The sequence below is a fragment of the Shewanella sp. 30m-14 genome (assembly GCF_052977125.1).
Map to the genome: position 1 here is coordinate 1 of NZ_JBRILW010000036.1, position 41,357 is coordinate 41,357.

Annotated in this window: 30 protein-coding genes and 3 tRNA genes; 11 read left to right on the plus strand and 22 right to left on the minus strand. The window is 42.5% G+C overall.

Going from position 1 to position 41,357, the window contains the following annotated elements:
* The first annotated feature begins 672 nt into the window (after window positions 1-672).
* From ACVBIU_RS19155 to rimI, 4 genes are all read left to right on the plus strand, one after another.
* Window positions 673-749, plus strand: a tRNA-Trp gene (locus tag ACVBIU_RS19155).
* 197 nt (window positions 750-946) lie between these two features.
* A tRNA-Trp gene (locus tag ACVBIU_RS19160) sits at window positions 947-1,023 on the plus strand.
* Window positions 1,024-1,275: 252 nt separating this feature from the next.
* Window positions 1,276-1,626: a hypothetical protein gene (locus ACVBIU_RS19165; protein ID WP_447164542.1), complete on the plus strand. Its 351-nt coding sequence runs from the start codon at window positions 1,276-1,278 to the stop codon at window positions 1,624-1,626.
* Window positions 1,626-2,063, plus strand: a complete 438-nt coding sequence (gene rimI, locus ACVBIU_RS19170; protein WP_439267649.1) for a ribosomal protein S18-alanine N-acetyltransferase — start codon at window positions 1,626-1,628, stop codon at window positions 2,061-2,063. Before ACVBIU_RS19165 ends, rimI begins: the two co-directional genes overlap by 1 nt.
* A 79-nt stretch (window positions 2,064-2,142) precedes the next feature.
* Here rimI and lipA read toward each other — a convergent pair whose 3' ends face one another.
* The 14 genes from lipA to leuS form a co-directional block, all read right to left on the minus strand.
* Window positions 2,143-3,108 (minus strand): lipoyl synthase, encoded by a 966-nt coding sequence (gene lipA, locus ACVBIU_RS19175; protein WP_447162489.1) that lies wholly within the window; start codon window positions 3,106-3,108, stop codon window positions 2,143-2,145.
* A complete protein-coding gene (gene lipB, locus ACVBIU_RS19180) occupies window positions 3,101-3,760 on the minus strand; it encodes a lipoyl(octanoyl) transferase LipB (RefSeq protein WP_447162490.1) in 660 nt (219 codons plus the stop codon). The genes lipA and lipB overlap by 8 nt, the downstream gene beginning before the upstream one ends.
* Before the next feature lie 94 nt (window positions 3,761-3,854).
* Window positions 3,855-4,121 (minus strand): DUF493 family protein YbeD, encoded by a 267-nt coding sequence (ybeD, locus tag ACVBIU_RS19185; RefSeq protein ID WP_447162491.1) that lies wholly within the window; start codon window positions 4,119-4,121, stop codon window positions 3,855-3,857.
* Window positions 4,122-4,412: 291 nt separating this feature from the next.
* Entirely contained in the window at window positions 4,413-5,585 is a 1,173-nt protein-coding gene (locus tag ACVBIU_RS19190; protein ID WP_447162492.1) for a serine hydrolase, read from the minus strand.
* A 104-nt stretch (window positions 5,586-5,689) separates the two neighbouring features.
* Window positions 5,690-6,472: a septal ring lytic transglycosylase RlpA family protein gene (locus ACVBIU_RS19195; RefSeq protein WP_447164543.1), complete on the minus strand. Its 783-nt coding sequence runs from the start codon at window positions 6,470-6,472 to the stop codon at window positions 5,690-5,692.
* Complete coding sequence (gene mltB / locus ACVBIU_RS19200) at window positions 6,459-7,454, minus strand: lytic murein transglycosylase B (protein WP_447162494.1); 996 nt, start codon at window positions 7,452-7,454, stop codon at window positions 6,459-6,461. Before mltB ends, ACVBIU_RS19195 begins: the two co-directional genes overlap by 14 nt.
* Window positions 7,455-7,573: 119 nt before the next feature.
* The gene (gene rodA / locus ACVBIU_RS19205) at window positions 7,574-8,680 is read right to left on the minus strand and encodes a rod shape-determining protein RodA (protein ID WP_447162495.1); all 1,107 of its coding nucleotides are present in this window, start codon (window positions 8,678-8,680) and stop codon (window positions 7,574-7,576) included.
* Window positions 8,677-10,533: a penicillin-binding protein 2 gene (gene mrdA / locus ACVBIU_RS19210; protein ID WP_447164544.1), complete on the minus strand. Its 1,857-nt coding sequence runs from the start codon at window positions 10,531-10,533 to the stop codon at window positions 8,677-8,679. The genes rodA and mrdA overlap by 4 nt, the downstream gene beginning before the upstream one ends.
* Window positions 10,534-10,611: 78 nt before the next feature.
* A complete protein-coding gene (gene rlmH, locus ACVBIU_RS19215) occupies window positions 10,612-11,082 on the minus strand; it encodes a 23S rRNA (pseudouridine(1915)-N(3))-methyltransferase RlmH (protein ID WP_447162497.1) in 471 nt (156 codons plus the stop codon).
* A complete protein-coding gene (gene rsfS, locus ACVBIU_RS19220; RefSeq protein ID WP_447162498.1) occupies window positions 11,082-11,411 on the minus strand; it encodes a ribosome silencing factor in 330 nt (109 codons plus the stop codon). Before rsfS ends, rlmH begins: the two co-directional genes overlap by 1 nt.
* A 169-nt stretch (window positions 11,412-11,580) precedes the next feature.
* The gene (nadD, locus tag ACVBIU_RS19225) at window positions 11,581-12,210 is read right to left on the minus strand and encodes a nicotinate-nucleotide adenylyltransferase (RefSeq protein WP_447162499.1); all 630 of its coding nucleotides are present in this window, start codon (window positions 12,208-12,210) and stop codon (window positions 11,581-11,583) included.
* 14 nt (window positions 12,211-12,224) lie between these two features.
* Entirely contained in the window at window positions 12,225-13,256 is a 1,032-nt protein-coding gene (holA, locus tag ACVBIU_RS19230; protein WP_447162500.1) for a DNA polymerase III subunit delta, read from the minus strand.
* Window positions 13,256-13,750: an LPS-assembly lipoprotein LptE gene (locus ACVBIU_RS19235; RefSeq protein WP_447162501.1), complete on the minus strand. Its 495-nt coding sequence runs from the start codon at window positions 13,748-13,750 to the stop codon at window positions 13,256-13,258. Before ACVBIU_RS19235 ends, holA begins: the two co-directional genes overlap by 1 nt.
* A 34-nt stretch (window positions 13,751-13,784) precedes the next feature.
* A complete protein-coding gene (gene leuS, locus ACVBIU_RS19240; RefSeq protein ID WP_447162502.1) occupies window positions 13,785-16,364 on the minus strand; it encodes a leucine--tRNA ligase in 2,580 nt (859 codons plus the stop codon).
* 120 nt (window positions 16,365-16,484) lie between these two features.
* Between leuS and ACVBIU_RS19245 the strand changes: the two genes are divergently transcribed.
* Complete coding sequence (locus tag ACVBIU_RS19245) at window positions 16,485-16,985, plus strand: zinc ribbon-containing protein (RefSeq protein WP_447164545.1); 501 nt, start codon at window positions 16,485-16,487, stop codon at window positions 16,983-16,985.
* 72 nt (window positions 16,986-17,057) lie between these two features.
* Here ACVBIU_RS19245 and ACVBIU_RS19250 read toward each other — a convergent pair whose 3' ends face one another.
* Window positions 17,058-18,476 (minus strand): EAL domain-containing protein, encoded by a 1,419-nt coding sequence (locus tag ACVBIU_RS19250; RefSeq protein WP_447164546.1) that lies wholly within the window; start codon window positions 18,474-18,476, stop codon window positions 17,058-17,060.
* A gap of 189 nt (window positions 18,477-18,665) precedes the next feature.
* Between ACVBIU_RS19250 and ACVBIU_RS19255 the strand changes: the two genes are divergently transcribed.
* Together ACVBIU_RS19255 and ACVBIU_RS19260 are read left to right on the plus strand one after the other, a co-directional pair.
* On the plus strand, window positions 18,666-21,536 hold the full coding sequence (locus tag ACVBIU_RS19255; RefSeq protein ID WP_447164551.1) for an EAL domain-containing protein: 2,871 nt from the start codon (window positions 18,666-18,668) through the stop codon (window positions 21,534-21,536).
* A gap of 1,080 nt (window positions 21,537-22,616) precedes the next feature.
* A complete protein-coding gene (locus ACVBIU_RS19260) occupies window positions 22,617-29,621 on the plus strand; it encodes an ImpA family metalloprotease (protein ID WP_447164547.1) in 7,005 nt (2,334 codons plus the stop codon).
* 650 nt (window positions 29,622-30,271) lie between these two features.
* Here ACVBIU_RS19260 and ACVBIU_RS19265 read toward each other — a convergent pair.
* The 7 genes from ACVBIU_RS19265 to ACVBIU_RS19295 form a co-directional block, all read right to left on the minus strand.
* Window positions 30,272-30,649 (minus strand): helix-turn-helix domain-containing protein, encoded by a 378-nt coding sequence (locus tag ACVBIU_RS19265; RefSeq protein ID WP_447164548.1) that lies wholly within the window; start codon window positions 30,647-30,649, stop codon window positions 30,272-30,274.
* 232 nt (window positions 30,650-30,881) lie between these two features.
* A complete protein-coding gene (gene lnt / locus ACVBIU_RS19270; protein WP_447164549.1) occupies window positions 30,882-32,435 on the minus strand; it encodes an apolipoprotein N-acyltransferase in 1,554 nt (517 codons plus the stop codon).
* A 50-nt stretch (window positions 32,436-32,485) separates the two neighbouring features.
* Window positions 32,486-33,355, minus strand: a complete 870-nt coding sequence (corC, locus tag ACVBIU_RS19275; protein ID WP_447162506.1) for a CNNM family magnesium/cobalt transport protein CorC — start codon at window positions 33,353-33,355, stop codon at window positions 32,486-32,488.
* Window positions 33,356-33,382: 27 nt separating this feature from the next.
* Window positions 33,383-33,853, minus strand: a complete 471-nt coding sequence (ybeY, locus tag ACVBIU_RS19280) for an rRNA maturation RNase YbeY (protein ID WP_447164550.1) — start codon at window positions 33,851-33,853, stop codon at window positions 33,383-33,385.
* The gene (locus tag ACVBIU_RS19285) at window positions 33,846-34,886 is read right to left on the minus strand and encodes a PhoH family protein (RefSeq protein ID WP_447162507.1); all 1,041 of its coding nucleotides are present in this window, start codon (window positions 34,884-34,886) and stop codon (window positions 33,846-33,848) included. Before ACVBIU_RS19285 ends, ybeY begins: the two co-directional genes overlap by 8 nt.
* Before the next feature lie 159 nt (window positions 34,887-35,045).
* A complete protein-coding gene (gene miaB / locus ACVBIU_RS19290) occupies window positions 35,046-36,473 on the minus strand; it encodes a tRNA (N6-isopentenyl adenosine(37)-C2)-methylthiotransferase MiaB (RefSeq protein ID WP_447162508.1) in 1,428 nt (475 codons plus the stop codon).
* 95 nt (window positions 36,474-36,568) lie between these two features.
* The gene (locus ACVBIU_RS19295; protein WP_447162509.1) at window positions 36,569-36,898 is read right to left on the minus strand and encodes a hypothetical protein; all 330 of its coding nucleotides are present in this window, start codon (window positions 36,896-36,898) and stop codon (window positions 36,569-36,571) included.
* A gap of 323 nt (window positions 36,899-37,221) precedes the next feature.
* Between ACVBIU_RS19295 and ACVBIU_RS19300 the strand changes: the two genes are divergently transcribed.
* The 4 genes from ACVBIU_RS19300 to ACVBIU_RS19315 all read left to right on the plus strand — a co-directional run bounded on the left by ACVBIU_RS19300 (window position 37,222) and on the right by ACVBIU_RS19315 (window position 41,120).
* On the plus strand, window positions 37,222-38,421 hold the full coding sequence (locus ACVBIU_RS19300; protein WP_447162510.1) for an FAD-dependent monooxygenase: 1,200 nt from the start codon (window positions 37,222-37,224) through the stop codon (window positions 38,419-38,421).
* A gap of 307 nt (window positions 38,422-38,728) precedes the next feature.
* Window positions 38,729-39,313 (plus strand): aminoacyl-tRNA hydrolase, encoded by a 585-nt coding sequence (gene pth / locus ACVBIU_RS19305; protein ID WP_447162511.1) that lies wholly within the window; start codon window positions 38,729-38,731, stop codon window positions 39,311-39,313.
* Window positions 39,314-39,366: 53 nt separating this feature from the next.
* The gene (gene ychF / locus ACVBIU_RS19310) at window positions 39,367-40,458 is read left to right on the plus strand and encodes a redox-regulated ATPase YchF (protein ID WP_447162512.1); all 1,092 of its coding nucleotides are present in this window, start codon (window positions 39,367-39,369) and stop codon (window positions 40,456-40,458) included.
* A gap of 585 nt (window positions 40,459-41,043) precedes the next feature.
* A tRNA-Met gene (locus ACVBIU_RS19315) sits at window positions 41,044-41,120 on the plus strand.
* Window positions 41,121-41,357: the final 237 nt, after the last annotated feature.

The following is a 41,357-nucleotide window of genomic DNA, read 5'->3' on the forward strand; positions in this document are numbered from 1 at the left end:
TAGAGCTGTAAAGTCAGTATTTTTAAAGTTATCCATAACCACAAATGAAGAGAATACGATGAATGCAATTAGATCATGTTTTTACTTAGATTGGTATTAAGCTGCGAAACTCCTGATATTCATAGCTGAAAGCCTTCGATAGAGGGGGGGGGGAGGCTCATAAAATATTTTAAGGCTTGTATGAACCGCTATCTTCCTATCTATAAGTTTGAGTTATTCAGAACTGCTAATATACGATGTGACCTGCTAAGCATCCCTTTGCTCTTTTCTAGTTGTATGTCCTGTTTCGGAGGCAATCTCTATCCAGATGAGTATAAGAAGGCTTTTCACAATAATCGGTGCGCGAGTAGAAAAACCTGCCATTGTTTTAAAGCTTAAGGTGAACCACTAGACTGGCTCGGTAGCTATAATAACTGCAGCTCATTTATAGTAATCTGGGGAGTGAAATTTAAGTCTCACTAATTTTTCTTGATTGTAAGCGTAGAGGTTGCCTATATTGTGCTGAGCTTATAATACCAGCGAGCAGTGTTGTGAGTGCTGTTTATTGAGCTATTTCAGTCGGCAAAGTGATCAAAACACCTGCTGAGCGCTCGAAAAACCTGCAGGCGGTAGTTATTAGCAAAAAAGTACTTTACCTTTTACTCAACATTAAGCAAAATTAGTGTCCTGAACAGGGGTGTAGCTCCAATTGGTAGAGCGCCGGTCTCCAAAACCGGATGTTGTGAGTTCGAATCTCCCCACCCCTGCCAAATTAGAGAAAGCCGAGCATTAGCTCGGCTTTTTTGCATCTGCGGTTTATCGTTTCAGTTATAGCGCTTTTTTGTGTTATTTAAGGCTCTGGATGTTACTAGGTTTTGCTTTTGTCTGAAAAATCCACACTTGATGGGCTTTAAATAAAAAAAGCTTTACCTTTCGGGGCAGATTACGCATAATCCGTTTCGTCAACAGGGGTGTAGCTCCAATTGGTAGAGCGCCGGTCTCCAAAACCGGATGTTGTGAGTTCGAGTCTCCCCACCCCTGCCAAATTAGAAAAAGCCGAGCACTAGCTCGGCTTTTTCGCATCTGCTATTTGCGATAGTGTTTGCTTTTCGTTTTGCTCTATTGCTTCACTGAATGCCACTCATCGATTTTGTAGATAGCTTATTAGTCTTAATAGTAAAAGCATCTAGCTCAGTGCTACATTGTTTCTGTGCACTCGTCTAAACTGTGTTACCTATTAGAGGACTAACTGCTATGCTAGCCACTCTAACGTTATTATCCCCCTTTGAGTGAGTCATGATGGAAAAGAGTGCTTACCTAGATGCCATGAGCATTACTCGCTGGAAAAAAGCGATTCCCCAAACTGATATAGCTATTGTCTTAGTGAATCCTTTACGGATTAAAGATGTCGATAGCCCAATCATCTGTACCGTACTAGGTTTACTCGGAATCAATATGGATCATTGCCGTTTTGCTGTTAGAGCTGAACCAGGAGCTAAGGTGATTTGGGATATGCGTGGTAAGCAGACAGTTGTTAACAACAGCACTTTATTTTCAGCCCCCATTAATGAACTTGAGAATAACCCTGAAGCTAAAAAGACGTTGTGGCTTAATATACAGTCTTTTATGGCTCAAAAGGATACGTAGTGGAACTTACACTGCTAAACGATGAAATGTCTGCTCAGATGGCTGCTATAGCGGTTAAAGCGCATAGCCACCCAATGAGTGAGTCAACGATAAAAAGTTGTTTCGGTAATTTGTATCACTGCATTGGGTTATTGGATGGTGATGAGCTTTGTGGCTTTGCTATCTTGCATCAGATTTTTGAAGATGCGACCTTAATGGATATCTGTGTTGAACCCAGACTGCAGGGCAAAGGTTACGGTAAAATGCTGTTAAAGGCTGTAATCGTTGAGGCTAAAGATAAAGGGGCTGAGGTATTACTGTTAGAGGTTCGTCAGTCTGCGATTGCTGCAAGAGAACTTTATGAGAAAGTTGGCTTTAAGGAAACCGGTATTCGTAAAGGTTACTATAAATCGGATACTGGCACTGAAGATGCGGTATTGATGCAGCTAAGTTTTTAAACGCCTTGTAGCCAATAAAAATAGCGCCTAATTAGGCGCTATTTTTGTCTTAACTTATGCTATCGAGCGCGAGGTAAATTTACTTAACTTCTTTACCTTGAGCCTGAAGATCTGCATGGTAACTTGAACGTACCAATGGACCACAAGCTGCGTGAGTAAAGCCAATGCTTTCAGCAAGCTCTTTTAGCTCATCAAATTCCGCAGGTGATACATAGCGCTCAACTGGCAGGTGGAATTTAGAAGGTTGTAGATATTGACCTAAAGTCAGCATCTCAACATTATGAGCTCGCAGATCATGCAGTACTTGTGCAATCTCTTCGTTACTCTCACCAAGACCCATCATCAGACCTGATTTTGTCGGAATATTGGGGTGGCGGTCTTTAAATTTCTTCAATAAATCGAGTGACCATTGATAATTAGCACCAGGTCGCGCTTTACGATAATGCATAGGCGCAGTTTCCAAATTGTGGTTAAACACATCTGGTGGCTCAGTCGCCAAGATCTCAAGCGCTGCATCAATACGACCGCGGAAATCGGGTACTAAGGTTTCGATTTTAATTTGCGGATTTAATAAACGGATCTCACGGATACAGTCAGCAAAATGCTGTGCACCACCATCACGCAGATCATCACGGTCTACAGAGGTAATAACGACATACTTAAGCTTCATATCTTTGATCGTTTGTGCAAGCTTCTTAGGCTCTTCAGCATCAGGCTTTAGTGGACGACCATGAGCAACATCGCAAAACGGGCAGCGACGGGTACAGATAGCACCCAAAATCATAAATGTTGCGGTGCCATGGTTAAAGCACTCTGATAGGTTAGGGCATGAAGCCTCTTCACAAACAGAGTGGAGACCATTTTTACGCAGTGCTTGCTTGATCTCGGTAATACGCTGATTTGAAGCGGGTAGCTTTACTCGCAGCCAGTCAGGTTTTCTTAGCATGGTGTCACGTTCAGATGGCACCACTTTAACAGGGATGCGTGAAACCTTGTCTGCGTCTCTAAGTTTAACGCCAGGTTGTAATCTTTCAGGCCTATTCATATGACTCTGGTAATCCTTGGTGGTGAACTAGCTTATCTAAACCGAGTTCTTGGCTGAGGGTTTCAATCAGTTGCAGACCTGCCTCTTCGACAGTTTGTGGTCCACCGAGCTGTTTGCACTGGATCATTTCCATGCCAGCGTAACCGCAGGGGTTAATGCGCTGAAATGGAGACATGTCCATATCGACATTGAGGGCGAGTCCATGGAAAGAGCATCCTTTACGGATCCTAAGACCGAGTGATGCGATCTTACGTTCTTCAACATAAACACCAGGCGCATCAGCTTTTGCATAAGCTTCAATCTGATAGCGCACAAGCATGTTGACGATACTCTGTTCAATGTGAGTGACAAGCTGACGTACACCGACTTTGAGGCGTTTAATATCGAGAAGAGGGTAGACGACAAGTTGCCCCGGGCCGTGATAGGTTACTTGGCCACCTCGATCAACCTGAATAACAGGAATATCACCAGGATTTAGGATGTGCTCACTCTTGCCTGCTTGGCCTTGTGTGAATACTGGCGTATGTTCAACAATCCAGATCTCATCTTGACTGTTCTCATCGCGATTATCGGTATAGTGTTGCATCGCGTGCCACACTGATTCGTAATCTTGTTTACCGAGATGACGAATATGCAAAGCGTTATCGTACAAGGGCAACCTCTCCCCTCAAATATTTGTGCGGGCTATTATACGCTTCAAAATGATAAATGTAATACGGATCACATTTATCATTTATGATTAATATTTATAGTACGCGTTTAACGCCCTCAATCGCAGCAAGTTCGGTGTAAAGTTTCTCTATCTGCTCTTTACTTGTAACGGTTATACGTATGGTGACCGAATTGTAAGTGCCTTTGCTCGACGCTTTTGTTGTTGGCGTATAGTCATCTGGTGCCAAACTTTGGGCGACTGCTACGACACGATCAGCTAGCGTATCGCTTGCATCTCCAACAATTTTAAATGGAAAAGAAGCTGGGAATTCCATTAATTCATCAAATTTAGTATCTAACATTTTTCACTCTCATAGATTGCAATAACCATAATATGGTGACGATTATACCTAATACCAAGCTAAATAAATATTTGATCATTCTTGCTGACTCAAATTCGAATCGCAGTGTAATGAATTTTTAAATGAGAAGAATGAGTTAACGGTTATTCATTGCTTAATATGGCAACTTTAATTTAGTCATTATTGGGTCAATGACTAATTGGTTAGTATGGTTCAAGTTCACAAGGTTTGTTTGGCTATCAAATGCAAGAAGCCACCTTGCGGTGGCTTCTTTTTTGTATACAGTATGGTCTAGCTAAACCAACCTGCAAACATCTGCTTGAAGTAATCCATTAATTGGCTAAACCAGCTGCCTTCATTCACTTCTTGTAGCGTGACAAGTGGGAACTGAGCGATATCTTTTCCATTTAATTGGAAGTAGATACGACCGACAGTCTCGCCTTTTGCTATAGGGGCGTTAAGCTCTTTTGTGAGTTCAAAGTTAGCTTGTAAATTTTTAGCTTGGCCGCGACTAATGGTAATAGGGGTATCAGTGACAACACCTAGGTCAATCGTTTCACGGTCGCCATACCAGATTTTTTGGGTAACGAAAGTATCGCCAGCTTTGTATGGTGTAACAGTTTCAAAGAAACGGAAACCATAGTTAAGTAGCTTCTTACTTTCTGCCTTACGTGCGGCTTCACTCTTGGTGCCTAATACAACAGAGATAAGACGCATACCGTCTTTAGTTGCTGAGGTTACCAGGTTAAAACCTGCACCAGAAGTGTGGCCTGTTTTAATACCGTCAACGCTTAAGCTCTTATCCCATAACAAACCGTTACGGTTGTATTGCTTAATACCGTTGTAGGTAAATGATTTCTCTTTATAGACTGCGTACTCTTCTGGTACATCGCGAATAATTGCGGCGCCAAGAATAGCCATGTCATAAGCGGTACTTTTATGGTTGTCAGAGTCTAAACCATGGCTATTTTCAAAGTAGCTATCTTGCATTCCTAGCTGTTTAGCCCATGAGTTCATTAAGTCGACAAAGCCATCTTCAGTACCAGCAATATGTTCAGCCATTGCTACGCACGCATCGTTACCCGATTGGATAATAATGCCTTTGTTTAGATCTTCAACAGAAACTGTTTTACCGACTTCGATAAACATTTTAGAAGAGTCGGGGAAGTTTTTTGACCATGCTTTTTTACTAATGGTTACTTCATCAGTGGGGGCAATGTTACCGACTTTGATCTCATGACCGATCACATAACTTGTCATCATCTTGGTCAAGCTAGCTGGGTTTAAGCTTTCGTAAGCGTTTTCTTCAGCAATGATTTGTCCGGTGTTGTAGTCCATTAGCACGTAAGCTTTAGCTGCCACTGTTGGTGCATTTGGGGTAACGACTGGCGCTGCTTGTGCTGATAATGCGGCGACAGAGGTCGCGAACAAAAGCGTTTTTAAAGGTTTGTTCAGTAAATTCATATTAATAATGCACGTCTTAATAGTTTAGGTATGAAGAAAGTGTAATTCCAACGAGTATAACATTAGTCGACAATGGAATTCAGCCTAGGTTCATTAATCTTGGTTCATTCAGTAAGCAGGTAACTTTGAGGGTAACCCTCTTGCTTGAGCTTTTCTGTTAGCTTGTCAGCTAGTTGCTGCTGACCGATTGGGCCTAATTGCAAACGATACAAGTTATTTACGCTTTGAATGCGGCTCTTGACTTGATATTTTTGCTCTAGGCTATTGGCTAGATGACCTAAGCGTTCTTTGTTTGATGATGCTACAACCTGAATATAGTGAAGTTCAGTGCCTTTTAGCTCGGCAAGTGCACTCGATTCAGGATTGGCAATATAGATAACTTCTAGGCTTACATTTGCGGTACCGGTTTTTAGCATGTCGAGCCGGTGGGCAGCAGCATAAGATAGATCGATAACTCTATCTGCATGAAATGGCCCTCTGTCGTTGACTCGTACAATAACCGTTTTATCATTTTTAAGGTTGGTGACCTTAACGTAGCTAGGTAGTGGTAAGGTTTTATGGGCTGCAGACATCGAATACATGTCGTAGGTTTCACCGTTTGATGTGAGGTGCCCATGAAACTTAGCGCCGTACCAAGATGCAATTCCTTTTTCCGCGTAGCCAGCACCTGAGTCCATGACCTGATAACTCTTACCTAATACCGTGTAGTTCTTTTTGTTTCCCCCACGGCTATATGGCTCATATTTAGGGTGAGCATCTTCAACCTTGGTGACATCAGGAGCTGATGTTGGCGCTTTATCGTCATCAAGTTCATAGCGACCACCGCTCGAACACGCAGCTAATGTGGCGGTTAAGAATAAAATGGCAAGGGTATTATTGCGCGACATAAGCTTTGTTTAATTCCTGACTAAATTGGTAAACCGCCATAGCGTACAAAGGGCTGCGGTTATAACGGGTAATAACATAAAAGTTTTTGAGACCTAACCAATACTCATCGTGGTCGGCTTGTTCAAGCTTTACCACTAATGCTGGTTGTGACACATCAATATCCATTGATTCAGCCAGTGCAACGTTCGGTGATAGTATGTCAGCAACGTTATACTGCATTTTCTCACCAGACCACGTTTTCACTGTATCAGGTAAGTCTTTATTCAACGTTAATTGCAGTGTTACCGGCTGGTTTTTCTGCCAACCATGTTGATGGAAGTAGTTAGCTACACTACCAATAGCATCGGTAGTGCTATTTAATAGATCGCGGCTACCATCATTATCAAAATCCACTGCGTAATGGCGGTAGCTAGACGGGATAAACTGACCAAAGCCCATAGCACCAGCATAGGAGCCTTTCAGGCTATTAATATCTAAATTTTCCTCTTTTACCAGTGACTGCAGGTTGGCAAATTCACTACGGAAGAATGTTGCTCTCGGCGGATAATGGAAACCTAAGGTGTAGAGGGCGTCTTTAACAGGATAATTGCCCATGTAGCCACCGTAAAAGGTTTCAATGCCAATAATTGCGACGATGATTTGTGGATCAACATTAAACTCTTTTGAGGCTTTAGCGATAGTGTCAGCATGTTCTTGCCAGAAGGCTAACCCAGCTTCTAGACGTTTTTCTGTGAGAAATATAGGGTAGTACTGATGCCAAGGCTTAGCTTCCCATGGCTTGGTCATCGCGTCGATAACCGCTTGGTTATATTCGGCGTTGGCAATGAACGCTGCTGTTTCTTTGCTATCGAAACCTTTATCGCTTTGGGTTTTAATAAACTCAGTTTTAAGCGCTTTGACGTCTGAGTCAGAATCTGCCGCAGCTGAGCATGAAAAGAGAGTCAATGCTAAAGGTGCAAGAATGCGTTTTAAAAGCGTCATTTATGAGGCAATCCTTAATAGTCGATAGGCATAGTGATTAGGTCACTCGAATACGTCACAATGCCATCGAAGGTTAAATCTATATAAAGAGTGAGGCTTTATCAAATAGCGTCTTAAGGCTATCTGTCGATAAAACGTCTGTGAGTGTGAATACTCATTAAGATGCCAAATCCTGTCATCAATGTCAGCATCGAGGTACCACCATAACTGATTAGAGGCAGAGGAACACCTACAACAGGTAAAAGACCTGAAACCATACCAATATTCACAAAAATATAGACGAAGAATGTTAAGGTTATACTGCCAGCTAATAAGCGAGCAAAACTGGTTTGTGCGCGAGAGGCGATAACTAAGCCTCGGCCTATTACATAAAGATATAGTGCCAGCAGAATTAACGCGCCGATAAGCCCAAATTCTTCTCCAATAACCGCAAAAATAAAGTCAGTATGCCGTTCAGGCAAAAACTCTAGTTGCGATTGAGTGCCTTGAAGCCAGCCTTTGCCCCACAATCCGCCAGAGCCGATGGCAATTTTAGATTGGATAATATGGTAGCCTGCACCTAATGGATCTTTTTCTGGATCAAGCAAGGTCAATACGCGGGTACGCTGGTAGTCATGCATCAAGAAAAACCACAGCACGGGTAGCATCGCCAATACACTGCCGATAAAGCCACCAACAATACGCCAACTCATACCGGATAGAAACAGTACAAAGATGCCTGAAGCGGCAACAAGGATAGAGGTACCTAAATCTGGCTGCTTAGCGATGAGTAATGTGGGGACAAGTAACAGTATTCCAGCACCAGCAAGGTAGCGTTTCTTGGGGGGGAGTGGGAACTTACTGATATACCAAGCCATGGTAATAGGGAAGGCGAGCTTAATAAGTTCAGATGGTTGAAACTCCATAAAGCCTAAGTTTAACCAGCGCTGAGCACCTTTATTGATCTCACCAAAAAAGTGCACTCCAATCAGTAAGATGATCCCAGTAATATAAATGGGGAACGCCCAACGCCTAAGCACTTCAGGGTTAATCTGCGCCACAGTAAACATCACTAATAGCGATAGCCCCATACGGAACAGTTGGCGATCCATTAGCGCTAAGTCTTCACCGCCGGCAGAATAAATAACAACAAGTCCGAAAGCCATGAGTGCCAGCAGGCCTAACAGCAATGGCAAGTCTATGTGTAAGCGCTGCCATATGTTTGGTCGGCTATTGTGTGCACTCATTCTGTTTTATCCCATGAATCTCTTAACAAATACTCGTCGAGTAAAGCGCGAGCTACTGGCCCAGCGTTAACGCCACCCCAACCCGCGTTTTCAAGTACTACAGCGAGAACAATTTTAGGGTTTTCGTACGGGGCGTAAGCAATAATTAAAGCATTGTCACGTAGACGTTCATCAATGTTTTCCGCATCGTATTCTTCATCTTGCGCAACACTAAATACCTGTGCGGTACCCGTTTTCATCGCCGCGGTGTAGCGTGCGTCGGTAAAGCGAGACTTATGCGCTGTATCACGCATGGCTTCATTAATGATGTCCCAGTTTTTAGGGTTCGATAGTACGATAGGCGGTAGCTCATCGGGCGGCGTGTCGATTTTAGCGGTTTGATCTTGAATCGACTTAAGCATGTGTGGCACAAAACGGCGGCCATTGTTGGCTAAAATAGCGGTAGCATTGGCAAGCTGCAGCGGCGTTGTTGTCCAGTAGCCCTGACCAATACCAACAGAGATGGTATCGCCGATATACCAAGGTTGGTTATAGCGTAAACGCTTCCAATCTTTAGACGGCATGTTACCGGCGGACTCTTCAAAAATATCAACGCCGGTACGTTCACCAAATCCAAAGGGTTGCATAAAGTTGGCGATAGCATCAACGCCTGTTTTATAGGCAAGATCATAAAAATAGGTGTCACAAGAGCTAACAATGGCGCTGTTAACATCAACCCAGCCATGACCCCAGCGTTTCCAGTCACGGTATTTACGTTCAACACCTGGGATCTGCCAAAAACCAGGGTCCCAAATACGCGTTTTTTGGGTAACGGTTTTATTTTCTAAGCCTAATAACGCCAAGTGTGGCTTAACGGTGGATGCAGGGGCGTATTGACCCTGAGTCGCACGGTTGATAAGTGGGCGTGACTTAGAATTGAGTAATTCGCTATACGCCTTACTACTAATGCCATGCACAAATTGGTTAGGATCATAAGTTGGGCTAGAGATTAGCGCTAAAATACCACCATCTCGTGGATCGATTGCAACAATAGAGCCACGTCGACCATTAAGTAGCTCCATGGCTTTTTGTTGAAGCTTTAAATCTAAGGTCAGGTGGATATCTTGCCCGGGCGTTGGCGGCTCAGATTTTAAAATACGAATGGTACGACCGCGGTTGTTAACCTCTTCTTCGAGGTGACCTGGCTTACCTAACAACATACTTTCGTAAAACTTTTCGATACCTTGCTTACCGATATCTTTTGTTGCCGCATAGTTTGCCCACAAGTTATTACGGATAAGCGAGTCTTGATCTCGGCTATTGATTTTGCCGACATAGCCTAATGCGTGAGTCATTAAACCATTGTACGGGTAGTGGCGCTTGAGGCCCGCGTCAACAGAAATGCCCGGAAAACGGTGCTGATTCACACTGAATTTTGCAACTTGTTCTTCGGTCAGTTTGTTCTTAATTGTCAGAGGCTTAAAACGACGGTGATACTTAAGTGCATCGATTACGTTTTCTTTTTCATCTGCCGACAAGTCGATAACGAGGCTGAGCTCATCTAAGGTCTCACTGACATTTTTAACCTTTTCTGGCACCATCTCTAATGAGAAAAAAGGTTGGTTTTCGGCGAGTAATTGGCCGTGACGATCGTAGATTAAGCCACGACTAGGCGCGACAGGGACGACACGAATACGATTGTCATTAGAGCGAGTTTCGTAATCTTTAAAGGAGGTGATTTGCAGGTTGTAGAGGTTAACCAGCAACAAGCTCAGCAGGATAAATACAGATAAGAACGTAAACAGGGCGCGACTTTTAAATAGCGACGCCTCGGCCGCATGGTCGTTCATGGTTATGCGCTTTCTTGGTGACACTTACATTCTCTCCTGCTTAAAAAAGGGTGCCAAGCACATATCCTATTAAGGTCTGTTTAGTTTTATAGGGTGTCGATATTATTCTCTATGGTAAGGGTGATTATTGTTGATACTCCAGCCACGATATAGGCTTTCGGCAACAATCACTCGTACCAGAGGATGAGGTAGAGTTAAGGCTGATAAGCACCAGCTTTGCGCAGCGGCTTTTTTACACTCAGGTGATAAACCTTCTGGGCCTCCAATTAACAAGCTAACATCGCGACCATCAAGCAACCACTTGTTCATTTGCTCTGCTAATTGCGGTGTTGTGAGGTTTTTACCCGGTAAGTCCAAGCTGACGATATGATTCCCTTTCGGGATCGCCGCCAACATTAACTCGCCCTCTTTTTGGAGAATGCGAGCTATATCGGCATTTTTACCGCGTTTGCCAGCAGGGATCTCAATTAATTCAAGCGCCATATCTCGAGGAAAGCGGCGCTGATATTCTTTGAAACCTGTTTCGACCCAATCTGGCATGCGGGTCCCAACTGCGACTAACTGAATCTTCATTACTCAGGCTTTTCTGACCAAAGTTTTTCAAGCTGGTAGAAGTCACGAGTTTGATCTTGCATAACGTGCATAATCACATCGCCTAGGTCTACTAGAACCCACTCGCTGCTCTCACGACCTTCGACACCAAGAATGTGCAGACCGGCACGCTTTGACTCAACCACTAGATTTTCAGCGATTGCTTTAACGTGTGTTTTTGAGTTACCCGTACATACCACCATAAAATCGGCGATGTTTGATTTCTCAGATATGTCGATTACAACGATATCTTTTGCTTTAAGGTCTTCAACCTTATCGATTACAAATTGCTTTAACTCTGCGCTTTCCACGCTGGTACCCCATTAATTTTAAGACAGCGCGATAGTATAGCAGTATTTCAGATCCAGATTAATAGTTCTGTATAGAAATATCTGTGTTTGAATGCGGTTTAATGTTTATTAGCTGTAGGATCGGCTAGATAATGCCAATCAACATAAGAAAGAGATCTACATCTTTATACTAATTGGTATAAAGCTGATTACATCGAATGTAATCTTGAATCGAGACGGGTAGTGCTGCATTTGGCATCAGGCCCTGCATGAGTCGCTGACGTATTTGCGTTGAGGAGAAATCTTGTTCTGCTACATCAAGCATAAAAATTTTACCGAATTTTTGTGGCGTTGTTTGGGTGTTATCGCTAAGTCTGGGCTTTAAGATTGCCTGAATTGGGTCGTTAGTAGCAAGTTGCCAGCCGGGGCGCTTGCAAACGACTAAGTGGCATAGGTCTAACAGTTGTTGCCATTCATGCCAGTGAGTAAAGCTCAAAAATGAGTCCATGCCCATAATGAAGTAAAACTCATGCTCTGGGTGCATGTTGCTTAATTTAGCTAAAGTCATGGCTGAATAGGAAGGTGTATCGCGTTTCGCTTCAATATCACAAAGTTGAAATTGAGGTAGTTCATCACAAATAAGCTGCGCCATGGCGAGTCTATCGGCAGTGGAGACATGAGTGCCGGGTTTGTGCGGTGGAATATGGTTTGGCATAAGCCAAACCTCATCCAAATTAAGCTGGTTCTTTGCTTCGAGTGCAGGACGAATATGACCAAAATGGATAGGGTCGAAGGTGCCGCCTAAAATGCCAATTCTCATGCTCAAGACCTATATTAATCTAATGTTATATGGGCGAGTTTGGCGTGAGCTTTAGCATCGAAAAGTAGACTAATGTGACTCAATCCAGTCCAGTCTTCAATGCCTTGTTGTTTGAGCTTAAGTTCAATGGCTGAAGCGCCAGCAAGCAAGGTTTCTACATGATTCAATTCAAGACGGTTAAGTGCATTTTGATAAATGGGCTTACGTTTATCCCAAATGCGCAACTTGCTCCAAAGTCCCTGTAGAGGCTCGCGCTTATTCTGTGCTGTCTTTAGTTGTAACAATACGGCGAGCTCTTTAAATAACGACCATAGGATAATTGGCATCGCCACTCCCTCACTTTTAAGCTGTGAAAGAATATGTTGGGCTTTATCTTGTTGGTTGTTGAGCATGGCGTCAGTTAATTGAAATACGCTGAAGCGTGATTGATCTTCAAAGTATTGGCTTAGTTGGTCGCAATCAATCGGCTCATTAGGACTGAGCAGTTGCAGCAGTTGCAGTGCTTGGTCGGCGGCAAGCAAGTTACCTTCGTAAAGTGCAAAGAGCATTTCACGCGGGTCTCGTGCCAATGACAAGCCGTAATGCTGAATTCTTCCATCTAACCAACGTTGAAACTGTGCGCCCTCTGGCGTCGTGCAAGGTACGTAAATCCCTTTTGCATCAAGCACCTTAAACCATTTACTCTTGGTTTGTTCGCTCGCAAGCTTAGGGCCAGTTAAAATCAATAATACATCTGGATTATCCATCTGCATTAGCGATTGCAGCATAGTGCTGCCTTCAGCCCCTGGTTTTGCTTGTGGGAGGGTTAACTCAATAATACGACGGCTTGAAAACAAGCTCATCGCTTGCCATTGCTCAAAAAGCTCATTCCAACTAAACCCCGTTTCTTGGGTTAACTGGATCTTTTCTTCAAAGCCTTGACGTTTAGCTTCACTGTGCAGAGCTGCACGGCTTTGCTCACATAACCATGGATCGTCGCCAAAAATAAGGCAACATTGGGGTAATGGAGAAAGTTGGCGCGTTAACTGATCTGGATAGACCCGCATTAATTAACCTTTGTAGAAGCCAGAGTTTGAATAATTCTGTCAGCAGCTTGAACTCGCATCTCTTTGAGTAAGAGCTCCATTTCTCGGCTCTTTGCTAAAGCCGTACGCGGATCGTCAAGGTAGTCACGGTGGATAGCTACATCAAAGCGTTGAGATTCAGCACCTGGCATCTGTACGGCAAAACTTACCTGGTAGATAAGCTCATATTCAGCAACGTTACCCGTTGGGTAGATTGATAGCGTAGAGCGATCGAGTGAGTCACTGATAAGGCGAAGAACTGGAATGTCATTCGCGGGCTTAACTACAGCAATACTGTTTAAACGCAGGCGTTCACGTACTAGACGTGTTAGTTCACTGTATTCATCTTGACTGCTAAGGCTTAAGGTTTGTAGCTGCTCAGGGATAGAGTAGCTACCTTGTAATCTAAAGCCGCAACCGGCACTGAGCAAAATGCTCAGTGCCAAGGTTGCTAAAAGTATGCGTTTAATTAGCATAAGCTTTGTTTTGTCTTCCTTGGTTTTAGAAGGATTAGTTAGCCACGATATTGAGCAACTTGCCCGGTACGTAGATAACTTTACGAACAGTTTTACCTTCAGTGTGTTTAACCACACCTTCTTCGGCCATACCTGCCGCTTCAACTTCTTCTTTACTCGCATCAGCTGCAACAGTGATCTTAGCGCGCAGTTTACCGTTCACTTGAACGATGATTAGCTTGCTGTCTTCAACCAGTGCAGACTCGTCAACTTCTGGCCAAAGTACATCTTCAATCGCACCTTGGTTACCAAGATCGTTCCATAACACAAAACATGTGTGTGGAATGATTGGATAAAGTAAACGGATAACAGCGTTCAAGGCTTCTTGCATCAATGCCTTGTCTTGCTCTGTCTCAGTCGGCGCTTTTTGGAGACGGTTCATTAGCTCCATAACTGATGCAATTGCGGTGTTGAACATCTGACGACGCTCAATATCATCACCCACTTTTGCAATGGTCTTATGCAGTTCACGGCGTAGCTCTTTTTGAGCAGCGTTAAGTGACTTAACGTCAAGTTCTGCAGTTGGACCTGAAGTAATATGGTCGTGTGCAGTTTTCCACAAACGCTTAATAAAGCGATGTGCGCCTTCAACGCTCGACTCTTGCCATTCAAGTGTTAGCTCTGGTGGCGCTGCAAACATCATAAATAGACGAACCGTGTCAGCACCGTACTTATCAACCATCTCTTGCGGGTCGATACCGTTGTTTTTCGACTTAGACATCTTGCTCATACCGGTGTAAACCAGCTCGTTACCTTCGCTGTCTACGGCTTTAACGGTACGGCCTTTGTCGTCAGTTTCCTGCACAGTCACATCAGATGGAGCAACCCAAACGCGCGCGCCTTTCTCATTGTTATAGTAGTAAGCATCAGCGAGTACCATACCTTGAGTTAGCAGACGTTTAGCTGGCTCATCAGAGTTGACTAGACCTGCATCACGTAGCAATTTGTGGAAGAAGCGGAAATACAATAGGTGCATACAAGCATGCTCGATACCACCAATGTATTGGTCTACAGGTAACCAGTAGTTTGCCTTTGCAGGATCAAGCATTTCATCTGCATGGGGGCTACAGTAGCGTGCGTAGTACCAAGATGATTCCATAAAGGTATCAAAGGTATCAGTTTCACGGAACGCTTCTTGACCGTTAACCTGAGTCTTAGCCCACTCTTTATCTGATTTTATTGGGCTTTGGATGCCATCCATAACCACATCTTCAGGTAAAATCACTGGTAATTGATCTTCAGGTGTCGGAATAACCGTACCGTCAGCCAAAGTGACCATTGGAATTGGTGCACCCCAGTAACGTTGACGTGAAACACCCCAGTCGCGTAGACGGAAGTTCACTTGACGCTTACCTTTGCCTTCAGCTGTAAGCTTGGCATCGATTGCATCAAATGCTGCTTGGAAATCTAGACCGTCAAACTCAGCAGAGTTAAATAGTACGCCTTTTTCAGTATAAGCTTCTTCGCTGATATCGACTTCACCGTCAGCTGGCTTAACAACCGCTTCGATGTTTAGACCGTACTTTTTAGCAAACTCATAGTCACGCTGATCGTGGGCGGGTACAGACATCACTGCGCCAGTACCGTAGTTCATCAGTACAAAGTTACCAACCCATATAGGCACTTGTTTGCCAGTAATTGGGTGGATAGCATTTAGGCCTGTCGCAACACCTTTCTTTTCCATCGCTGCCATAGCAGCTTCGGTGGTATCGGCGTTTTTACACTCTTCAATAAACTCAGCTAGCGCTGGGTTATTGATAGCAGCTTGCTCTGCTAGTGGGTGCGCGGCTGCAATCGCAACATAAGTTACGCCCATCACTGTATCAGGACGCGTAGTATAGATATCAAAGCTCTGGTCACTATCAGCAACCTTGAACGTCATCTCGATACCTTCACTACGGCCAATCCAGTTACGCTGCATGGTCTTAACTTGTTCAGGCCACTCTTCTAGCGTATCAATATCGTTTAGCAGCTCTTCAGCGTACTCAGTGATTTTAATAAACCACTGCGGGATCTCTTTTTGCTCAACAGTGGTATCACAGCGCCAGCAGCAACCGTCGATAACCTGCTCATTGGCAAGCACGGTTTCATCGTTTGGACACCAGTTAACTGAAGCTGTCTTCTTGTATACCATGCCTTTTTCATAAAGCTTGGTGAAGAACCACTGTTCCCAGCGATAGTATTCAGGCGTACATGTAGCGATTTCACGTGACCAGTCATAGCCAAAACCTAGCATTTTAAGCTGGTTTTTCATGTAATCGATATTTTCGTAAGTCCAAGGCGCAGGCGCAGTGCTGTTTTTGATTGCCGCGTTTTCAGCGGGAAGACCAAAAGAGTCCCAACCGATAGGTTGAAGCACGTTTTTACCTTGCAGACGTTGGTAACGAGACACAACATCGCCTATGGTGTAGTTACGTACGTGACCCATGTGCAGTCGACCCGATGGGTACGGGAACATAGAAAGGCAATAGAACTTTTCTTTGTTTGCGTCTTCGGTAACTTCAAATGTTTTTGTGTCTTGCCAGTGCTGCTGCACTTTAGCTTCAATTTCTGAAGGAGTATATTGCTCTTGCATCAATCTATTTCCGGCTATGCCGCCTATTGTTTGATCTAGCGCTATTTCAGCGCGAGTGATATCGACATAGAATAAACTAGAAGTGCGTCATTAAAAAGGTTCGTTGAAGGAGTATTTACCATGAGTGAACAAAGTACTGAGTTACTTTCGCTATATAAGGCACTTATTGACCAATTGCAATCGCAATACAATGATGATAACTCATTGACTGTAAAGAGTTTGTATGCACAAATGCAAGCGTGTAAAGAATACTTGGCTATAAAACAGCAAGCGAAGCAAGAAGAGCTTGCTTTAGTCGAACAATTTTTAAAACGTGACATTGCGAGTTTCTTGCAGGAAAAAAATGCCACCGATTTAAGTCATAGCCCAACGGTTATCACAGTTGAGAGCACTTTATGGCACTGGTTGAGTAAGATCACCGACCGCAGTCAAGTAGAATGGTATGAGGTGGCACAGGACTTTAAACACCACGGTTATTACGAGAGCGGTGAGATCGTTTGCCAGGGGAAAATGGTATGTACTGCCTGTGGTCATGAATCAAAAATCGAATTCCCAGGTGTGCTTTCAGACTGTACCGAGTGCGATAATAACGAGTTTACTCGCGAGGCGTTGGCGCCTTAGTGGTTATTGTTAACTAAAGGGAGTCTTTAACGGCTCCCTTTAGATTCTCTTATTAATCTGGATATAGCTGACTTATTGAGTGTATGGCAAAGTGTAAAAGTCTTGCTTATGGTCCTTTGATAGTAACAGTGACAAAGATTGTGCTTTGCCATAAAGAAATCCCTGCTGGAAAATAATACCAATTTCTCCCAGTGTATCTCTATGGGATTCTTTACTTACACCTTCAGCAACGACACGGATATTGTTTTTATGGCAAAAGTTCACAACACTCATTAGAAAATCGTAGTTTTTTTTATGGTTGACGTTTTCTACTATACTCCTATCGATCTTAATATAATCAATTGGCAATATAAGCGTGTCATAGATACTGGCCTGACTACTACCAAACCTGTCAATCATAAAGCGATAGCCCATTTTTTTTAGTTTTTTAATCGCCTCATTAAGCGCTCCTCTAACATCAGCATTTAGTTTCGATTCGGCGATCTCTATAATAATATTTAGATTGTTAATCGATGCATGTTGTCGCCATATAGGGTGCTTAGCATACTTAATTATTGAGCCCGGGAGCATATTAATACTGTACGTATTACTTCTGAGGTAAACCCCTTTATCGTTATATTCCCTTATCGTTGTGAAAGAGAACTTTAATAGCTCAAAGCATATTTCATCATCTAGATACTTGATGCAATCTGGAGCTTGGTCATTAGCATTATTAATGCGACAAAGGCATTCAAGCGATGTCAGCCTTTTGTTGGTGATGTTTATTATGGGTTGGAATTTTATACTTATTGCTTTTTTTGAAATCATTTCAAAAAGATATTGCTTTGATAGTTTGCGTAATGTTGATAGTGAGAGTGTACTTTTAAGATATAGGTTTATGATCAAAAATAGCGAAAACCATAAAAGAATAAATGAGAACAAAGCCATCTTCAGCTCTGATGAATTCAAATATATTCCTCCGTCTTTTGAAAATTTGAAACTGTTGTTATTTGATAATGAAGCAAGCTTAAGTTCTTCTGATATACCTGAGTCTATGTCTACTGGAACGCTTGGTAAGTAGGTATTGAATAATCGGTTCTGCTTCATCCAGCGAGTTACGTAGCTACTTTTTAAACCAATTTTATAGGTGTTCTTGCTCTGTATTATGAGATTTAACTCTAATCCTAATTTGCTGTATTCGACGATAAAGTAGAAGGATTCGCTGACGCTACTTTGAGGCTTAGACACTGTTACGTCATAAACAGGCGGATAATTCCGTATCAAAATTTGTTCAATTGTTAGCGGTGGCGCAAGCTCATTCTGTTGTTTTTTTATATCAGCGACGGCACCGTTTATCATTCTATTAACTGTTGAAATCTCACGATAATTGGATACGATAACAACAGTGAGGGTAACAGTGGTAATGAAAATACTCGTTAATAAAGAAAGTATTAGCGATTTGTTTTTGATAGATCTATTTATGTATGTTTGGAAATTAGATGGGGTTTTCATAACTAGAGGTACCGGAATGTCATTGGTATTATTTAAACATAAATCTTGGGCTTTCTTGAGTGTGGGAAAATATTTTCCTGGGATAGTTTTTAAAGGTGGTAAATAAATTCCTATTTCTATGGAGGTAATGTAATTATGTTAACGTATTTATCAATATGAGAGTTTGACTTTATTTGTGTTGTTGTGATTATGTTTAATGTCTGTGTTTATGCGGGAGCGTTTTTTTATAACGCCATGCTTAAGTTTATGCGTAACTCAACGATGAGTTTATGCTGTAGCACCTTATTGTTAATGACGATAGGTTGTAGTTTGCAGGTTTATGCTGAAGATTCTACGGTACGTGTTGGGCTTGTTGGTTATAGTAGCGAAGGAGGTAAAGGCTCTGCTCTAGACCGGTTCATACTCGCACAGCTAGAGGAATCACTAACATATAAATTAGAAGTCACTCTATTTAAGAGTAAGCTTGATGCAACTCGAGCGCTTGCTTTAGGAACAATCGACTTAGTTCCTGATCTAGTTCCGAGTGGAGAAGATTATATTAACTTCAGTCTTCCATACTATGAGAAATCTGCTTATGTTTATAGCGATAAGCCAATTGCAAATCCAAACCAGCTAACGGGAAAACGGTTATTTGTTGAGAAAGGTAATCCGACAAAGGAGTTTCTAGAAGACTACTTAAGCTCTTATAAAGTGTCGGCCGATATTGTTGAATCGGACACTCTAGAGGTTTTACTTGGTACAGGTGTCAATGATGATGACGGTTTAATCGTCGCCTCTAGTAGTAAGTTGTTTCAGTTTGCCTCAGAGTACTATGCCCTTGAACTTGGTTTTTTAGGTGAAGTGGTTTTTGGTATTTCTCCTCTTAGACCGGAGCTAGAGCATGAGCTTAATCGACTGATTAAAACTGGTAAGTTGAAAGATGATCTTTTTAGGTACAGCAGCGAAATGCTTGCAGATCTTAAACAGGTTAGGGTGTTAAGCCAACTTACTGAAGTTTCACGCAAAGTTATTCAAGATGAGTTTTATGTATTGGTTGATAGTGATTACGCCCCGTATTCTTTTTGGAGCGATACTAATCAGCATCACTCTGGCTTGCTAGTAGAGATAGTGCACCAGTTAGGCCGTTATTTTCCCAATGGTTTAAACGTGATCGAACGTAAGGCTGACGAACAGAACTGGAATCTGATCATAGATAACTTTGATTCGAATATTGCAGATCTGGTTTTAGTGAGCGGCGAGAGAGTTAGGGAGTCTGGTTTATTTATTTCTCGACCTCTATTACCTCTTGATATATCACTTTTTAAGGATAAATCTAAGTCCTATGAAGAGCCTTTGCGCATTGGAGTCATTGAGTCCGATGTGGGTCATGAAATTGCTATCAACTTTATAGATAGTTATGAGGACTTTGGTTATAGCTTACATTTATTTGATAATGTAAGAGGATTAAAAGAAGCGTATAGCAAGGGGGCAATAGATGCGCTAATTCATAATTCGAAATTCAATAGTCTTTACTTCGGTGACTCGAATCGTATTTTAGCAAGAGATTATATCTATTTTGCCTCAAGTAATTATAAGTTGATAAATGCTATCGATGAGCTACTGCTCTTTAGCAACAATAGAGCTCAGCTTTCAGAAGAGTTAATACGAGAAACTGCAATTAATAGTAATCGGCTCGATACCAAACTTGTTGAGGAGAATAATCGATTAAAGCGGCAGATATACTTATATATGATTGTGATTTTTCTCACCTTATCAGTTAGTTATATTTTGTATCGATTCCATAAGAAAAGTAAGTTAAATGCGATTTATGATCCACTAACTCATGTAAGAAATCGAAGAAGTTTCTATGAACGTCAGAAGAGCATGGCTTTACAGCCTGCTATTTGCATTATTATAGATATTGATGACTTTAAAGCTATTAATGATAACCACGGTCATAAGGTTGGAGATGAGATTCTAATCTATTTTGCTCAGGAGTTAACTCGTAGCTTTACCAAAGGTTGTATTTTTCGCCTATCAGGTGATGAGTTTTTTATATATATAGCCAAAGAGTCATTTTGCGTAGCAGAAAAGCTAGAAGAATTACTAAAACGCTGCATGTTAGGGGTGCGTGGACACTCAAGATTGCCTAAATTTAGTTTTAGCGTAGGAGTCTACAATAAACCGGCTAGGAAAAGTGATTGGTACGAAAAGGCTGATATGGCGATGTATGTGTCTAAATCCTTGGGTAAAGGTAAAGTTAGTTACTTTGATAGTAAAGTGGCAGCAAGCTATATGCGCAATCAGTATATTGAGTCAAACATTGAGTTGGCAATTGACAATGATTTATTATCAATCGCCCTGCAACCTAAAGTTGATAATCACACTGGAAGAGTCGCTGGAGTAGAGGCGCTTGCGAGGTGGCATACTGAAGAGTATGGTTTTATTAGTCCTATTGAGTTTATTAGTGTCGCTGAGACATTGGGTATTATTGAAAAACTTGATCTTTATATAGCAAAACTAACTATCGCAGCCGTAAAAAAGCTCGAGTTGAAGAATAAGTTACCCGTTAACTTCCAGGCTAGTTTTAATTTTTCTTTAGATACAATTGCAGCTCCAGCTACTGTAAATATTCTACTCGATATTGTAAATACCTATAATGTCAGCCCGGGTTATCTTCAGATTGAAGTTACAGAAACTCAGCTTTTACATGAAAAGAACGACATTGCAGCTAGCTTAAACTTCCTCAAGAAATTAGGTTTTTCTATCGCTCTAGATGATTTCTCTACAGGGAACTCATCGATTCGGCACCTTGCATTATTGCCTTTTGACAGTGTTAAGCTAGACAAAGAACTTTTGTCGCTTAACGAAGAGTTCTGCGGTGATTGCTCCTCTTATTTTTCATCTGTTGTAGAGATGCTGCGCCAGTTTAAGCTTAAGATTGTTGCTGAAGGGGTTGAGACAAAGGAGGAGCAGGAATATATGAAGCAAAATGGTATCGATTTTACTCAGGGATATTACTATTTCAAGCCCATGCCACTGGATGAATTAGTGTTGTTATTTGAACGCGAAAAGAGATAAGCGTAATGTTCCATTTAAGGTCGGTTTACAGGGCCATCTATAATGAAGCTCGGCGCTTTTTATGTGGTTCAATTGGATTTAATTAGTGGAGTTTAGAAGCGGTAAGATAATGTCTATCTTACCGCTTCTACGTTGTAGTATGTAGTCAAAATTATTCATTAAAGTTTCTATTGAGTGAATAGTATCTTTCGGTCGGGTGGACCTTCGCTAGCTGCTTATTAAACTCAATCATTTCACCAACACAGATACTTAGCCAATGAGATAAATCTTCGGTTCCGGTAACAATCCTGCTAATCGATTTTTCTTAATAAAAAACTAAGGGGAAAGAGTTTTTTAATTGAAGGGTGATCCCTTTGTAGCCCAATTTTTTAACGGTTTTAGCTATGACATCACACTCTTCGTCTAGTTGAGTATTGTTGTATTCGAGTTGATTTTTCTCTATTCGATTCCCTTTGAAATAGCTTTTATGGTGTAACTTTGATTAATCATCGTACCTAATGCTTGTTAACGGTCATGATATTTAAGGTGGTAGCATGAAGTGGATAACCTTGGGTGCATATTAATCCAGTTTTAAATCTTTATATTTGATTCTATTTTGGTGTGAAATGTCTATGTTTTTCATTGTCTTTTTATCTAATTGGTAATATAGAGTGTCAAAAAAGTGACCCTTATCAATGCTAGTTACTTTAGTGTTTAAAACTTATTATTTTATTGGTTATTACTAATCGGTTTGTTATTGATGTTAGCTGGTGGAAAATAAATTCGATTTATACTCTGGTTTTTGCGTAGTTATTTTCAGTTGTGATGAATGTTATTTTGTTTTGATGTAACAAGTCGGTGTTGCGTGTTTATGATCTCTTTTTGTTTTCTTTGTTATGCCTGCGTTTGAGGCTTGCAATGTTATAGATTTATGTTGTTTCGTTTGCCGTCATATTTATGACACGCCGAAATTACTAAGTGTATAGAAAGAAATTGTTTTTACATGGCTAGTGAACGTTTATTAAGTGACGGGTTTTATATAGCGAAAAACAAAGTTGTTATAATAAAACGAAAAAATAAAATTGAATGTGAAGGTAACTAATGAAGAAAATTAGCGCCGCGGGAGCACTGCTTCTTTTATCTTGTAGTCAGTCTGTTTATGCTAAAGATGAAAGTACAACATCTATAAATTTGAGCGCTTATGCCGCTTTAGAAGTGGTAAAAATCACTGAAGAGAGCATAAGGTTTAGTTGGGAACTCGATGATGAGGCTTTTGCTTACATTGTCATGCGAGATGGGGTAAAAAAAGCGACAGCCGGTACCACAACGGATTGGTTTTATGACCCAAGAGTAGAGGAAGGCACCACTTATCATTATGAGGTGATAGCTTGGACACCCAAAGGGAAATACACCATAGCTGCTAGCTCAATTACAACAAGCTCTTCGGGGATTATTTCAGCTAAAGACCCATACATTATTGAAACGACAGCTAGCAGTATCAAGTTCGGCTGGACTCCTTCAAAGAATGCTACGGGATATTTTATCAAGCGTGATGGTAAGCAAATTGCCATCGTAGGCGTGAGCACTTCTTGGTACATAGACTCAGGAGCTGAAGCCGATACTAGTTATCAATACGAAATTATTGCATTTGGTCCGGACGGTAGAGAAGGGCCGCCTGTAACATTATCAGCAGCAACTGACTCACTGCCAGTTAATGCAGTGACAGGGCTTAATGTTAGTGAGTTGAGCCATGAAAATGTGACGCTTAATTGGACCGATAATCATAATGCTGCTGGGTATATCGTTAAACGTGATGGTCAGCAAGTGGCGACACTTGATAGCGGTGTAACGCACTACATTGATAGCGATGTCACCGCAGAAACCAATTACCGCTACGAGGTGATAGCCCTTGATGCCAAAGGTCAGCAATCAGAGCCTGCTACGGTTTCTGCGACGACAGACTCACTGCCAGTTAATGCCGTGACAGGGCTTAATATTAGTGAGTTGAGCCATGAAAATGTGACGCTTAATTGGACCGATAATCATAATGCTGCTGGATATATCGTTAAACGTGATGGTCAGCAAGTGGCGACACTTGGTAGCGGCGTAACGCACTATAGTGATAGCGATGTCACCGCTGAAACCAATTACCGCTACGAGGTGATAGCCCTTGATGCCAAAGGTAAGCAATCAGAGCCTGAAACAGTTTCAGCTACAACGGATCCTACCCAAAATAATCTTGTTGAAGAAGCGATCAGAACTGGTAATGCAATGCTGGTTGATGATCCGAATATCTTTATCGATACATTATTGGAAGAGTTTGAGTCAGAACGTTTCAAGTATGATGATATTAAACGCCAGCTATTTAATCTTAATGAAGATGGTACAGCAAAAGAAGATGGCACTAGCCTAACGTCTATTGATTGGGATGCGCACCATGACGCGGCTAGAATTAGTAGCACGTTTGGTGTTAACGGTGACACCTTGCTATCGACCAAAGGTAGTGCATTTGCGGTAATGGCCGATAATGAAACTGGACGCTCATTAGTCATGGGCGCTCACCCGTTTAGAGTCTGGTATTCAGGCTACGGTTTAGTCAGTGAAGAGATGCATCAATTTATGCGTAACACTATTAAGTGGCTTACGGGTAAAGATGAAAGCACCTTAGGCAATGTTGTTATTGCTGAAATGGCAAATGAAGGTTGGTTCCGCGATGATCCTGCGACTCGTAAATGGTTAGATGATAACTATGGTGAGCAATTAAGCTATAACGCTGAAAATGTGTGTGATGATACCGCGCTTGCAGCCTGCCTTGCTGAAAAGCCTGATCTACTCATTATCTCTCAAAAGCCGCGTTATCCAGGTTATGAAGAGGAAGTTACACGTGTCGTTAAGCAAGCGGCAGCAAGCGGTATCCCTGTACTTTACTTACATTACGACGGTGGTCAAACTGAACTAGGAAAAGAGTTATTTAATCTGTTTGATGTACGTTATCTCGCAGATAACCGTGGCGGTACGGGGACTGAGAATGTTCGTGGTTTCGATGGTAGCGCGACAATAGGGGCATTGCCTTCGCAGCTTGAAAAATATCACCAGTTATTGACAGGTTTTAGCTCGGGGGTATACAGCTTTGATATCGCTGATTGCGATAAGGGATGCGGAAATATAGCTGAATATCAAACCGAGTTTTTCAACCCGGCCAATAGTATTAGTGCTATTTTACGGCAGTTAGAACGTTTGAATATCGATCTGTTTAAGTTACCAGGCATGCGCGTCGAGAAAGTTTTAACTTTGATTGGTGATCATTACCGCACTGAAGCAAGCTTCCCTATGGGAATAAGTATTACGCCAACGGCTGACTACCTTAAAGCTTATTATGCCGACTTTACTCACTATATTACGCGTGACTATAACCCTGTTCCCAATGATCTTGGTAACTTTAGCCGTACCGACTTTAGTCATATCACACCGATAAATAAAACAGTGTCGATGCTGAGTAAGAAGAACTTTGGATCTGTGGGAGTTTACGCTATTCCTGGGCAAACGGTTCGAGTTACCCGTACCGATAATAGCCCGACGATAACGTCAATATTTGTTAATACTCTGCGTACTGGTGCGACAAAAGAGTGGGGGGCGAATAGCTATACTCGGCCCAAATGGGCGACGAGTCAAAAAATACCAATTGTGCCAGGTGAGACGATTACTTTCACTTCGGCAATAGGCGGTCCAATTCAAAGTATGTTTAATACAGCAGGTGATGAGATTACTTTTGAGTTTGAAAGTATTGGTGAACATCCGTATTGGAGTGGACCTGAAGACACCAAACGGTTTAACCAGCAAATTGCTGCTGCTGAGTATGATTGGGTTGAGATGGCGACACCGTACTTTGAAGTCCACTCGCGTTTCAGTAAGTTCTTAGGCACATTAAACTATGGTGATATCGATACTATTGCTGAAGACACAAACACCTATGCACATAACTACTTATTACTGTTAGCTGGTTATCAAGGCGATGGCATTGAGCGAGTCAGTGAGATTCATGATTTTGCCGATACGAATGGTTGGGTGGTTGATACTTATAACTATGTAAAGCATATGAATGCAGACCAAGCTACCTGTGGAGCTGGCTGCTCGGGTAACCCCTATGATGCAGGGTGGGACTTTAGCATTGTAGGTCATGGTGATTTACATGAAATCGGCCATGGTATCGAAGGACGTATGCTTGGATTTAGTGGTTGGGGCTCGCATAGCCGAACCAACGCTTATTCATTTTACTCGCGCTCTCGTTATATTGTGGATAAAGGACGCGTTGCGTCATTACATAGTCAGCCTTGGGAATCAGAGTTTAATCAAGTTCAAGAGGCCTATCGAAGCGGTGACCCTATTGCTTATTTTGAAGAACGAGGGATTATTGCTAAGCATGAATTAGTTCAAGCACAGATGGTACTGTCTGCTCAGGCTAATGGCATTGTTGAAGATGGTTGGAACTTCTATGCTCGATTGCATATTGTGAACTCTAATTTCAATCGGGCTGTTAGAGAAGAAGCTACATGGCTAAGCATGCGAGATCGTCTTGGTTTTAGTGAATATAGTCGAGCCGATGCAAAAGCTGCGTCTAACAATGATCGCAATGCCATCTATATGGCAATCGCTTCTGGGCGTGATTTCCGAGAGTTCTTAACCATGTATGGTATTAGAATTTCTGAAAAAGCCTCACAGCAGATAGCAAGCTTGAACTTCGAGACTATTCCACAAATTTACTATGCAGTGAAAGGATCTGACTGGATGTATGGGCTGGACTTAGTGGTTCCGTTGCCTATCGATGGAGAGTCTGTGTGGCCAGAGGATGGGCAGTTCCCTGCGATACCTGCAATTAAGCCTCCCGTTGAAGAAGGTGAGTTGCCTAACTTACCTATCATCGATACTCCTTCACAGCAGTATGACACACGTGATAGTGACTTTAGTTGCTTAGCCAATAGCGGTGTCGATATCTCTGACAATGCAGCTGTAATTAGGGCTATGTCTACGGGCTCAGTCTATATTCGATTCCGCGCAGACGCGAATGGAAAGGACATGAATTTACTGACATTTAGCAATAATGATGTCAATAAAGGCAATTTATCTGTGACTTTGAATGCCGCGAATAATGCATTACAGGTGAACGCGATGCAATCGGGCAGCAAGCAGATGAACTTAATTGCAACGGGTCAATGGCAGGATGGACAGTGGCATGCTCTTGTTTGGGTTGCCGATCAACAACAGGGAACTCGACTCTATATTGATGGCGTTGAGCAAGCACATACTCTGGCTAAGAGTTTCTTTAGCGATGCGGTCAACAGTGAGCGGTTGCATATAGGTCAACCTGACAGCCAAGGTAACATGTGTTTCGAAGGAAATATCGAACGAGTGAGCTTCTTTGACAAAGTGCTGTCGGCAGATGATATTGCCAGACTGTCAGATGCTCCTGTCGCCGATTATGTATTTGATAGTGCACCAGTAGTTAATATTGCTACCACTATGTTACGCAGTAGTCTCAACAGTAATGCAAATAGTCGCAGCGTTAGCTTCGATGCCAGAGCAACTAAGCTAGCTGAAGGTCGTGATGCACTCACTTATGAGTGGAGCTTAACTGATGGCACATTTGGCCAAGGTGAGCAGTTTGAGCATACCTTTAGTAAAGCGGGTAACTATTACGTTACGTTAAAGGTGACAGATAGTGCCGGTTACGTCGGTAGTCTAACAAAACGTGTTCCAGTATTAGCCACCACAATGCCTGCAACACGTACGTCGAGTGGCTATCCAGCCAGAAATAAAGTGATTAATGATGCCGATAGCCTAGGTGAAAACTATATTGCGATTGGTGACTCGATTACAGAACTATGGACTTGGGGCTCTCCCGATGACCGAAATGGTGGTTCGATTGTGCGCGGCTTCCCTGTATGGGAGCAGTATTTCGGTAGCGAAAATACTGAAAATAGAACCAGTGCTAACTTTGGTATTTCAGGCGACAGAACCCAGTGGATGCTTTGGCGTTTAGAGGAGAACTTTGCTGGTTATAATCCTGAAGATATCAGCCTGATGATAGGGATCAATAACTATAAGAGTAACGGTGTTGTCGATACGCTAGATGGTATTACCGCGGTAGTTGAACGTTTACGTCAGCTGCAGCCACAGGCGCGTATTCATCTACATGGCTTATTACCGTCAACCCAAAAGGCATCTAAGTGGACTGTGGTCATGATAAATGAGGCCTTGAATCGTTTAGCTCAAGCGAATGACAATGTTAAGTTTGTCGATTATGGCAGTGAGTTTGTTGAAAATGGAGACATGATAAATGGTGCGATTAGCTCATCTATTATGTATGACGGCTTACACCTAACGACGATGGGCTATGAGATTTGGGGGGAACGTCTTAATTCTGACTTACACAATGCTGATAAGAAAACTGAATTTGAGTTTGATGCGAAAAAAGGCACCATTGCAGAACAGGGCTTCACTCATAAGTTAAGCCGTGAAGGCTTTATTACTGAGACTACGTTCAATGGTAAGCCAGCGACTGAATTTAATGGTGAAGGTGGCCTAGCGCAAACATCAAATGGTTTTGATTCCGAGCTAGCAGCTAGGGTCTTTAATAGTGACTGGTCATTTGTCATGGACGCAAGGATTGTGTCAGGTTCAAGACATTCATTCTACATTGGTTCAACTGGGATCCGTTTCTTGCCTATGTTTAGTATTAATAGTGCCGGAGATCTGATTGTTGCCCTTGAGGGAGGTCAAACTCATACTTTAATCGAAGAGACTGGGAGTGAGGCATACCATAAGTTTGAGATGCGTTATCAAGCGAAAACTCGAACAACTGACTTTTATTTCGATAATAAGTTAATTGATAACTGGACGGGTAGCTCGAGTAGCCATACAGGAGTCTTTCTAGGGAAAGTGACAACAAGTGGTGCAGGTGTAATGGAGCTCCGAAAGACACTGTTTTCTGTAGCGAACGAGGTCTCGGGGAAATTTAATACAGTTGATGTTTTTCGGCACAATCAAGAAGGGATCAATGGCAGTAAATATTATCGCATACCATCATTGATTAAAGCGCAGGATAACTCGTTACTGGCCTTTATTGAAGGTAGACCAAGTAGTGCAGATCCTGGGGCTGCCGGCATTATCAAGATGGAGATGAAGCGCTCTACTGATAATGGAACTAGCTGGGGGGGAACCGTTGTTCTTCATGAGACGATTGGTTTTGATTACTCAGACCCTCGCGCAATCTTAGATGAAGAAACCGGTGATATCATCATCATGTATACCCAGTGGGAAGATCGTTGCGCGCAAAATGGTAACTGTGCAAAACCGAGTTCACCTAATTACTTAGTGTCACGTCGCAGCCGCGATAATGGTCAAACATGGGAAGAGGCGATAGTTCATCAATACACAAAAAAAACAACTTGGCATAGCATCAATTCCGGTCCCGGAATCGGTATTCAGCTAAAGTGGCAAGCAGATCCCGCACTTAATGGTCGCTTGATATTCCCTAATATTGTTCGTGCACCATTAGAGCCTACTGAGCCGAATGCTAATATACGTTATTACACGGGTTCAGTTTACAGTGATGATAATGGTGCTACATGGCAGTTAGGAGAATTAGCACCTATTTCAGGGCCAACAGAAAGTGAGATTGTTGAGCTAGAAGATGGTCAGCTGATGATCTCTGCGCGTAATGATGGTAATGAGGTAAGTGGTGCTCGTATCTGGCTGCGAAGCAGTGATGGCGGTATTAGCTGGAGTAGAGATAATTCAGTAACCGGGATTAATATCACTAAAGTCGATACCTCGCTAGTTCGTTACCGTGCCGTTAAAGATGGAGATATGCAAAATCAGCTTATTTTTTCTGGTCCAAAAGGATCTGGTCGAAACAACCTAGCATTATGGAGTAGCCTTGATGAAGGGAAAACGTATAGCCCCCCTTATACATTAGCCTCTGGTCATGCTGGCTACTCAGCCGCAATCAAACTTGCTAATGATGGTGTGGGGATTTTGTATGAGGGAGATTCAGGCATCAGCTTTATTAGCCTAACTGCGCAAGATGTTGCCGATATGATTAAATAAAGCATTTGTTAAAAATAGCGCCTATAAGGCGCTATTTTTTATTTTCAGCCCTAAACAATCGACTCAGTTGGGGCCGTTATCATCAATTCGGCTTTGCCTGAAATAAAACAAATGAAAGTTATGGAGTAGGCTATGTTTAATGGCTTATTAGCACGCCGACTTGTTTTGAAAGTAATGTGTCCATGGAGGTGAGCTTAGCATCCCTGCGATACAGGGATTATAAGTGCATTTAAACACATCGACGTTAAAGTTAAGCTTTGCTAGAAGTGCAGTGCAAGCTTCTAAATCAGTGCCATAAATGTTCCCTACATTAATTGGCATTCCCGCCAATCCATAGCGATCAGTGATTTAGCCCACGCCTTTAAGAAAAGGCCTATAGGGATATATTTACGGCGTCTTGCTAAAGCACGATAGGAAAGCTCTCCTCTAGGGAGTCTTATTTGCAACAGATAGCAAAGCGACCTTCTTCAGAAGGTCACTTCTTTACTTATAAGCACATATATTAATAATATCGCGGTAATGAACGTGTTGTGAGACATTTTCAATAAGTGCGCAGGAATTACCTTGCTGCGTAGTACGATTTTGGCATATATCTAGTATTTAAATGTTTGTCATTTCAGAAAATTAATATTCATTTTGAAGCGGTATTATTAATTTTTTCTACTTTCTAGGATGTAATCAAAATTATCTATTAAAGTGCTTATTGAGTTAAATAGCATCTTACGTTCAGATGGCGTGTATTTTGTGAGCTGTTTATGAAACTCGATCAGTTCACCAACACTGATACTTAGCCACTGAGGTAAATCTTCGGTTCCGGTAACAATCCAGCCTATTGGTTTTCTGAGGAGAAAACTAAGTGGCACGAGCTTAGTCATTGGAGGGGTTGAGGAGCCACTGGTCCAGTTAATCACTGTTCTGGCCGTAACATTACATTCCTTTGCGATTTGTGCATTGGAAATATCAAGCTCATTTTTCCTTTTTTCAATCCGATTTGAGATAGCTTCTGTTGTAGAACTTTGATTAATCATAATACCTAATGGTTGTTAACTGTCATGATAGTTTAAGGCAATGGCGAGAAGTGGAGAACCTTAGGAAGCTCTAATCAAGTCTGTTTCAGCCTTTTTTATATGTGAATCGCGAAAATTAGCAGGCAACAAAACATGCGTATAAAAATATGTTGAGACGACAACTTTAAATATAGAATTTCTCTTCTTAGTTGCGAGGATAATAAGCGGTAGCTGTGCTACCGCTTAAATGGAGTTACTTCTGATTTTTAATAGTAAAAGCAAACTTTCGAATAAAGACTGCTAGGATGCTTAACAAGCTCAATATCAACACTGGCCACTGACCAAGTGTGGTGAACAGTGTGTGTCCCTTCATTAAGGCTATATCAGCAACCAGAACTCCAGCTTCAAACTGCGGCAGCTGCTGAGTGATATTACCTTTCTCGTCAACTACTGCGGTCACGCCGTTATTGGTTGCACGCACTAGCGGTCGCCCTAACTCTACCGAACGCATCTGAGCAATTTCCATATGTTGCAATGGACCATTAGAGGTGCCAAACCAAGCATCGTTGGAGACTGTTAGAAGCAGGTCGGTATTGTCATTCATATTGGCACGTAACTGCTCTGGAAAAGCAATTTCGTAGCAGATAGCAGGTGATATCTGATGACCCACCGCATTGAGGTTTGGCTGGGTAAAATCACCGCGGTTGAATGAAGACATTGGCAGATTAAAAAACGGTGCTAGAGGCCGCAGCAATGATTCGAACGGCACAAATTCACCGATAGGCAATAGATGATGCTTCTTAAATTCGTTACTACCATCACCTAAGTAATCGGCCTCTGACTGTTGCTTATGATTGTAGTTACCCAGCACAATCAGCGAATTGTAAAAAGCATCGCCATGGTTGCTGATAATGCCAGTGACGATGGCTGTGTTGTTTAAATTAGCGGCTTTATTGGCGTTATAGAGGAAGTCCTTCACCATATACTCGGGAGCGGGAATTGCCGCTTCTGGCCATATGATCAGATCGGCTGAAAACTCAGGACGCGATAAGTCCATGTATTTGAGCATAGTTGGCCACAACGCATCGGGATCCCATTTCATGCTTTGGGGGATGTTCCCCTGAACTAATGCAACCTTGATGGTTTCACCATTAGGTGTCACTTGTGAGGTCATAGGTGCGATAAAGGTCAGTGCGGCAAGTACAGGCACCGCAATGGCTAAGCTCTGCCAGCGTTTAACGGCTAATAGCGCGATAGCGCCGGCTAGCATGGCGACAATAAAGCTTAGACCTAAGGTGCCAAACATGGAGGCGATAGGCTTAAGCGGCCCCTCAGTCTGACTATAACCAGCCCATAGCCAAGGAAAGCCTGTTAACACCCAGCCTCTAGCCCATTCAGTAAGGGTCCAAAGTGTTGGGAATATCAGTAAGTTACGTAACAGTGACGTCTTCGGTGCGAGCTTTTGCATTAGACAGCCTGCAAGTGCAGGATAAAGTGCCAGATATAAGGCAAGTAGTGCCATTAAAGCGATGGAGGCGATAAGCGGCATACCGCCATAGATATCCATGCTGACATGGACCCAGCTGATCCCCACAGAGAAGCAGCCAAAGCCAAAACTCAGCCAATAGCGAAAAGCTTGCTTAGGGGTTAAGTCTGCACTTTGATGCACAATGTAGGCCATCGCAACTAGATAGATTGGCCAGATAGAGTAGGGAGCAAAGGAGAGCGCCGTAGTGGCGCCAGCCGCATAGGCTAGCACCATTTTCGAACGCGAATGATGGGCTAATGCCCGAAGTTTATTCAGCATATAGCCTCATCATTGGGTCGTGATAACGGAGTTAGTTGCTAGGCAACCGTCTAATCATTGCTATGATTGTTATCTGCAAATTTTACTCTAAGTTGAATTAAGCGACGGGTGTCGGCATTAACAACTTTAAATTCAATATTCTGGATCATGACTTTTTCGTCACGCTCAGGTAAGTGGCCAAAGGCATGAGATACCATACCACCGACTGTATCGAACTCTTCGTCGCTGAACTCTGTACCAAATGTTGAATTGAAATCATCAATTGGAGTGAGCGCTTTTACCATGAAGACTTGCTTCGCGATCTGCTTGATCTCAGTCTCTTCAGCTGAGTCATGATCAAATTCATCTTCAATTTCACCAACGATCTCTTCGAGAATATCTTCAATTGTTACAAGTCCAGATACTCCACCATACTCATCGACAACAATCGCCATATGGTAACGTTGAGAGCGGAACTCTTTTAGTAAGACATCAACACGCTTACTCTCAGGAACAACAACTGCAGGTCGAATTACTTGGCGTAATTCAAATGGATGCTCATTGTTTTTAAAGCCATACTGAATCAAGTCTTTCGCAAGCAAAATGCCTTCGATATGATCTTTATCTTCATTGACTACGGGAAAACGGGAGTGTGCTGAACTGATCACGGTAGAAAGTACATCTTCTACTGAATCATTTATTTGGATAGCTACAATCTGTGCACGTGGGATCATAATATCCCTTACACGTAGATCGGATACTTCTAAGACACCTTTAATCATTTCGCGAGTGTCTTCGCTGATTACTTCACGCATCTCTGCATCGTGAATTACGCCAACTAGGTCTTCGCGATTTTGCGGTTCGCCCTGGAACAACTGACTTACTTTCTCTAACCAGCCCTTCTTGTGGGCGTTAGTACTCGGTGGGATATCGTCACTCATAGTGTTTTCTTGACTCAGGTGAGCCAATTATTGCTCCTCATAAGGATTAGTATAACCAAGGCTTTCAATGAGTTGGGTCTCTAATGACTCCATCTCTTCAGCCTCAGAGTCTTCAATATGATCATACCCTAGCAGATGGAGACAACCATGTACAACCATGTGTGCCCAATGTGCGATTAGTGGTTTATTTTGATCAATTGCTTCTTGCTCTACTACCGCCGCACAAATCACTAAATCACCTAATAATGGTAGCTCAATGCCCGGTGGTGCTTCAAAGGGAAAAGACAATACATTTGTCGGCTTGTCTTTTCCACGATAAGTGTTATTCAACTGTTGGCTTTCTTCAACGTCGACGATACGAATCGTTAATTCTGCCTCATCCATAGTATCTCTGAGTGCAGTTTTGACCCAAAGTTCCAGTTCAGCTTGTGTTGGTAGTTGAAAACCTTCAACAGCAATTTGAACATCAAGATCGATAACCGTTTGATTATCACTCATGGTTAGCAGTTTCCTGTAATTGGTATTGGCTATCTTTATTGCCTTTACTCGATTGTGCTTTTAACTCGAAAGCTTCATAGGCTTCAACAATGCGCGCAACCACGGGGTGGCGTACAACATCTTTTGCTTGGAAGAAGTTAAAACTAATTTCATCGACCTCACCGAGCACTTCAATTGAGTGGCGCAGGCCAGACTTTTGATGCTTAGGTAAATCAATTTGTGTAATGTCGCCAGTGATCACTGCTCGTGAGTTAAAACCAATACGGGTTAAGAACATTTTCATCTGTTCAACCGTGGTATTTTGGCTTTCATCGAGAATAATAAACGCATCATTTAATGTGCGGCCGCGCATATAGGCAAGCGGCGCGACTTCAATCACGTTGCGCTCGATTAAACGCTCGACTTTCTCAAAGCCCATCATCTCAAATAGCGCATCATAAAGCGGACGCAGATAAGGGTCTACTTTTTGACTTAAGTCACCGGGTAAGAAACCCAATTTTTCACCAGCTTCAACAGCCGGGCGAGTGAGTAAAATTCGACGAACTTCTTGGCGCTCTAATGCATCAACTGCGGCTGCAACGGCAAGGTAGGTTTTACCTGTGCCAGCGGGACCAATACCAAAAGTTATATCATGAGTGACGATGTTGCGCACATAGTCACTTTGGTTTGGATTGCGGGGTTTAATCACGCCACGCTTGGTCTTGATAAAAAGCTCACTGTCATCGCGAGGCGCTTCCATCTCAAGGGCTATCGCTTCTTGAATCGCAATATGTACTGCATCGGGCTCTAAATCAGGTGTGCTGCCTTTAAGTGGCTGCGTTTCGATATAGAGGTTTCTGAGTAGATTATTAGCAGTTAAGCAGTTACGCGGCGTACCAACAATTTGAAAGTGATTGTTGCGGTAGCTAATTTCAACGCCAATGCGGCGCTCTAACTGCTTGATGTTGTCATCAAATGGGCCGCAAAGTGAAGCTAGTCTACGGGTTTCCGCTGGCTCTAAATATAGGTTGAGCGTAGTTAACTTGTTTGACAAAAATTCACTCCATTTATCGACGTCGGGTTTTCGCTAATAATGCTAGTTTACGAGGCATATTCAATAATTGCGAATGGTATTTTTCAAAGGCAATTAAGAAGAAAAAAGCGGCATCTCAGGATGCCGCCTTTTGCGTATTCTAGTTTGGGTATTGTTAGTTTAAGCAGGCTTAAACTGGGTAACCCCTAAATCATCATCTTGCTTATACTTTGCAGTGATGTCTGATGGGCGCAGATCACGACGTAGATCCATTTCATCTTCACCACGGATAAACACACCGCGTAAAGAGTTGGTATACACGTCTACAATCTCTACGTCGACAAATTTACCGATATGTTTATGCATACCTTCAAAGTTCACTACACGGCTGTTTTCAGTTCGACCGCGAAGCTCCATTGGATTTTTAACCGATGGACCTTCAACCAAGATACGTTGCACAGTGCCTACCATATGGCGGCTATAGCGCATTGCTTGCTGGGTGATGCGATCTTGCAAAATGGCCAGACGTTCTTTTTTCTCATCTAGGCTAACATCATCTGGAAGATCTGCTGCCGGCGTGCCAGGGCGCGCACTGTAGATAAAACTAAAGCTATGGTCGAATTGGATCTCTTCAATTAGCTTCATTGTGTCAGCAAAATCTTGCTTCGATTCACCAGGGAAACCAATGATAAAATCTGAGCTGATTAGAATATCAGGACGCGCTTTACGTAAACGGCGGATAATCGACTTATATTCGATTGCCATATGGCCGCGTTTCATTTGCGTTAGGATCAAGTCAGAACCTGATTGCACTGGTAAATGTAAGAAACTCACCAATTCAGGGGTGTCTTCATACACATCAATAATGTCTTGCGTAAACTCAATCGGGTGACTAGTGGTAAAGCGTAGACGGTCGATGCCATCAATTGCTGCCACGTAACGTAAAAGCTCTGCAAAAGTACAGATTTCATCATCGTGGGTTGCGCCACGATAAGCATTTACGTTTTGACCTAATAAGTTTACTTCACGCACGCCTTGTTCAGCCAACTGGGCGATTTCAAGAATGATATCGTCAAGTGGTCGGCTAACTTCTTCACCACGTGTATAAGGCACAACACAGAAAGAGCAGTACTTGCTGCAACCTTCCATAATTGACACGAATGCACTTGGACCATCAGCGCGAGGCTCTGGTAGACGGTCAAACTTCTCAATTTCAGGGAAGCTAACGTCGATTACCGCTTTCTTTCCGTCTTTGATTTGATCAATCATTTCAGGCAGGCGGTGTAAGGTTTGTGGACCAAAAATAAGGTCAACACACTGCGCACGCTCTTTAATTGCTTTACCTTCTTGTGAGGCAACACAACCACCAACGCCAATAATTAGGCCTGGCTTCTTATCTTTTAATGTTTTCCAGCGTCCTAGCTGATGAAAAACCTTTTCCTGTGCTTTTTCACGAATAGAGCAAGTGTTCAGCAGCAGCACGTCAGCTTCTTCAGCATTGTCTGTTAGTGTATAACCTTCGTATTCGTCAAGAAGATCAGCCATCTTAGAAGAGTCATACTCATTCATTTGACAGCCCCAAGTTTTAATATGGAGTTTTTTACTCATCAGTCTGTATCACTCTAGAAGCACCGAAAAAATAGCGCGACATTTTAACGCCTAAGTTAGCCTGTGGCTAGCATTTAGCCGTTAATAAAGTGAATTTATTCAGCCGATTTTAATACTCCTGAATTTAATACGGTTTTATTTGGTTGTTCAGCTTTCGCAACTTGGCTGCTAATAAAGCCTTGCTCCTTAGCCATCTGCATGATGTTCGACTTGGCTTGCTGTTGGATTTCTACCCGCACTTGCTGGTTGAAATCTTGCAACATATCACTCGTGTATTGATACATGGCGTATTCAAATGGAGTTCGGTAAGTGACAGTGATGTGCTCGATCTGATTTTGACTGTCGTTGGCATAACTTATCGAGGGCGCTACTAACGCTGCTGATAGTATAGCGTAGGCAATGACTTTCATATTATCCTCACTCATTTCTCTATGGATATATCCATTAGATAACTTGAGTGTATGGCATGGTTTGCAGCTAAGCCCGACGGTTTGTAAGCAGGTGTGAGTAAAAGCCAGTTCAGACACATTTATACACGTTAGACCCATATTTGACATCAAATGACATATTTTGTAGCGCTTAGCGGTCAAATTTTACTTGATGAAGCACGGGGATGAGCAATTCAAGGCAGGGATAATCTGATGGGCATCAAATAGTGCAAACTTTCTTGTATAAAGCGCTAATGTCGATGCTTTTTAGGTGTAAACTCGGTAGCGAAAAATGAGTTTAGTTGTCAGGAGACAAAGCGGTGGAACAGACAAGTACTGAAAGCAATCTATATGATGCAGTTGTTGTGGGGGGCGGAATGGTCGGCGCCGCGACAGCGATTGGTCTTGGTCAACTTGGATTAAAGGTTGCGATAGTCGAAGCGTTTGCTCCTAAAGCCTATGACAGTGAGCAGCCATTAGATTTACGGGTTTCTGCGATCAGTGCCGCGTCTGAAGCATTGCTTGAACGCTTAGGTGCTCTGTCAGGTTTAGACTCCATGCGTAAGGTAGCCTATAAAGGTCTAGAAACGTGGGAGCTAGATGGCTGTATTACGCGTTTCCACAGTGACCAAATTGGCTCACCTCATTTAGGCCATATTATCGAAAATCGCCTGATCCAATTAGCACTTTGGCAGCGCATGGAGCAGCTAGATAATATCACGCTACATTGTCCAACCAAGATTGCGATGCTTTCTCGGACACCAGCTCAAGATTTGATAGCGCTTAAACTCGATAATGGTGATTCATTGACGACACGTTTACTGATTGGCGCTGATGGTGCCAACTCTATGGTGCGCCAATGGGCCAATATTGGAATCACTGGCTGGGATTATGCGCAGTCAGCGATGCTGATTAATATTGAAACCGCGGCTAAACAACAAGATGTCACCTGGCAGCAGTTTACGCCAAGTGGTCCACGTTCATTATTGCCATTACCCGGCAATAATGCTTCATTAGTTTGGTATGACGACGCGAATAAAATAGCTCAGCTCTCTCAGCTCAATAATTTAGCCTTAAAAGCACAAATCGTTCAGTACTTCCCTGCGCGTTTAGACCGCGATTTTAACGTGGTTAATAAGGCAAGTTTTAAGCTGACTCGCCGCCATGCACAAGTTTACTACCGAGATAACTTAGTGATCCTCGGTGATGCCGCGCACACGATTAACCCACTGGCAGGGCAGGGAGTTAATCTAGGTTTTAAAGATGTTGATGCCTTAATAAATACTATTGCTAGCCATTTAGAGGATGAGAAAGGCTGGTGGCACAGTAAGGTGTTAGAAAAATATCAACAATGCCGCTATCGAGATAATTTGTTGATGATGTCGACCATGGATCTGTTCTATGCAAGCTTTAGTAACGACATCTTGCCATTAAAACTTCTGCGTAATGGTGCACTGAAACTGGCCAATATCGACGGCCCAATTAAGAAGCAGGTACTTAAATACGCAATGGGGTTTTAATTATAAAATGGTTGTCTCGACTAATTTGACACCATAGGCGTTAGCATAAGCATAAGCATAAGATGAAAACCGAATATTACCTATTCGGTTTTTTTGTCGATTTCCATTGTTTTTTTTCTAGGCCCTTTCGAAAAATGCATCATATTTGGGGGCAAATAGAGCCTGAGCTCGGCATCATGTTTAAACGATATTGGCGTATAATTTGTTGGCAGGCTATTTGAGTGCTAAAATGCCGCGTTTTTAATTTTGTTGTTGGTGTGTTTTATCGACGGCAAAACATAAATTAGGCAAATACAGACTGGGTACTATGAGCAATATTAAACTGATAGTTGGGCTTGCAAACCCCGGCGCGCAGTACGAACGGACTCGTCATAATGCTGGCGCGTGGTACGTTGAAGAACTCGCTAGAGTCTGTGGTGCCACATTAACATTAGACAGTAAATACTTCGGCATGACGGCGAGAGCTACCTTGCATGGCAAAGATGTTCGTCTGTTGATCCCGACAACCTTTATGAATTTAAGTGGTAAGTCGGTAGGCGCGTTAGCGAACTTTTTTCGCATCGCACCTGAAGAGATATTAGTTGCACACGATGAGCTTGATATGCCGCCGGGTGTAGCGAAATTTAAGTTGGGTGGTGGTCACGGTGGCCATAATGGTCTTAAAGATATCATTGCAAAATTAGCAAATGATAAAGGCTTCTACCGCTTACGTATTGGCATTGGTCATCCTGGTGATAAGAGTCAGGTGAGCAATTATGTGCTGAGTAAGGCCTCTCCAACGGATCAAGAACTGATGGACGCTGCAATTGATGAAGCGGTACGTTCGACAGAAGTCTTGTTCAACCAAGATATGGCAAAGGCGATGCATAGACTGCATTCTTTTAAAGCATAAACAAGTGCTTGGAGCATTGCTTCAAGTCATTCATTGATATTAAAGGTAACAATATGGGTTTCAAATGTGGCATCGTAGGCCTGCCAAACGTTGGTAAATCAACACTTTTCAACGCACTAACAAAAGCTGGCATCGAAGCGTCAAACTTCCCGTTCTGTACAATTGAGCCTAATACAGGTGTTGTTCCTGTACCTGATTCACGTCTAGACGCATTAGCTGCCATTGTTAAGCCTGAGCGTGTATTGGCAACAACAATGGAGTTTGTTGATATTGCAGGTCTAGTTGCTGGTGCTTCGAAAGGTGAAGGTCTAGGTAACAAGTTCCTAGCTAACATCCGTGAAACTGATGCAATTGGTCACGTTGTTCGTTGTTTTGAAGATGACAACATTGTTCACGTAGCGAATAAAGTTGACCCAGCGAGCGACATAGAAGTGATTAACACTGAGCTTGCACTTGCGGATCTTGATTCGTGCGAGCGTGCGATTACTCGTCAAGCTAAGCGCGCAAAGGGCGGCGACACTGAAGCTAAGTTTGAAGTGGCAGTGCTTGAAAAAATGCGCCCAGTACTGGACGAAGGCAAAATGCTACGTTCAATGGATTTAAGTAAAGAAGAGTTAGCCGCGATTGGCTACCTAAACTTCCTGACACTTAAGCCTACTATGTACATTGCTAACGTAGCTGAAGATGGTTTTGAAAATAACCCACATTTAGATATTGTGAAAGCCATTGCTGCTGAAGAAAACGCAGTGGTTGTTGCAGTATGTGCGGCGATTGAGTCTGAGCTTGCAGAGATGGATGCTGAAGACCGTAATGAATTTATGGCTGATCTTGGCCTCGAAGAGCCTGGTCTTGACCGTGTTATTCGTGCTGGTTATGAGCTACTAAATCTACAAACTTATTTTACAGCTGGTGTAAAAGAAGTTCGTGCTTGGACTGTGCGTGTCGGTGCAAGTGCTCCGCAAGCTGCTGGCGTTATCCATACAGATTTTGAGCGTGGATTTATTCGTGCACAAGTTATGGCTTATGACGATTTCATTACTTACAAAGGTGAAGCTGGCGCGAAAGAAGCGGGCAAGCTACGTGTTGAAGGTAAAACCTATACCGTTAAAGATGGCGATGTGATGCATTTCCTATTTAACGTATAAGGGAATCGCTTGATACTAGAGCTCTTTACTAGAGCTTTTAACTAAAGCTTTTTACTAAAATATGCAAACGGCGGCTAATAATTTAGCCGCCGTTTTTTTTACCTACAGGTTTTGCTTACTATAAATACTATCAGGTCTATAACCTTTTCTTTTTAGCTCAGCGTCGACTCTAATAATGTAGCGTTGAGCAGGCTTATACACGTTCGATGTGGATTATTACGAGTGCAGAGGCTCTATTACTTTAAAGACACTCGATAGCTCAATGTAATTTTAATCAATCTAGTTGTTAAGTTAGGTGTCGTTAAGTTTAAAAAGCACTCATTGAGTAAGCTTAGGTATAGCTATTGAGTGATGACAGTGGCAAAGAAAGACGGTTTTTTACCGAAAACCAGTGAACAGCATTCCTCAAAGTATTAAGTTTTCTCTCTCGATAGGCCCTTTTTTGCATATCTGTTGCTCAGTTTGGTGAAGTTATCGCCGAACAATGCTTTTTCGGTAAATTTGCGAAAAAAAGCAGTTGACCTGATTCACCTGAATAAGCATAATACGCCCCGTTCCCCAGACAGGGGAACGAAAAGAAACGATGGCAATGTAGCTCAGTTGGTTAGAGCACAGCACTCATAATGCTGGGGTCGCAGGTTCAAATCCCGCCATTGCTACCATCTTCCTTTACTAACTTAGTTAGTGAGGTATCTTCTCAGGATATAAAATATTGAGTATCTTATCTAGATGTAAAACTTGATGTTGTGTAAGAATAGTGGGTGTTGATATTAGACACGCCTAGTTCGAACGCCATCTTAATCAAGATGTAAAAACAGATGTAGTGCGGGAGTGGTGGAATTGGTAGACACGCCAGATTTAGGTTCTGGTGCCGCAAGGTGTGAGAGTTCAAGTCTCTC

Bases quoted from the DNA above. Each gene is read 5' to 3' on its own strand.
- ACVBIU_RS19165 (WP_447164542.1), top strand. From the start codon at position 1,276: ATGATGGAAAAGAGTGCTTACCTAGATGCCATGAGCATTACTCGCTGG.
- lipA (WP_447162489.1), bottom strand. From the start codon at position 3,108: ATGAATAGGCCTGAAAGATTACAACCTGGCGTTAAACTTAGAGACGCA.
- ybeD (WP_447162491.1), bottom strand. From the start codon at position 4,121: ATGTTAGATACTAAATTTGATGAATTAATGGAATTCCCAGCTTCTTTT.
- ACVBIU_RS19190 (WP_447162492.1), bottom strand. From the start codon at position 5,585: ATGAATTTACTGAACAAACCTTTAAAAACGCTTTTGTTCGCGACCTCT.
- ACVBIU_RS19195 (WP_447164543.1), bottom strand. From the start codon at position 6,472: ATGTCGCGCAATAATACCCTTGCCATTTTATTCTTAACCGCCACATTA.
- mltB (WP_447162494.1), bottom strand. From the start codon at position 7,454: ATGACGCTTTTAAAACGCATTCTTGCACCTTTAGCATTGACTCTCTTT.
- rodA (WP_447162495.1), bottom strand. From the start codon at position 8,680: ATGAGTGCACACAATAGCCGACCAAACATATGGCAGCGCTTACACATA.
- rlmH (WP_447162497.1), bottom strand. From the start codon at position 11,082: ATGAAGATTCAGTTAGTCGCAGTTGGGACCCGCATGCCAGATTGGGTC.
- nadD (WP_447162499.1), bottom strand. From the start codon at position 12,210: ATGAGAATTGGCATTTTAGGCGGCACCTTCGACCCTATCCATTTTGGT.
- holA (WP_447162500.1), bottom strand. From the start codon at position 13,256: ATGCGGGTCTATCCAGATCAGTTAACGCGCCAACTTTCTCCATTACCC.
- ACVBIU_RS19235 (WP_447162501.1), bottom strand. From the start codon at position 13,750: ATGCTAATTAAACGCATACTTTTAGCAACCTTGGCACTGAGCATTTTG.
- leuS (WP_447162502.1), bottom strand. From the start codon at position 16,364: ATGCAAGAGCAATATACTCCTTCAGAAATTGAAGCTAAAGTGCAGCAG.
- ACVBIU_RS19245 (WP_447164545.1), top strand. From the start codon at position 16,485: ATGAGTGAACAAAGTACTGAGTTACTTTCGCTATATAAGGCACTTATT.
- ACVBIU_RS19250 (WP_447164546.1), bottom strand. From the start codon at position 18,476: ATGAAAACCCCATCTAATTTCCAAACATACATAAATAGATCTATCAAA.
- ACVBIU_RS19255 (WP_447164551.1), top strand. From the start codon at position 18,666: ATGTTTAATGTCTGTGTTTATGCGGGAGCGTTTTTTTATAACGCCATG.
- ACVBIU_RS19260 (WP_447164547.1), top strand. From the start codon at position 22,617: ATGAAGAAAATTAGCGCCGCGGGAGCACTGCTTCTTTTATCTTGTAGT.
- ACVBIU_RS19265 (WP_447164548.1), bottom strand. From the start codon at position 30,649: ATGATTAATCAAAGTTCTACAACAGAAGCTATCTCAAATCGGATTGAA.
- lnt (WP_447164549.1), bottom strand. From the start codon at position 32,435: ATGCTGAATAAACTTCGGGCATTAGCCCATCATTCGCGTTCGAAAATG.
- corC (WP_447162506.1), bottom strand. From the start codon at position 33,355: ATGAGTGACGATATCCCACCGAGTACTAACGCCCACAAGAAGGGCTGG.
- ybeY (WP_447164550.1), bottom strand. From the start codon at position 33,853: ATGAGTGATAATCAAACGGTTATCGATCTTGATGTTCAAATTGCTGTT.
- miaB (WP_447162508.1), bottom strand. From the start codon at position 36,473: ATGAGTAAAAAACTCCATATTAAAACTTGGGGCTGTCAAATGAATGAG.
- ACVBIU_RS19295 (WP_447162509.1), bottom strand. From the start codon at position 36,898: ATGAGTGAGGATAATATGAAAGTCATTGCCTACGCTATACTATCAGCA.
- pth (WP_447162511.1), top strand. From the start codon at position 38,729: ATGAGCAATATTAAACTGATAGTTGGGCTTGCAAACCCCGGCGCGCAG.
- ychF (WP_447162512.1), top strand. From the start codon at position 39,367: ATGGGTTTCAAATGTGGCATCGTAGGCCTGCCAAACGTTGGTAAATCA.